This window comes from Flavobacterium sp. 5 (genome assembly GCF_002813295.1).
GTDB lineage: Bacteria > Bacteroidota > Bacteroidia > Flavobacteriales > Flavobacteriaceae > Flavobacterium.
Window position 1 is genome coordinate 2,191,518 of sequence record NZ_PHUE01000001.1, and the last position, 57,671, is coordinate 2,249,188.

The window sequence follows — 57,671 nt, forward strand, 5'->3', positions numbered from 1 at the left end:
CAATTAATTTTCGGCAAAATTCAGTTCCGTAAGAAGTAATTTGTCGTGTTCCAACAATGCTTATTATTTTACGATTCTTCAAATTGATATTTCCAGCCGAGAATAATAAAACCGGACCATCAATACAATGTTTGAGCCTTTCAGGATAGTTGCTGTCTTGAAAACTTAGAATTTGAATATTGTTTTTTTGAATAAAATCCAACTCTTGTTGGGTTTTTTCAAAAACAGACTTGTTTTTGAAATTTTTCAGCAAAACAGAACCCACTCCGTCAATTGCGGCAAGTTGTTGTGATTTCGCATTCAAAACATTTTCGGCAGTTCCAAAGTGAGCGAGCAGCTTTTTAGCCATAATATCTCCCACTCCTTCAATTCGAAGTAAAGCTAATAAGTAAAATATATTTTCTTGTGACATATCTTACAATTATACAATAAATATTTGAAAACGAAACCACTTGCAAATTCAAAACACTATCAATTTGCAAAAAAAAGTACTTAAAAAAGTATCTAAAAATAATTATTCATTAAAAAATAAAACTGTAATCTACTGATAGTGTATAACATGCAAATTGTTAATAAAAATTGTGAATAAAATTTTGATAACTATTCCCGTTGCATAACTTTGTTAACATGAAAATAGAACTTTACATCTCGCAACTTTTATACCGTTATCAATGTGTAACCGTTCCTGGTTTTGGAGCTTTCTTGGCTGAAATTCAATCGGCTCAACTGCTTGAAAACTCTCATTCTTTTTTTCCGCCAAAAAAGATGATTTCCTTTAATTCGCATATAAAAAACAATGATGGATTGTTGGCTAATCATATTGCTCAAGCCGAAAAAACTTCTTATGATTATGCTGTAAGCGCAATCGAATATGAAATATTGAGTTGGAAAAAAGCATTGCAGGAAAACCGTACTTTTTCAATAAAAAACATTGGTGTTCTTAGTTTGAATACAGAAAACAATATCCTTTTCACACCAAACGAGCAAACCAATTACAATGCAAAATCTTTTGGGTTAACTTCATTTGTTTCACCAGCAGTGAAAAGAGAAGTAGAATTTGCAAAACCTGAAGTAGTAGTAGAATATCAAAAAACAGTAGCTCTAGTTGATGAAGAAAAACCTATTTTCAATTTCATCCCTGAAACTGCTGAAGCTAGAAAAACAAATCCGTATCTAAAATATGCCGCTATTTTCATCATAGGATTGGCTGCTACTGGATCTATAGGATATCCTTTATACCAAAATCAAATTGCTTCTGAAACTATTTTGGTAGAAACTGCGGTACAGAAAAAAGTGGAAAATAAAATACAAGCAGCTACTTTCTTTATCCAAACTCCAATACCAGCTGTTACTCTTACATTAAAATCTGACAAGAAAGAAGCAGTAAAATTGCCGTATCACATTATGGCTGGAGCTTTTAGAAGTGAAGCAAATGCTCAAAAAAGATACAATCAATTAGTAGCTAAAGGTTTTGATGCAAGAGTTTTGGGTATCAACAAAAATGGTCTTTATCCTGTATTGTATGGAAGCTATACTACTTTTGCGGAAGCAGAAAAAGAAAAAAATAAAATTACCGAAACAGATAATCCTGAAGCTTGGATTTTGATTCAATCTTTGTAGAAATCTAATTTTTAGCATCTAAATCACGAATGGAACCGAATCAAAAGGGTTTTATTCGTGATTTTTCTTTTTACAGCATTTTAACATGATTTTAAAGTGGTTTAGAATCGATTTTCGTTAAAAGTAATAGTTAGCAGGATTTGTATTAAAACGCTTTTAAAACGGCTGAAAACATATCTCTGCGATAGAAAATATATCAAACAACAATCTCAAAACTAAAAAAGTTTAATTATTGATTTTAGGAATAGCTACTTTATATATTTTTTGGTTATTCGTTTTTGTTTTCGACTAAATCTTTGCTATTATTCACAATTATCATCAAAATAGGGGTAATAAATAATCTCCTTTTGGAAACATTACAAGCACTACAATTCTCTTATTAAAATTTAAACCATTGAAATAAAAATGGTTATAAAAAAAATATTAAATTTGGTAAGAGAAAACTACACATTCTGAGATTACCTTATAAATCTTGCACTTATTTTCATTTATTCTTTTTAAAATAAAAAAATATGAAAAAAATTACTTCCTCCATCTTTATACTGATTTTATTGTCCTACCAGCTAAAAGCTCAAACTGATGCCCCAAGAAAATCAATGGAAATCAATGGCTTTGTTATGATGGATAGTGGTTATGATTTTGGGAAAATGGATCCGGAGTGGTTCGACACGATGAGACCTACAAAAATTCTGGATAGTGAGGGTAATGAATTTCAAAACCAAGGTAATGTCTTCTTCGGAGTTAGACAAAGCACTTTAAGTTTAAAGAATTATTTCGATACATCGCTAGGTACTGTAAAAACGGTATTCGAATTTGACTTGTTTGGCTCAGGTAAAGATGTTGGGACTGCTGCTTTTCACTTGCGGCATGCCTATATCCAATTTGGAAAATTTATAATTGGACAAACTAATAGTGTATTTGCAGACATGGAAGTATATCCAAATTTAATAGAATTTATGGGGCCTAATGGTGCTGTTTTTACACGAAATATACAAATTCGTTATACCCCCATCTCAACAAATACACAAACATTAGCAATAGCACTAGAACGTCCAGGTGCCACTGGAGATAAAGGAGAATATGGAGAAGGATTTGTTTATGCATCAGTCCTTGACGATGTTGCATTCAGATTTGCAGTACCTGACCTTAGTGCCGAATATCGGTATACTGGTTCTTGGGGTTATTTAGAATTGGCAGGTATTGTACGAAGCATACGATGGGAAGATAACAATACCGATATTTATGACATTCACGGTAGCGCTACAGGATGGGGACTTACGTTAAGCACCAAACTACAAATGAGCAAGAATATCATTTTTAGAGGAGCATTCACAACAGGTGCCGGAATACAAAATTATATGAACGATGCTGATGCTGATGTTGGAACAAAAAGGCAATATAACAATTCTTTAACGCCTATTACAGGGGAAGCCATACCACTTGTTGCGTTAGCTTCTTATTTTGATATAAATTGGAATCGTAAATTAAGCAGTGCTGTAGGTTATTCAATTATGGATAATACAACAACCAATGCGCAATTATCGACTGCTTATAAAACGGGACAATATGCGAGTATCAATTTATTATATTCACCTGTAGAAAATTTAGTCTTAGGCCCAGAATTACAATGGGGAAAACGACAAAACAATGACTTTGCAGGAGATCCAGTTTTCAATTTACCTGCCGCCAAAGGAAATAGTGGAGAAGATATTAAAATACAATTTTCTGCACGATACAGTTTTAATAATACCTTTTACAAAAAAAATTAAATGCATGCCTTATTTAGTAATAACAGCCTAAAAATGATTACTTTTTCATAAATCATAAATCTGTAAAAACTTCATTTGGCCCTTTTTTGTAGTTGCGAAACTCTCTAAAGTCAGTATTTACAATAGAAGACACTATAACTGATCAATCAGTCAAAAGTTAATCTACAATCATTTTCCAAAGTAGCTCAAAAGTTTCTTCTATCCACAGAGCAGATTGATCTTTATTAATATTGTTTGAAATAAGATAATGATACAAACCATTTATTTGAGCATTGAAAAGAGAAAAAACTAAAGCGACAGGGATAGGCTTTAAAATTACCAAATCAATACCATTTTTTATTAAAACATAAAGAGGATGTTCTTCTTCACTCGTGACCTTTGTGATAGCAACTCTGGAATATGGAGAATTATTAAATAACTGCAAAAATTGAAATTCAAGTTTGTTCTCTAAATTCCATTGTAAAGATGCAACAAACAGGGAACGAAAAGACTCCTTTGAAACTGAACTCGATTCTAAACTTTGAATAATAAAATCATCCAATTTCTTTACAACATCATTGTAAATACTAACAATGAGTATCTCCTTGGTTGCAAAGTAATTAAACAACGTCCCGTTTGCTACACCCGCTTGTTGTGCAATTTTACTGGTTGCTGTTCCATGAAACCCGTTTTCAACAAACATGTTAAGTGCTGTTGCTATAATAACTTCATTTTTATTCATAATAAATTAAACTGATTAATCAGTCGTAAATATAAGTAAAATAACTGAGTACATTATCGAATTATAAAAAATAGGCTTTCTCATTTAACTTAATAAATTAGAAAAAGATAAAAGAAGATTGCCTATTTTTTTACTACAGATTAAAACTCCCTTATTGTCGAAGTATCAGCTAAAGCAAGTGTTGCAATTTCGTCTTTTCGTTTGAATGAAACTCCTTTATGTTTTTGCATGTACAATATCAAATCTGAAGTAGCTTTTACCATTTGCGGAGTTCCTCCAATACGGTCATGAAAACTGATAGACATTTGTCTTCTTTTAGAAGCACTTTCTAAATAAAGCTGATCAAACTCCGCCTTAACCTGATTAAAGAATTGATCAACAGAAAAATTCTTCCCTTCTATCAATACAATGTCATTACAGCGCAAAGTATAAGGAACAACAACAAAATCTGAATGATTCACTTTGATAATAAAAGGTTCATCCCTACTCAAATCATCTATGTGGTATTTAAAACCGAGTTCTTGTACTATTTTCAAAGTATTTTCACCACGTCTCAGCCAATTTGCGTTATAACCTATGGCTTGAAATCCAGTTGTTTGCTTTATAGCCTCTACCCCATCTTTTATAAATTTCTTCTCCTCTTCATAGGGCATGGTATATTGAGAACTCCAGTTCATTCCATGAGCAGCGGCTTCATGACCACGCTGTACAATTTCCTTAGCCAAATTTGGGTTGTTTAAAACTGCCGATCCAACCATATGTGAAGTTACTTTTATACCCAATTTATCCCAGTTGTCTAACATTCGAGGAATTCCTTCTTTATAGCCATACTCAAACCATGTTGCACCAGGTAAATCAACAAACCCTTTCTGCATATTTTGAGGAAATGGACTTTCGGCATTAACAGGTTGACCACCTGCTTCAAATTGCATTGAGATAGAAACTACTAGCCTAGAACCATCTGACCATTTTGTACCTAAAGGCTCAACTTTCGCTACAGGAAAAGTATTCACTATTTCAAATGGATTAACCATTCCTGCTAAACCAACTATACTTCCCTGTTTTATAAAATCACGTCTTGAACTCATCTCAATATTATTTTATTAAACTATCTAAAGAAATGGTGTTTGAAACTATAAACTGCAGCAAAAGCGCAAAAAATGCAGCATGTATCAGTTGAGAAGGTATTGCCTCCCAGTTTTCAATCAAAGCAGTTCCAAAAACGAGAATAACCATCACAATTCCAGCAGCCACTAAGGTAGGTTTTGTAAATAATCCAAAGCTAAGTAATAGCCCAATGATCAATTCGGCTATCGGCAAACTGTAACTGAAAGGAATCACCAAAAATTTTGGCAAGAGTGATTTTTCAAAACTACCCACCATCCAAGAACTGAAAACTTGCAATTTGGGTATTCTAACCAGTCCGTGACCAAACATACTTGCACCTATAGCAAGTCTTAACAAGAAATAAACGGTTGTATTCATTTTTAAAATATTTAAAATTAGAATACAAAGATCTATTAGTACACATGCATTCATTTGTACAATCATTGGGAATAATTGTACATTTGTTAGTATGGAAATTAGAAATCTATACCAGCCTTTTGAACTGGAGTTGTTAAAGATTAACAACTACGAGAACCGGGAACACAAAAACACTTTTTTTGAAATGGTTTTTGTCTTAGAAGGCGAAGGCATTCAAATGATTAACAATCATAAATTACCATACGCCAGTAACAAACTGTTTTTGATCTTTCCGCAAGATATACATGGGTTTGAAGTTTCGTCAACTACTAGTTTTTTCTTTCTTCGCTTTAATGACAGTTACCTGAAAACACAGCCAAAAGAATGGATTCAGAAATTAGAATTGATTTTTAACAACCACAATCATTTGCCTGGATGTATTTTAAAAAATGTATCTGATAAAGCGCTGATCAGAGCTCTGGTAGAAGGGCTAATTCGTGAAAACAGTAATCAACAGTTTCAACAACAAGAAGTGATAAAACAATTGATTAATACAATCATTATTATAGCTTCCCGAAATATTTTACTAATACCACCAACGGTTTCTGATAAATCCAAAACTGACTATTCCGTTCAATTATTGAGTTATATACATCAAAACATTTATGATCCAAATCAACTAAAATCAGAACGCATTGCTAAACAATTCAATGTTTCACCGTCTTATATCAGTGAGTTTTTCAAGAATCACATTGGACAAAGTTTACAAGATTACATTACCAGCTATAAAATAAAGCTGATTGAAACTAAGCTCCGCTACACCGATATGCAAATCAATGAAATTGTGTATGAACTTGGCTTTAGCGATTCCAGTCATTTAAACCGTTTGTTTAAAAAATATAAAGGAATAAGTCCAAGTGAATTTAAAAAAAACATTGAAAAATAATATTTAACTCATTTTCATAAACATCTTTCATTGCTTATCATCACTACAATTATTTTTAGTCTTTAATCGGATTCTCATGTAATTTGACTGATTTATTTTCAAGTAAAGTTGACTTGCTATAAATTTATATCTGTCTAATTATTAGATAAATATAAACTTTTGAGCTGTTATTGAAATTTAAAACAAACAAACAACCATGAAAAACGATCAAATTACCACCAAAGAATCTGCATATCTAATCTATGCCTATGTAAGTATCTCTTCATTTGTATTGATGTCGATTAGCAAAGTAACAGATAGTCTTGAAAAAGCCCTAAATTTCAACCCAATTCTATGTTTACTAATTATTTTGAACATGATCGTATTTATCTCTCTGCATATTTACAGAAGAAATCATACTATCAGTCACAAATAAAATTAATTTCTAAAATTCAAAATCCTACCTTATTTTTAAAATATTTTGACAAAAAGAGGCTGAATCAACATTCAGCCTCTTTTTATATGTTCTATTTTATTTAGATTTTAAAACTTTAATTAGTTTTTGGTTGCGTTTATCAGCTCTTGCATTTTGCAAAGAAATGACTGCCCAAATTGCTGCGGGTATCCAACCAATTAAAGTTATTTGCAAGATTAAACAAAGGATAGAGGTGAGTATTTTGCCTCTTAAAAAGAAGGATACAAACGGAAATAAAATTGCAATTAATGTCATATAATATCTTGATTATTAAGTCTTTTTTATTATCACTATAAGGGTAGTCTAGCTAATAATAAGAATTTTGAAACCGACTGTTTTTTTAAAGTGAACATGATTGATAACCCCAACCTAATTTGACCACACAGTTAGCTATTATTCTATTTATTCAAACCTGTTGCCATTTTATAAGCCAATGCAGCTTCGGGAAGTGGTGTTAATGTATCTAATAAAATGTTATAAGTCCCCTTGTCTGCTAATTCATCGGCAACTTTTTTGATTAAAGCCAAAGTAGCTTTCATTACACCAGAACCAAGGCTTAAACGAGCAACACCCAAATCCTGCAGCTCACTTACAGATGGAGGAAGTATTCCAGCTCCAATTCCTGGGTTTGCAAGAATATTTATTGGCGCGTTAATTTCCTTAACCAATGTAGCAATTGTGTCTCTTTCCCATACTGGCTGCACAAATATGCAGTCGGCACCTGCTTCTTTGTACTTATTACCTCTTTTTATTGCTTCAGCTAATTTTTCTTCTGGAGATGCTGTCGAAGTACAAAATGAATCCGTTCTTGCATTAATTACTAAATGAAATCCCATTGAATCAGATAATGCTCGGATTGCCGATATCCTTTCACAAAATTCAAGCTCATCAATTAAATTTGGACTCAGATTAATGCTGTCTTCAATATTTATTCCAACGATGCCTGTTTCAATTATCATCTTAACCGAGTCAATAATTTCGTTTAAGTTATTTCCATATCCGGCTTCAATATCAACAGTTACCGGGGCTTGTACGTTATTTACAATTCCTGTTATTGATTGCATCATTTCTGATAATTGAATTATCTGACAATCAGGATATCCTAAAGAGGCAGCAATACCCATGCTTGTTGTAGCGATTGCTTTGTAGCCACTAGCCTCTACTATTTTGGAACTTGAAATGTCCCATGAATTTAGCAAAACTAGAATCTCTTTTTCCTGATGAAATTTAAGAAACTTTTCTGCTTTCTCTTTTTGGATATTTGAAACCATTTATGATGTTGTTGATTTATATAAATACTTATTATTGAAAAGTTAAGCTATTAACACTGACCTTTTTATTTTCTTAATAGCACCTTTTTTTCTGTTTCGAATTCATCTTTAGATAATGCACCGTCATCTAATAATTGTTTTAATTTTTGCAATTCGTCAGCAGTACTATTATTTGAATTAATTACTATTACCTCTTTTTCTTTTGAAACCGCCCATATTAGAGATAAAATCCAGCCAATAAAAGTCCAGCCTAAAAATAAATTCAGGAGAAGAATTGCATTGAAATTTTGTTTTTTTCTACCAATTATGGTTGGCAAAAAATAAATTGATATTACTATTAAGAGCAAAAAAAGTTCTGAAATTCCTAAGCGACCCATATTTTATCTATTTAAATTATTAATATTTAATGCTTTCCATTTCTTAAAGTTCTATTTAAAATTTTATACTTTATTTTCTATTCTCCTAACCTACCACCAATTTGATTATAAATTCTGATAAAGATAAGACTTTGTTTTAATCTAAGTATATAAACAAATCTATACAAATCATCAAATATCCTTTTGTTTCTTATTGACAATAACATCGATTTATATTTGGTGCTATTGTTGTATGAGCATTCTTAACTATTTGGTATAGAATAAGTTTGTGAAAAATAATTTTTATAAAACAGCTGTTAATGCCCCGTACTATTGGTACTAAGCACCTGTAATATTAGTATTAATCACCAATAGTATAAATGTTAAACACCTGTATTATTGGTACTAAGCACCAACATTCTTGGTGTTAAGCATCATTATTTTTTGTTTTAAGCGCCAATAGTAGAGGTGCTTAATACCTCTATTATTGGCACAAAGTACCTGTACTATTGGTGTTAATCACCAACAATAGGGGTGTTAAACCATACTATTGTTGGTGATTAGTACCTCTATTAAGCAGATTTACTTGTTATTTTCACTGTAGATAGGGTTCAATTTTAAAACTGCAATTTGTTTTTTGGGTTTGCTTGGTTGCTGGTAATAACTTTGATTGTGAATTAAAGGCCGTAGATTGAAACTGAAAAAAGCAGGCACACCGATGAGACCGATGTTACTGATGAAAACGGATTTTGAAATAAAATAGTTTCAACTGATACTGGTTGTGGTTTTCTGCGTGAGGGATAGAAGCTAGCTACCAAAGTAGCGCGGATAGCCCGACCCCGTTGAGGAAAGGGGCTTTATGAGCGGTAGCATAAGTAAGCCCCTTTTCTTAACGGGGTCACGCCCTAATGATTTTGAAAATGATAATTAGTTGAGATTCCAGCTGGCTTTGAACATCCTGAGTTCTTCCCAGCTGAAGGTGTCACCGTATTGCTCCTTTAGGCCAGAAACGGATTCTTCTTTATAGCCTTTGAAAGCCTCGGTGAGTGCAAGTACTTTTTCTTCGGGCAAGACTTGATCGATGGTTATGGTTCTGGACTGAATCAGCTTAGTGAGGTGAGTCATGATCGTTTCCTGGTTGTACTTGCGGATGATGGCGATTTCCTGAATGGTTTTCTTTTCTAACCAAAGTTCATACGTTAGATCGACCGTCGATTTTTTGGGTTCTTTGGTGCCGGTTTTCTTGGGTGCGTAACGTTCGGCATCTTTTTCGTCTTCAATTAGCGTGATGTTCAATTTCTTGAAATCTTCGAAAACACGCTCCATCTTAATGGTTTTGTATTGTTTGATTTCGGGCGAGGTTAGTTTTTCTTTCGAAATAGCTTCGCCGTTTACCAATGTTGCGACCATCAACTTGGCTTTCATCAGCTGTAATACGGCTTTGGTTTGTAAATCGTCTAGAATGACTAATTCGTCATAAAAGGCTTTGGCTTTTTTGAGTCGTTTTACTTCTTCAATTTTCCACAGGATTTCATACACCAACTGATCCATCGGTGCCATGAAATAATTGAAGGCGGCGTTGATTCGATCGGAAATGTGATTGAATTCCATTTGTTCGCTGTGGAACAGTTTGTCTAGTTGTACTAAAAATTTGGAAGACGGATCGAGCAATTCCCAAATGACTCCGGCTTGGTTTTTGGCCCAAATAGCGTGTTTGGATTTGGCTGAGTTTTCGGCATCTTCGTTGTAGCTAAACTGGTGGTTGCGCCACTCTTGTGCCAATATATTCCAATCGAAACTGTTTTTCAGGTAGTTAAGTATAAAATTCTTGGTTTCGCGTTTTAAGGCATTCGCCAAAGTTTCTTCGGAAGCTTTATTCTCGGCATAGTCCATCACATCTTGATCGTTTGAAATACCATTCATACGCAACGGAGAAAGTAAAATAAGCCCGTTTAAGGAACGTAAACGTGATAATGCTACGTATGCTTGTCCAGGCAGAAAAACTTGCGATACATCGAGCGCAGCTTTGTCAAAAGTCAGTCCTTGGCTTTTGTGAACCGTAATCGCCCAAGCTAATTTGATCGGGTAATGCACAAAAGTTCCCAAAATTTCCTCCTCTATTTCTTTAGTCAGCTCATTTACAGTATACCTGATGTTTTGCCATTCGTATTTGTCAACTTCGATGGTTTTGTCTTCGTCAGGAAAGTGAACCCAGATTTCTTTGGAGGTCATGTTTTTTACAACTCCCATTTTTCCGTTGAAATAATTTTTCTCCTGAGAGAGATCGTTTTTCACGAACATAACCTGTGCTCCTACCTTCAACTGCAGATTAGGATCGATAGGATATATTTTTTCTGGGAAATCACCAGTGATCACCGGTAGAAAAGTAGTTTGCTTTCCTTCCAGATCTTCAAGCGATTGTGTGTTCATCACATCGGCCTTGGCATTGTGTGTCGTTAGCGTGATGTAACCCTTATTTGCTTTCAGGTCAAAATTGGGTTGTACAAATTCGTTCAGCATTTGGATATCGGTTGGCGTAATCTCGTTGTTGCGCAGATTATTCAAAACCGAAATGAAACGATCGTCTGTTTGACGGTAGATTTTAGAAAGTTCAATATACAGTGGTGGGTACTGCTGCATGACATGGGCATGGAAAAAGAATTTTCCTTTGTAATACGTACGAAGTGTACGCCATTCTTCATCTCTAATGATTGGTGGTAGTTGTAACAAATCTCCTATAAACAATACTTGAACCCCTCCAAATGGTCTTTGATTTTTCCGTACCGATTGCATCATAAAATCCATAGCATCCAATAAATCGGCACGTAACATACTAACTTCGTCAATAATAAGCAATTGCATGTTTTGAATCACAGCACGCTTTTGTCCGCTCATTTTAAAATGTCTGCGCAGAGTAGCTTTAGTTTCGAATTTCGTAGTATCAGAAAACTGTGGAGCCGAATTATCTGGTATAAATCCTCCAAACGGCAATTGAAACATCGAATGAATGGTCACTCCACCAGCATTTAGTGCAGCAATTCCAGTTGGCGCCACTACTACCGTGTTTTTATGAGTTGTAGCAATGATTTCTTTTAAAAGCGTGGTTTTACCTGTCCCGGCTTTTCCCGTTAGAAAAACAGATTGCTGAGTTTGATTGATAAAACGGAGTGCATAACTTGCTGCTTCGGATATGGATTGCATTAGATGTGTAATTTAAAAACTTAACAAAGGAACTAAACGTTAATCCATTTGAAAGGATACTTTAAAACTCAATAGAACAAAATTCTAACCACAAAGTACACAAATTCTAAACAATTTATTACTGAGAATTTGTACAATCTGTGGTTAAATAAAAAATAAGAATCTAAAAATAACAGAAATCGCAAACTTTTAAATCCATAAAAAAACCTTCTATCTTTTTCAAGATGAAGGTTTTATAAATATATTGTAGCGAAATTATTTTTTAACTTCCTCAGCTTTAGGAGCTGATTTGTATTTATCGTTCAATAATTTTATCATGTCTTTTGTAATGTCATAAGAATCTTTAGCATACAATACAGAAGCAGCATCACCAGTACCGTAGATATAATCATACCCTTTTTCTTTACCGTAGTCTTTGATGAATTTTTTAACACCTTTTACAAGTGAATCCATTTCTTTTCCGCTCTCTTGTTGCAATTGCATTTGAAGACCTTGTTGCGCTTGCGCTAATTGTTGTTCTCTACGTTGTAATTCAGCACCATTCTTTTGAGCCCATTCTTGACCGTTTGCTTGAGCATTACGTTGAAAATTAGCAGCATCTTGCTTAAATCTACTGATTTCAGCTTCCAATTGTCTTCCTTTTTCAGCAGCTTGACCTTTGTATTTTGCTTCTAAATCTTTGGTTTCGTTATATTCTTTCATCAGCTCTGCTGTATCAACATAAGCCGTTTTAAATTCTTTTGCTTCTGGCGCTTTTTTATCACAAGAAACAAGTGATATTGACATTGCGATAAATAATAATAATGCTTTCTTCATTTTGGTGTATTTCAAGTTTTTTATGTAAGGATGACAAAAATATAAAAAAATAGATAGTATTGATAAAAAGATTCAAAAATGCTATCAATTTTATGTTATCAATTTTAATTATAAATAATTCATTTTTTAATAGTATTTAACTATTATTTGTTGATTGTGAAAAAATTACACTCTTATAAAGAGCTTAGTTGTTGTTAATGATGTAAATATGTGAAGAATACTCCATATTTTTCTTGGCTTTCCAATTGGATTGTAATCCTATGAAAAAAGCCTTAAAATAATTCATTTTCCCATTTTTGTATTTTTCTGAAAGCAAACTCACGTAAAATGAATCAAATTTCATTGGCAATACCTTTTCTAGCTTCATGTTTTCCTTTGCAAAAAGTAATTCGATTGCCTTTTTAGAGAAATGCCAAAAGTGAATCGGCACATCATAAGCAGCCCAAAAATGCCCGTAATGCTTGGCATCAAAGGATTTGAAATTAGGAACTGCAACAATTAAAGTACCTGTTGGCTTTAATAATCGTTTTAATTCTTTGATTTGTTCGTCCAAATTAGGCACATGTTCTAAAACATGCCACATCGAAATCACATCAAATGTATTACTTTCTAATTGAGATGTATTTTCTACAAAAGAAACACCTTTACTTTTAGCAATTCCTTTGGCTTTATCACTTGGCTCTACTCCTACTGTTTTCCAACCATCTTTTCCAGCGACTGCTAAAAACTCTCCAGTTCCTGCACCAATATCCAAAATTAAACCTTTGGACGGCTGGTAAGAATTAATTAAATCCAATTTATTTTTTAATGCAATATTTTTCACAAAATGATATGCTCTTTCAAACAATGATCTTTTAGAATCAGTATGCGAAATATAATCAGCACTTTCATAATATTTCCCTAAAGTATCCAAACTCGGTTGTGGATGTGTGACTAACATGTCTAATGTTTCATCTAGATACAGGTCGAAACTTTCTTGAGAAACGGAAAAATCTTTTACTTTTAAAAAATGCTTTTTGTGTGTAATATCCATTGTTGTTTTTAAATAAATAAATTCAGCTTCTGTTTAAGGCTGAAATAAAATTCTTTTTTATAAATTAATTGTTTTACAATTCTATTTTCTGCCTACTCTTTTTTCCATCTTATTTTTACAGCCGAAATTTTATCATTTTCGATTCGTACATCTTGATTTACTAAAAATCCGTTTTTCGTATAAAAATCTAGTGGCGAAATATATGTCTCTTTATTTTGTTTAATTTCATTTTGATGATCGATGACCCATCCGTTCAAAACTAAACTATTCTTTTTTAATTCCTGTAATAAAGTTGTACCGTAACCTTTTCTATGAATATTTGAATTTAAAATAATTGCAAACCAATTATCATTATCCCGCAAAAAAGTAAAACTCCAACCCAAAATTTCATTTAACTCATTTATCAGCAAATAATGTTTTTGATTTGAAAGTTTTTCTAAATAATCTTCAAATTCAGAAATTTTGCTGTAAACAATTTTATCAGGATATTCAAAATTCCAAAGTTTAAACAAACATTGTTTTTCTTCTAAAGTTAAAACTGTAGTCTGAATAATTTTCATTTAAAAAAGTTTTAACCATTAAGTTAACAAATACAAGCGTTGCGAGCGTAGTTTCACGTGGAACAATCCAGATTCAAAATCAATATCAAAAGTTAAATTCAAATTCTAACAACAAAATCAAAAATATCTCCAAACTTAAAAGAAACTTAAAACTCTAAATTTACTTAAAGTAAAACTTCAAATACTCAAAATCTGAATCCAGAACTCAACAATCTAAAATTTATTTATCTTCCCATATAAATTAAAAGCACAGAAACGTCACTTGGTGAAACTCCACTTATTCTGGAAGCCTGAGAAATTGTTACTGGACGAATTTTGCTTAACTTTTGTTTTGCTTCAATCGACATCGATTTGATTTTATTATAATCAAAATTTTCAGGAATCTTTACATCTTCCAAACGAGTTAGCTTATCAGCATTGTTTCTTTCCTTTTCGATATAACCAGAATATTTAACTTGAATCTCAGCTTGCTCTAAAATCTCTTGATCTAGATTATTGGATGCAACATATTCTTTAACCTTTTCAAATTTCATGATATCTTCCAAATCGATTTGCGGTCTGGAAAACACCTTAAACATTTTATCACCTTGAGTGATTAAAGCTGTTTCCTTTTCTTCAAGAATTGGATTTGTTTCTGCAACCGATACACTAGTCTCTTTGAAAAAAGCTACCATTTTTTCAGATTCATTCAATTTATGTTCCATTCTTCGCAAACGCGCTTCAGAAGCCAAACCAATTTCATATGATAATGGTGTTAATCTGAAATCAGCATTATCTTGACGCAATAATGTTCTGTATTCTGCACGAGAAGTAAACATACGATATGGTTCTTCCGTTCCTTTCGTAATTAAGTCATCAATTAGAACTCCGATATAAGCCTCATCTCTTTTCAAAATTAATGGAGCTTGTTCGTGCACTTTTAAATGTGCATTAATCCCAGCCATCAAACCTTGAGACGCTGCTTCTTCATATCCTGTCGTTCCGTTTATTTGTCCAGCAAAATACAAACCTTCAACCAATTTTGTTTCAAGTGTGTGTTTCAATTGTGTTGGCGGGAAATAATCATATTCGATTGCATAACCCGGACGAAAGAATTTCACATTCTCAAAACCTACAACCGAACGCAATGCTTTAAATTGAATATCCTCTGGCAACGAAGTTGAAAAACCATTTACATAAACCTCGCAAGTATTCCACCCTTCTGGCTCAACAAATAACTGATGACGTTCCTTATCAGCAAAACGATTGATTTTATCTTCAATCGAGGGACAATATCTCGGACCTAAACTTTTTATTCTTCCATTAAACATTGGAGAACGATCAAAACCTTCTCTCAAAATATTATGCACTTCATTCGAAGTGTATGTCATATGACATGATTTTTGAATCACCAAAGGTTTCGTTAAATCGGAGTATGAAAATTTATCTGGACGAGCATCTCCTTTTTCTTCATTCATTTTAGAATAATCTAAAGAACGGCCGTCCACTCTTGGAGGTGTTCCTGTTTTCATTCTTCCAGCTTCAAAACCCGCTTTAATTAAATCTTCGGTAATTCCATATGCAGCACTTTCACCAGCACGACCTCCTCCAAATTGTTTTTCACCAATATGAATCAAACCATTCAAAAAAGTACCATTCGTCAAAACAACAGATTTAGAACGAATCTCCACCCCTAACGAAGTTTTGATTCCTTTTATCTTTCCATTTTCAATTATCAAACCTTTCACCATTTCTTGGTAAAAATCCAAATTTTGAGTTCCCTCTAACATCATTCTCCATTCTTCAGCAAAACGCATACGGTCACTTTGAACTCGCGGAGACCACATCGCTGGGCCTTTTGATTTGTTCAGCATCTTGAATTGAATCGCCGTTCTGTCCGAAACAATTCCAGAGTAGCCACCAAGCGCATCAATCTCACGAACTATTTGTCCTTTCGCAATTCCACCCATGGCAGGATTGCAAGACATCTGTGCAATGTTTTGTAAACTCATTGTCACGAGCAAAGTTTTGGAACCCAAATTTGCCGCCGAGGCCGCAGCTTCAGAACCAGCGTGACCCGCTCCCACCACAATTACATCATACTCTTCTAAAAACATTTTCTTTTTATATTAATCCTTTTTCAAGGAATTATGAAATTCTTAAAAAATAGTTCCACGTGGAACAAATAAAATTAATTTCAAAAAATTAATTTCAAAACTTGAATCAAAAGCTGACATGTTCCACGTGAAACACTTTATATAACCATTAAAATTTATTCTAAACCAAATTTAAAAACTTTAAAAAAACTTATTGTTTCACGTGGAACGTATTGCTTTTTTATATAATTTTGATAGGTTTAAGTCTACTGTTCCACGTGAAACATAGCTATTTTTTCATCTTCTTTACTGCGCATTAAAGCTTCTTCAGCTTCTCCTTTGTCCTTGTATCCACAGTAGTGTAAAACTCCATGAACCAAAACACGTTTTAATTCATCATCAAAACTGGTGTTATAATCTTTTGAATTATCTAATACCCTCTCAACTGAGACAAAAATATCACCGCTGATTTCGTTACCCATAGTGTAATCGAAACTGATTATATCTGTTAGTGTATCGTGATTAAGGTATTCAAGGTTAATCTTGTGAAGGTATTCATCATCACAAAAGATATAACTTATTTCGCCTTCTGTTTTGTTTTCAGAAACTATTACATCACTTAACCAAGAAGCAATTGCCTCTTCGTTCTCTAAAGTGAATTCTGATTCGTAATTAAAATTGATCATTTGTTATTAAAATATACTTGAACCTTTTGATTAAAATTCGAGCGCAAAGGTAACGATTGTCTGTTTAATATCTCGATGCTATTTAAATAATCTAAAAGCTCCTTTGGTAAAGGACTTGCCGTGTTATTAAAATTCGTTTTATTAGTTTCAGATTGGCGTTTTGGATCTTCGCCTTGCAAACGAATAGCTGTATCTAATTTTAGTAATTCTTGTTTAATAGCATTGGTTCTTTGTAAGCTTTCGTTATTAAAACCTTTGTTTAATAATTGCTTTTCTAATTGTTTCATTTGCTCCAAAGCATTATTACCAGCATTACCAACTCCTTTTTTATTCAACTCTTCTTGCAGTGCTTCGCGTAATTGCTTTTGCTCTTTGTAAATGTCCATAGTCGCTTTGGCATCTCCTTCTCCATCACCAACGCTGTCACCATTTCCTTTTTGACCATTTCCTTTACCAGATTCAGATCCTTTGTTTTTACTGTCGCCAAGTTTGGTTCCTTGACCTGGTTTATCTCCAGGTTTATCTCCGGGCTTGTCACCAGGTTTCATTCCTTGCTTCATTTTCTCAGATAACTCTCCCTGCTTTTTAATAATGTCTGGCAATTGCATTCCTGAACCTTGACCTGGTTTAGGCTTTCCTCCACTATTTCCTGACATTTGCATCTGCATACTGTTAAGAGAATCACTTAATAAATCAGCCAATTTATTAGCAGATGAAATAGCATATTGCTGTTGAGAAACACCTCTTTGTAATTGAGATTCTGTAAAACTTTCTAGCGATTTATCAATATTGTATTGCACGTTGGCTACTTCTTTTGTTATTGGTTCTGCTATTTTTGGCTGACGCAAAGACAATGCAAAAAGACTATCATCGATATGTCTGAACTGTGATTTTAAATTCTGTTGACTTCTGATATATTTACTAAAAGAAGGCGAACCCAATCTGGAAGCTTTAAATTGGTTCATATTGTCTTCCTGCGAGAACGAATACGCTAATAGATTATCTAATATTTGGCGTAACATTTTCACATCCTCTTCTATCTGATCTTTGTTAGATTCTTCCATAGCCTGATCCATTGCTTTGGACATTGCTTTCATCTTTTTGGAGGCACTTTTTTGACTTGGCTTCGCTTTAGATTTATTGTTATTCTGTAAATCTGAAGATGCTTTTTTAAGATCATCCTTGATACTTTCCTCTTTATTTAAATCAGATGGGATGTCCATAGGAGATTTTAATTCTTCATTTTCTTTATCTAACTGCTTCAATTCTTCCTGAATCTTTTTAAATTCATCAGTCAGTTTGTTTTGCTCCTCAGTTGAATTTTCTTTTTCATTCTCAGATAATTTATCTTCTTTCTCAGATAATTTATCTAGTTTATCAGCTAACTGTTCTGCTTTCTTTTCGACATAATAACGCTTAGTCAATTCGACTAATTGTGCTAAATTTTTATTCTGACTCTTACTGTTTTGTTTGAACTTCTCTAACTTCTCAACAAAATCTTCATCTTTAATTTTATTGTTTAAGTCGTTAAGTTCGTCTAATAGTTTTTTATTTTTATCTAATTCCTTATCTGTATTTTCAAGTCTCTTTTGTAATAATTCCTTAGTGTCATTTTTCTGATCTGGATTAGACTTATCTAAATTGTCCTTCATCTTATTCGCAAAGTCTTTCATTCTTTCATTTTGCTTCTGTTGCTCTTGAATAAAATCATTGATTTTTTGACGGTCTTTAAAGTCTAAAGTATTCTTTTCTTTACCAGTTTTTTGCAATTTATCCATCTCTGAAAACTGCTTGTCTTGTTTTGACAACGTTTTTTGCAAACTATTAATGGCATTATTTTGTTCTTGAAGAGAGGCGTTTTGCTTTTCTTCATCAGATAAAATACGATCTGAAAACACAGATGAACGAGAACTTTTGAAATGATGAATAGCATCATTATCAAAAACCTCAAAATAGAATTCATAATTTACTCCTTTCACCACATCAAGGTTACTTGGGAAATTAAACACAAATTGATCAAAAGTATCTTGCTTAACAGCTATTGTTCCACGTTTGGCAGTAGCTAATTTTCCAGCTTCATAGTACACAATCTGCAACTTAGATAAACCATAATCATCAGCCAATTGACCAACAAAATAAGAGTTTCCAGCACTTAAATTAGCAGGAGCATTGGTTATATTGATAGAAGGAAACTGATCTTTTACAATATTAAGCTGATAATTCAGTTTTTCGAAGTTTTTTACTTCGTTATTTGATGTAAATATTTGATATTCTGTATTTTGACTAACTTTTTTGGTCAAAGTGAATAAATTATCAGCTTTAACAAACGGAGAAGACTCTAAACCGTCTTTCCATACTACATTTTGAGTAGCATTGGTATTCATAACCCAGGTAACCTGAGTTCCTTCTGGGATAATTCCGTTGCCACTTCCCTTTACAACTGTGTTTTTTAATTTCAAATACGAAGGATAAACAAACTTCATTTCGAAATTAGCAATCGTTGGAACAGCAATAACTTTCAATTCATAATCAGATGAAACTATGGAATTAGCTTCAAGATGAAATTCAGTATTGGTAATTGGCTTGGCAATTTTAAATTGAAACTCCCCTGGTTTAATTGATTCTAAAAAGTAACTTTCATTACCAATAACAATCATTACATTTTCAGGGATAACATTTCCTTCCAGTTTTACTTGTAAGGAGAAATCTTTTCCTTGCTCTGTAGTTAAACTTTTATTTAGAATCAAAAATTTAAAAGGAGCTGGCGGTGCAAAACTTGAATTAAAATGCACTACCCTATTCAAACTTTGTGAAATTATACTACTGTTGCCTGATAAAAAAAAGAACACCAAAAATAGAATTGGCAAAATAGCCAATGGCAAATATTTTTTATTGGTATTAAAATCAATGGCTTTTCCAAAGGGAATTGGACGCAAAGTATTTGCTTTCTGTTCAATCGATGCTAACAATAATTCAGAATTATAAACATTTGCATTCGAAGTTGAAAGCTGTAAATAGTTGAGTAAAGTGTCATTCACTTCGGAGAAATGAGTTCCAATTATAACTGAAGCCTGAGTATAATCTATACCCTTTTGGAATTTTAAAATTTTAGATATTGGAAATAAAATAAAACGTCCTAACAAGAAAACTTCAATGGCTATAAAAAACCAAAATAACAGCGTTCTTCCTTGTGGTTTCAACCAAAGGAAATACTCAATAAAGAGCGTAAAAAGGAAATAAATTAAGCCAAGACCAATAAAAAATATAATGCCCCGAATCAATTCATTAGTATAATACTTCTTTATAAAAGCTTCTAATTTTTGATGTATCGAATTTGTTTTTTCCAAAACTACTGTATTAATATAATAACCAATAAAAGTAATAATTTTAAAGCTTACTAAACTGTAAATAAAACATAATATTGGACTTATGAACAGTAAATATGAATCGAAGGCCGTTTGCGTGAGGGATTGAAGTGGAGCTCTTTTTTTATCCCATTTTTTTTGGGATAAAAAAAAGCGGGAACGGAAAGCCCGACCCGACCTTTTCGGGAGGGTCACGCCCAAAATAATAGACTGACAAACTCCTGTTGAATAAACACATTTACAGGTACAAAAGGACGATTTGAAATTGTATATTTGCAAAAAATTTACAATAATGTCTAAACCAGTTCGTGTGCGTTTTGCACCAAGTCCCACAGGACCTTTACATATTGGCGGAGTACGTACCGCTTTATTTAATTATTTGTTTGCTAAAAAAAATGGAGGAACTTTCTATTTGCGTATTGAAGATACAGACCAAAATAGATTTGTTCCAGGAGCCGAAGAATATATAATGGAAGCTTTGGAGTGGTTAGGAATTGATCCGGAAGAAACAGTGGATAAGAATGAAAAATTTGGACCTTACAGGCAAAGTGAAAGAAAACATTTGTACAAACAATATGCTGATCAATTGATTGAATCAGGTAATGCATATTATGCTTTTGATACTGCAGAAGCTTTGGATTCGCATAGAAAACAACACGAAGCTGAAGGTAAAACATTTATTTACAATCATCACAATCGTGAAAAATTAGATACTTCATTAGTAATTTCAAAAGAAGAAACTGATAGAAGAATAGCTAATAATGAGGATTATGTTATTCGTTTTAAAACTCCGGTTAATGAGACTTTGCATTTGCAGGACATTATTCGTGGAGAAGTAAAATTTGAAACCAGTCTTTTGGATGATAAAGTATTATTTAAAGGTGATGGAATGCCAACCTATCACTTAGCGAATATTGTTGATGACCATTTAATGGAAACATCACATGTAATTCGCGGTGAAGAATGGTTGCCATCTATGCCCTTACACGTAATGTTGTACAGAGCTTTTGGTTGGGATGCACCTGAATTTGCACATCTACCTTTGATTTTAAAACCAATTGGAAACGGTAAATTATCTAAAAGAGATGGAGATAAAATGGGATTCCCTGTATTTCCTTTAGAGTGGAAAACAGAAGAAGGGGTTTCATCAGGATACAGAGAAAAAGGATTTTTCCCTGAAACGGTTATCAACTTCTTAGCTTTATTAGGTTGGAACGATGGAACTGAACAAGAATTGTTTTCTTTGGATGAATTAGTTCAAAGGTTTGATTTAAATAGAGTTCATAAATCAGGAGCTAAATTTGATCCAGAAAAAAACAAATGGTTCAATCACCAGTATTTAATAAAAACTGAAGATTCAGTACTGGCAGAAGAGTTCATTAAAATTATCGAATTAAAAAATCTGAACCGTTATTTCTCATTAATTGAAATGACCAAAATTGTTTCCTTAATAAAAGAAAGAGCAGATTTTGTTTCTGATTTTTGGGAAATGAGCGACTTCTTTTTTATTGCTCCAACATCTTATGATGAAAAAGCATCTAAGAATTGGAAAGCTGAAACACCAGCTTTAATGCAGGAATTGATTTCGGTACTAGAAGAAATAAGTGATTTTACTTCTCTAAATATTGAAACAATAGTAAAAGATTGGATGACTAAAAATGAAATTGGAATGGGTAAAGTAATGCAACCTTTCCGATTGAGTTTGGTTGGAGCTCTTAAAGGTCCTCACCTATTTGACATTGTCGAAGTTATTGGCAGACAAGAAACAGTTTCAAGATTACAAAAAGCAATTACAACTTTATAAAACGAAAAAAGCTCCTCTAAACAAGGAGCTTTTTTTATATTCAATAGTAAAGGAAACTTAAAATCCTTTTTTATTATTTAAAAAATAACTAATAAGATAAGGAACTATTGTTTGTAAAATAGACCTAAATGGATTTGGAATACTTTCTTTATAAGGAGCTAAAAATCCATTGATTATGTTTTCAGGTGTAATGGAGTCTCTAGTTTTTTGAATACCTAAAACTACTTTTTGATAGCTAATTTGTTGCTCTAATTTTAAGATCTCTAAATCACGATCAATTTCTGCGTAGGAAGAATACTTTTTGTTTTCCATATTAATCATTAAAAAAGATTTCTGAGAATTTTTCTAAAATTGGTCCTTCAATAACTTTGTCTTTTACTAAAAATAAAAGGAAAGTTACAACTAAGTACATTCCAGCAACAGAAAGAAAACCTATAGCATAACTATCAAAATAATTACCAATAGCCAAAGCTGTAGCAACTGATCCAAATAATAAAACCATACTAAAGCACAATAAAATCAAAGCAAACTTTAAAATCATGGTTGTTGATTTCATTGCAACCTTGAAACCCCATAATTTATAATACGAAACAGATTTTTCAAAATAAGCTTGCACTTGGTTTTGAATATCTTCTGAATTTTCTTTTATTTTATCAAATGCCATAGATTAGTTTTTATGACTGAAATTTAACATTTTTTTCTTTAAGTTCGGCCAATTTGTTTTCCAAATAAGTAACTACATCTTCAGTTTTATCACTTAAATTATTTACGATGCTATCGTAATGACGATCAATATCATCTTTACCCAATACACCTTTGCCCATTAACTTTTCTGAAACTTCATGCAGTTTATCATTAAGATTGTTTTTTACATCATCAAAACCATCTTTAATTTTTTCTCTGGTTTTAGAACCTTTGTCCGGGGCAAATAAAATTCCAAGCCCTGCTCCTATCGTTACACCAACTAAAATAGCTACAATTGTACTTCCTGTATTATTTGACATGTTTATTAAAATTTAAAAGTTACTATTTAATAAATTTACAACTTTATCAACAAACATGTGTTAACAAGCAGTTAAACTACAAATTAACACTCGTAAAACTAAAATAAAGCTTTTCATTTAATCAAATTATAAAAATAGTATATTGATATAGAAAATAAATAAAAACCCATTAAAATAGAGATATGAAGGTTGTTTTTAATAAATAATTTATATCAAAATTATTTATTAAATAGAAAAAATTAATAATAAACTATTGCTATTTAGTTTTAAAAATTGATAGATAAAATATTTTTATAAAAAAGAGGGTAAATTATAAACAAAACTAAAATTGAAACAAAAAAGTGGATTTTTAAGTAAAAATTAAAATAGAAGCTTCTAATAAATAAAAAAACAAAAAAAGTAAACTGATATAAATAAAATTAAAAAATGTCTTAAAATCAATTTATGAAAGCTAATTTTAATAAATAATTATTATTAAAATTTTATAATCGATCAATTATTTATATAATAAAAAAAAGCGCTTAATGAAAAGCGCTTTTGATAGGTAAAATTTATATACTTATTTTGTTAGAAAATTTTCAATAAATTCCAATTCTCTTTCTGAAGTACTTTTGGAAGGATTGGCTTTTAGTTTTAAAACTTCCTCTTTAAAAGAATTTACAAAATCAAAATTGTATTCTAAATTGGTTAAATTTAAAATTGCTCTTGAACGAACATAAGTAGATTCGCTTCGAAGTGACATAAAATACAATTTAGTCAAATCTTCTTTATCAAAATCTGTAGCTTTTAAAACTGAATATTTCAAAATCAAATTTGCAAACAATAATGAACTCTTATTGTTATTGATGTTTTTTCTGAAAGAATTTTGCAATAAACTGTAATTAGAAATTCCTGCCAAAGTCTCCCCTATTGCTTCTCTAATTGCAATACGTTCTTCTCTAGTAGCAACTTTAAAGTATTTATTGATATCTTTTAAAGAATTATTAATACTATTTTCTTCTTTTTTTCCTTTTTCTTCCCAAGCATCTTTAAGACCAACAGTCTTATTAAACACTAATTTTGAGTTAGTTGTATCTTTATCAACAACAAAATAACCCAAACGTTGAAATTGAAAATGATCTCCATTAACAGCTGTAGCTAAACTTGGTTCTACAAAACCTTTTACGATTTGTAAAGATTCAGTATTCATAAAATCTAAGAAACCTTTTTCTTTATGACTGTCTGGAGCTTCATCAATAAACAAGCGATCATACAAACGAACTTCGGCTTCAACTGCATGTGGAATAGAAACCCAATGTAACGTTCCCGCTACTTTACGTTTACTAGCTTCACTCCCACTTCCGCTCAAAGAATCAGTATCATATGTGACTTGAATTTCGGTAATAACTCCGTTAGCATCTTTAGTAACACCTTCACCTTTAATGATATAACCATTTTTAAGACGCACTTCATTTCCGATACTTAAACGGAAAAATTTAGCTGGAGCGACTTCTAAAAAGTCTTCTCTTTCTATGTATAATTCTCTAGAAAATGGCACTTTTCTAAAACCTGCAGATTCATCTTCTTGGTTATTTTCAGCATCCAAAAGCTCTTCTTTTCCTTCTGGATAGTTTGTAATAACCACTTTTACAGGGTCCAAAACAGCCATTACTCTTGGAGCAGTTTTGTTTAAATCTTCTCTTAAACAGAAATCTAAAAGAGAAACATCAATGATATTTTCACGTTTAGCAACACCAATTACATCACAAAATTTACGAATTGCAGTTGCTGTATACCCACGTCTTCTTAATCCTGAAATGGTAGGCATTCTTGGATCATCCCAACCATTTACGATATTTTCCTGTACCAATTGCAAGAGCTTACGCTTACTCATAACTGTATAATTCAAATTCAAACGAGCGAATTCATATTGATGTGGACGTACTTGATTTTCATCATAAATTTGATCTAAAAACCAATCGTATAATTCACGGTGCATTACAAATTCAAGTGTACAAATAGAATGTGAAATGGATTCCACATAATCACTTTCACCATGCGCATAATCATACATTGGATAAATATTCCAATCATTTCCTGTACGATGATGATGACGGTGTAATATTCTGTACATCAAAGGATCACGCATCAACATATTAGTCGAAGCCATATCAATTTTAGCTCTTAAAACATGACTTCCTTCTGGAAAATCACCGTTTTTCATTCCTTCAAACAGCGTTAAATTTTCTTCAACAGAACGATTTCTATATGGTCCATCAACACCAGGTTGTGTTGGAGTACCTTTTTGAATAGCCATATCTTCAGAAGATTGACTATCAACATAGGCTTTACCGTTTTTAATCATCGCAACCGCCCATTCATATAATTGTTGAAAATAATCAGATGAATATAATTCTTCAGACCAATTGAATCCTAACCATTTAAGATCTTCTTTAATAGCATCAACGTATTCCTGCTCTTCTTTTGCTGGATTGGTATCATCAAAACGTAAGTTAACTGGTGCATTGTATTTTAAACCTAAACCGAAATTAAGACAGATAGATTTAGCATGCCCAATATGTAAATATCCATTAGGTTCTGGTGGAAAACGAAAGCGTAATTTATCTTGTGGAAAACCGTTAGTTAAACTGTCTTCTATAATTTGTTCAATAAAATGAAGTGATTTCTCTTCTGATGCCATTTTTAAAAATTTTAGCAAAGATAAAAAATTGATAATAGATTACAGCCTATAACAATATAGACTTTAAAGAAAAAACAAGTATCTATTTTTTATACATTTGTATAAATTATTATACGTTTATAAACGAAAAATATACTTTTTGTTTATTCAAAAATTAAAAAATGGGAACAATAAAATTAAAAAATATCCGCACTTTTTCTTATCACGGCTGTTTAATTGAAGAAGGAAAAATAGGTTCAGATTATAGTGTTGATTTGGAAATTAAAACCAATTTGAAACAATCATCAGAGTCTGATAACTTAAAAGATACTGTAGATTATGTTCATTTGAATAAAATAGTTGTCGAAGAAATGGCTATTCGTTCCAACTTATTAGAGCATGTAGCTAAAAGAATTATAAATAGAGCTCTATTAGAACTTGAAACAGTATCAAAAATAAAAGTTTCCGTATCAAAAATAAACCCTCCTATTGGTGGTGATGTTGAAGCTGTTACCATAGAAATGGAAGAAGAACGCTATATCAGTTTGTAGTCATTGACAGAAAAAAGGAAAAAAAGTTAACTTTAAGCTTTTAAACTTTAAAAAATTAAGTTACTTTTGCCATCCGTTCAAACAATGGCGTCGTGGCCGAGCGGCTAGGCTGGGCTCTGCAAAAGCTCCTACTCCGGTTCGAATCCGGACGATGCCTCTAAAACCTCTAAAGAAATTTAGAGGTTTTTTTATGTCTAATTTTTAGAAAAAATTAAGTAAAATTATAGTTCGAATCAAGACAGGAATCTAAAACCTTCAAAGAAATTTAGAGGTTTTTTTATGTTTAATTTTTAGAAAAAATTAAGTAAAGATATAGTTCGAATCCAGACAATGCCTCAAGAAGAGATATATTTCTGTATCTCTTTTTTTATGTTTCAAAACTAAAAAAAGCTGTTTCAAAATCAATTTTGAAACAGCTTTTTTAATACTATAATTTTAAGTAAAATTATTTCTCTATTTTCTCAAATGCTTTTTTTACCATTTGTTTTTCTTCTGGAAAGCAGCCTTGAAAGATTAATGCAAAACCAAAAATCATTAAAACAATGCTTATTCCTCTTTTAATTTTATAAATATTGGTTGGTGTCATTTTATGTTTTAATTGCTTTGCCAACGATATTTTTATACAATCTATACCCAGATATGTAAGAATTACTGAAATGAAAAATGTAATCACTCTTGAGGTTTCCATTTCTAATTTTGGACCCACAGAAATAATTACTGCCAGCCAAAAACCCAAAACGCCAATATTGATGATATTTAGAAAAAAACCTTTGAAAAAAAGTCCAACGTAATTCTTTTTTATAATCTCATTATCTATTGTTTTGGTATTTATTTTCTTCTCCTTTTTTGTTCCAATGAAAGAAATAAAACCATAAGCCATCATAATAAATCCTCCAAAAATAAATAAAGAGGAATTATCATTTAGACTTTGAATAAGTCTATAACTTCCTAGATAAGCAATAACTATAAAAAAAACATCTCCTAAAACTACACCTAAATCAAAAACTATAGCGGCTCTAAATCCTTTAATAATACTTGTTTCAAGTAAAATAAAAAATACCGGGCCAATCATAAAACTTAATAATACTCCCCATGGAATACCTGTCAAAATATCGTTTATCATTAAAAAATGACTTTAAAAATTGGTTACAAATTTAATCTTTCTGAACAATAGTTCCACCCATAAAAGTTTCTTGTCTTATTTCTTTTGGTTTTCCATAAATAGTTACTGTACCACCAGCTTTTACTTTTGCATCAACTAGAGAACTGGCTCTTACATCTGCGTTACCTCCAGCTGATAAACTTACAGTAGTTTGAGAGGTTTCTAAATCACCTGCTTCTACAATTCCTCCAGAATTAATCAAAACCGATTGAGTGACTGCTTTACCTATAACTTTAATAATTCCTCCAGAATACGCTTTAATTGTTGCTTTTTCGACATCTAATACAACTGTAATCTTTGCTCCTTCTTGTGTTGAAACATTAAGAGTAGTTTGTTTGAAAATATCTGCGCAAAATACACTACTGCCTTCATTAGCATCAATACTCTGAATTTTCTTGAAATATAATGTGACTTTTGCTTCATCTCCAGACATAATTTTAGTCAACGGCATTCTTATTTTCAAAAGACCATTCTTATTAACAACTTCTACCTTACTCTGACTTGTTCCAGTAATTACTGCTTTATTTTCAGTAGAAGCAACTAAAGTAACATTTAGTTTGTCAAATGTTTTTACTTCATCAAAATCCTTAAGTTCTATACTTGTTTGACTAAAAGTTAATTGTGATATAAATACGAAACCTATTAAAATTATTCGCTTCATCTTAAAAAATTTAATTGTTACTAAATCTATTTTTAAAACCTATTCGTTTCTTCTTATGAAATTGAAATCCAATTGTTTTTTAACTAAATCAGCGTTTTTTACTTTTACATAAATTTCATCACCCAATTGTAATAATTTATTAGAATTAGATCCAACTAAAGCATATTGTTTTTCATCAAAAGTGTAGTAATCCTCTTTTATATCACGGGTTCTTACCATACCTTCACATTTGTTTTCAATTATTTCTACATAAATTCCCCACTCAGTAACTCCTGAAATAACACCTAAAAATTCCTGATCCTGATGATTTTGCATGTATTTTACCTGCATATATTTTATAGAATCTCTTTCGGCATTTGTTGCTAAACCTTCCATAGTAGAGGAATGTAAACATTTAGTTTCATAAGTCTCTTCATCAACCGATTTACCACCGTCTAAATAAAACTGCAATAAACGATGTACCATAACGTCTGGATAACGACGAATTGGAGATGTAAAATGTGAATAATATTCAAATGCAAGTCCGTAATGTCCAATATTATCAGTAGAATATTTGGCTTTACTCATAGAACGAATGGCTAAAGTATCAATAAGATTTTGCTCTTTTTTACCATTAACTTCTTCCATCAAAGCATTCAAAGATTTAGAAATATCTCCTTTATTTCTGAAATCAATTTTATAACCAAACTTAGCAATAAGATTTTGCATCGCTATTAATTTGTCTTCATTGGGTTCATCGTGAATCCTGTAAATGAACGTTTTCTTTTGTTTACCTATGTATTCTGCTACTTTTCTATTAGCCAATAACATAAATTCTTCAATCAGATGATTGGCATCTTTTGAAACTTTAAAATACACTCCTTCTGGCTCTCCTTCTGCATCCAAGTTGAATTTTACTTCTACTTTATCAAAAGAAATAGCGCCTTCATTCATTCTTTTTCTTCTGAATATTTTAGCTAATTCATCCATTTTCAAAGTAGCTTCCACTATTTCATCAGAAACAACATAAGAACTTCCTGTGATAGAAGTTTCCATAGGAATGGTATTATCTTTAGTTTCGATGATATATTGTGCCTCTTCGTAAGCAAAACGCTGGTCAGAAAAAATAACAGTTCTACCAAACCATTGATTGACAACTTGGCTTTTTTCGGTAATTTCAAATATTGCTGAAAACGTATATTTTTCCTCTTGCGGACGCAATGAACAGGCAAAATTAGAAAGAACTTCAGGTAACATTGGTACTACTCTATCCACTAAATAAACAGAGGTTGCACGTTGATACGCTTCATCATCAAGGATAGTTCCTTCTTCTAAATAATACGAAACATCGGCAATATGAATACCAATTTCATAGTTTCCATTTTCTAACTTTTTGAAAGACAATGCATCATCAAAATCTTTAGCATCTTTCGGGTCAATTGTAAAAGTTAATATATCTCGCATATCACGACGTTTGGCTATTTCACTAGCTTCAATCGAAGTATCTATTTTTTGTGCATAGGTTTCTACTTCAATAGGAAACTCAGCTGGTAAACCGTATTCAGCTAAAATAGCATGAATTTCGGTATCATGATCTCCAGGTTTTCCAAGTACTTTCACCACTTTTCCAAAAGGACTATCGGCTCTTTTTGGCCAATCTTCGATATGGACTAAAACTACATCTCCTTGTTCGGCATCACCTATTTTATCTTTTGGAATAAAAATATCGGTGTACATTTTTGGATTGGCGGTAGAAACAAACGAAAAATTCTTCTGAATATCTATTACTCCAACGAAATCAGTTTTATGTCTTTCAATGATTTCAATAACTTCACCTTCAGCCCGTTTACCACTTCGTTTATTATAAACATACACTTTTACAGTATCTTTATCTAGAGCATGGTTCAAATTAATCGATGGAATAAAAACGTCCTCAGTAAACTCAGGACAAATAAAATAAGCCGTTTTTCGACCTGTCATATCAATTGTTCCTTCGTAATATTCTTTACTTGCAGCTTTTATTAAATATTTACCAGGTTCAGTTTCAATAATCTTCTTGGAAGAAGCTAAAATTTTTAAATCTTTTATAATCTGATTGCGACTTTGAGTGTCGTCTAATTCTAATTTACTTGCTATTTGCTTATAATTAAAGGCTTTATTGGCACTTTGCGATAATATTTTTATAATTTTATCTGAGAAATCCTTCTCTTTCTTTATCGGCTTTCTTAATCTTTTACTCATGTATCTTTTCTTAAAAGCCTAAAATTACGAAATTGTATTCACTATTCCTTGTTATACTATAGTTTTAAACTAATAATAACTTTACTACATTTATATAAAAAATTAAAATGAAAGGCTTTAAAACGATTGCTATCTTTAATTATTCACATGAGATTGTGGTAATTAAACATATTTTGGATCAGGAAGAAATTCATTATTTTTTCGAAAACGAATACATTGTTTCCATCGATCCATTGGCAAGCTTCGCTTATGGCGGAATTCAGCTAAAAGTACATCCAAACGATTTTCAACAAGTTCAGGAAATTCTGGACAATCTAAATACTAAACTTTCCATCGTTTAAAAACTTTCAAAAAATTAAATTCATTTTTTTGTTTTCATTTTTCAAAGTTGTCAACATATATTAAATACAACAAAAAGAAAATTTAAATTTAATTAAAATATTTATGGTTATTATAGCTTGTTAATAGTGCCTATAAAAAGTTTAAAAAATGTATTGAAATGTAGTTTTAGGTTTTTATATTGAGTTATCAACATAGTTATTTATATTTAAATTACTGAAAATTAAGACATTTTTATAATTAGTTAACAACTGTTAACAATCAAAAAAAGATTCAAATTGTAAATAAGTGTTTTTAATTTTCCTGTTAAGAAAATGAATTTAAGTATTGATAACTTTTCTAAAAATTCCCTAAACTTTATTTGGTTTTTAAATATCAGTTTTGGATTACTTATTTTTTGTTTACAAACTCAAAAAACTTCTAAAATTCTATCTAAAGTTATAAACATTTTGTGTTAACTTAATATTATCTGAATATCAATTAGTTAGCTTTTGGTATTAACAATACAAATAATTAACATTTTAATTACATTCTCTTTACTGATTACCAAGCTATTGCAAATATAGATATATGTTAATAACCTCTAAATTTTCTTATAATCAGTAACTTATATATAATTATGAAATATACCTTCTTTATTACTCCTTAATCTATTAGTAATATAAAGTGAAAAGAATTTTTTGTATGCTATCTAAAATAGTTTGGTTAAATTTGCAGTTGAAAAACTAATACAAAAAAAATGAAAATTTCTATAGGAAACGACCACGCAGGACCAGATTATAAAAAAGCAATTGTTCAATATTTAGAATCAAAAGGACACGTAGTTACTAATTACGGAACAGATTCAGAAGCTTCTGTTGATTATCCTGATTTTGGACACCCAGTTGCCACTGATGTTGAAAATAAAAAAGCTGATTTTGGAATCGTAATTTGCGGAAGTGGAAACGGTATTGCAATGACTGTTAATAAACACGCTGGAGTGAGAGCAGGTTTGTGTTGGACAAAAGAGATTGCTTATTTAACCCGTTTACATAATAATGCTAATATTGTTAGTATTCCGGCAAGATTTACTTCCATTGCACAAGCGGTAGAAATTGTAGATACTTTTTTAACTACTGAATTTGAAGGAGGAAGACATCAAATTAGAGTTGATAAAATAAGCTGTTAATATATTTTGGAGCATCATCACAACCACAGTCATCACCATCATTCTGTAGAGGGTAAAAACCTTTTATTTTCGATTGTTTTAAATATAGTAATTACGGTTTCACAAATTATTGGAGGAATTCTATCGGGAAGTTTAGCTTTACTTTCGGATGCATTGCATAATTTTTCAGATGTACTTTCCTTGGTTTTTAGTTATGTTGCTCATAAATTATCCAAAAAAAAAGCTTCTGTAAACCAAACTTTTGGTTATAAAAGAGCTGAATTAATAGCCGCTTTTATTAATGCAATGACATTAATAATAGTGGCTTTGTTTTTGGTTTATGAAGGTGTTGAACGTTTTTTTAATCCAAGTACAATAGAATATGGATTAGTTATCTGGCTTTCTATTTTAGGAATTGTTGCTAATGGTTTATCTGCTTTAATGTTGAAAGGCGATGCAGATAAAAATCTGAATATGAAATCGGCTTATTTGCATTTGTTTACTGATATGCTGGCTTCGGTTGCGGTTTTAATTGGTGGTCTGTTAATGAAATATTTTCAATGGTTTTGGGTTGATAGCGTATTGACTTTGGTTATAGCTATTTATTTGATAGTCGTTGGTTTTGATTTATTAAAAGAATCTACTCAAATGCTGATGCTCTTTACACCAAAGCATATTGATGTTAATGAGATTATTGAGGAAGTTCATAAAATCACTGGTGTGAACAAATTGCACCATATCCATGTTTGGTACCTTAATGAAGAAGAATTGCATCTTGAAGCACATTTAGATTGCTCAGAAGATATAAAAATGTCTGAATTCAATGCTCTTTTAGATAAAGTAGAACATGTTTTATTTGAAAAATTTCACATTAATCATATTAATATTCAGCCTGAATATAAAAAAGTAGAAGATTCTAAGGATTTTATAGTTCAGGACTAGCTTTATAAAAAATCGCGGTGCTTCGCACCAAAAATAATTTAAGCCCGTTGATGAAACTGGGCTTTTTTATTTTATACTGACTAAATTTACATTAATTGAGTCAACGTACTGACTGAATTTACATTAATTGAGTCAATGAACTGACTGAATTTACATTTTTTTGATTAACTTTGACATTGATTTTAAATAGAAAAGCAATGGAAAGTTATTTAAAAAGAGCCATTTTTGATAATTTTAGTAAAAAAGTTTTACCAAATAAAGTTTTGATTTTATTAGGCGCACGACGTGTGGGGAAAACTGAATTAATTAAAAATTACCTCAAAACAATACCTTCCGAAACTTATTTACAATTAAATGGAGAAGATATTCATGATGCAAATTTATTGCAAGAAAGATCTGTTTCTAATTACAAGAGGCTTTTAGCTAATATTGATTTATTGGTTATCGATGAAGCTCAAATGATTCCAGAAATTGGTTTGATTTTAAAACTTATTGTAGATAGTATTGATAGTATCAAAATTATTGCAACGGGTTCTTCTGTTTTTGATTTGAATAACATGCTTGGCGAACCATTAGTCGGTCGAAAAAACACCTTATATCTTTTTCCGTTGGCACAAATGGAGTTTTCAACCAAAGAAAATTACAAGCAAACCACCGAAAATTTAGAAGAGCGATTGCTTTTTGGTGGTTACCCTGAACTCATTCAATATCAAGATTGGACGGAGAAAAAAGAGTATCTGAACGAAATTATTAATTCTTATTTATTGAAAGATATTTTAGTGTTTGAAGGAATAAAGCAAGCCGATAAAATTTATAATTTATTACGTTTGATAGCTTATCAAGTAGGAAAAGAAGTGTCTTTACAAGAATTAGGAAATCAACTTCAAATGTCAAAAAACACGGTTGATAATTATTTAGACTTACTTTCTAAAGTGTTTATAATTTTTAAAGTAGAAGGATTCAGTCGAAATTTACGCAAAGAAATTGTCAAATCGAGCCGATGGTATTTTTATGATAATGGCATTAGAAACGGTATTATCAATAATTTTAATCGTTTGGATTTTAGAAATGATGTTGGCGATTTATGGGAAAATTATCTTGCGGTTGAACGTCTTAAAAAACAGAATTATCAAAAGATACAAACCAATAATTATTTTTGGCGCACCTACGATCAGCAGGAATTGGATTGGTTAGAAGAAAAAGGAGATGTACTCGCTGGGTTTGAGTTTAAATGGAACGAAAACAAGAAATCAAAAATTCCGACTGCTTTCGCAAAAGCATATCCAGAAGCAACTTTTGAGGTAATTAGCAAAGGTAATTATTTAGATTTTATAATGTAAAAACAAATTATCAAAATCTGTACAGCTACAATTAGCCAAAACTTCAATAAATAACTGGTTTTGGCTGTTTTATGTCTAAAAAGTAGCATTCCCAATCCCGAACCAAAGGTTCCGCCAATACTCACAAAAGCTAAAAGTGTTTTTTCGGAAATTCGCCTTTTATTGTTTTGAGCTAATTTTTTGTCGTAGCCCATTAATACAAAAGCTATTAAATTAACGACTAAAAAAGTATATAATAAAATCATAAATGGATTTCAATTGAAGTTTAAAGATAGTATTTTAGCATCTCTTTTTTCGAATAAAGAAGATTCCTTTTTAAATAGAAATTCAAAATGACCAACTTACAATTTATTTCAAAACACGTTGCTACGGCAACGATTAATATTCAAAACACCGTTCAATTATTACAGGAAGACTGTACTATTCCTTTTATTTCCCGCTATCGAAAAGACAAGACGGGAAATCTGGATGAAGTTTTTATTGAGCAAATTGCTAAATTTCAAAAAGAGTACGAAGTCATTATAAAACGTAAAGAAGCAATTTTAAAATCAATAGCAGAACAAAATGCTTTGACACCAGAATTGGATAAAAAAATACAGCAAAGTTTTGATTTACAAGAATTAGAAGATTTTTATTTACCCTATAAAAAGAAAAAAAGAACCAAAGCCGATGTTGCTCGTGAAAACGGATTGGAGCCTTTGGCTAAAATTATAATGGCACAAACTAAGGATGATGTTGATTTCCTGGCTACTCAATATTTGAATGAAAATGTGATTAATGAGGAATCAGCGTTGCAAGGAGCAAGAGATATTGTTGCCGAATGGATTAATGAAAACATTTATGTTCGTAAGCAATTGCGTAGATTGTTTGAACGAAAAGCAACAATAACTACCAAGGTTGTAAAATCAAAAAAAGAGGAGGAAGGCGCTCAAAAATTCAATCAATATTTTGAATGGGCAGAACCGTTAACGAAAGCTCCATCGCATAGATTATTGGCAATTATGCGGGCCGAAAATGAAGGTTTTATCAAATTCAAAGTTGATGTAGAACTAGATGATGCTTACGATGTTATAGATGAATTAATCATTAAAGGAGATAATAGTACAACACCACATATTCAATTGGCGATTGAAGACAGTTACAAACGTTTGTTGAATCCAGCGATTTCAAATGAGACTCTACAAGAAGCCAAAGCAAAAGCAGATGCTAATTCGATTCAGGTTTTTGCTAATAATTTAGGGCAATTATTACTGGCACCACCTTTGGGAGAAAAACGAATTTTGGCTATTGACCCAGGTTTTAGAAGTGGTTGCAAAGTAGTTTGTCTGGATGAAAAAGGAGATTTGCTGTATAACGAAACCATTTATCCACACGCACCACAAAAGGAAGAAGCGATGGCGTTGAAAAAAATTCGTTCGATGGTGAATGCGTATCAAATAGATGCTATTTCAATCGGAAACGGAACAGCTTCTCGCGAAACCGAATTCTTCATTAAGAAAATTGCTTTTGATAAACCTGTGCAGGTTTTTATCGTTTCTGAGGCGGGAGCTTCAGTATATTCGGCATCGAAAATTGCCAGAGAAGAATTTCCAGATTATGATGTAACGGTTCGTGGTTCAGTTTCTATCGGAAGACGTTTGTCTGATCCGTTGGCCGAGTTGGTAAAAATCGATCCGAAAGCGATTGGAGTTGGACAATATCAACATGATGTAGATCAAACCAAATTAAAAGAAGAATTGGATTCGACTGTGATACGTTGTGTAAATTCGGTGGGAATAAACATCAATACAGCTAGTAAACATTTATTGAGTTATGTGAGTGGAATAGGAGAGAAGCTTGCCGAAAACATTGTGAATTATCGCTCTGAAAATGGTCCTTTTGAAGATAGAAAACAACTCAAAAAAGTACCTCGTTTAGGAGACAAAGCTTATCAGCAGGGAGTAGCTTTTATTAGGATTTCAAATGCTAAAAATCCGTTGGATAATTCGGCAGTGCACCCTGAAGCATATCCTATTGTTGAAAAGATGGCTAAAGATTTGAAGCTTTCTGTAAATGATTTGATTGCCAATAAGGAAAAAACGGCTCTGATTAAACCCGAAAATTATATTACTCCGGATATTGGAGTATTGACACTAAAAGATATTATTAAGGAGCTGGAAAAACCTGGATTAGATCCTAGAAAAGCAGCCACTGTTTTTGAATTTGATCCAAATGTAAAAACAATAAAAGACGTTAGAACAGGTATGATTTTACCTGGAATTGTGAACAACATCACCAATTTCGGCTGTTTTGTTGATATTGGCGTGAAAGAAAGCGGTTTGGTTCATATTTCACAACTTAAAGCAGGTTTTGTAAGTGATGTTAACGAAGTGGTGAAATTACACCAGCAGGTGACCGTAAAAGTTGTCGAGGTTGATGAGGATAGGAAACGTATTCAGTTGACGATGGTGATTTAATTGCATAAATAAAAGGGTTCAAATTATTTGAACCCTTTTATTTTGTATATTTTTTAAAGTTCAATAACTCCACCTACATTAATGCTATAACCTACATTTTTGATATTTGTGCTATTAGCTTTATTGATATTGGTTAATCCATTAAATCCTTGATAGTCCAATAAAACACCAAATTTTTTATTAATTTCTATTTTATAACCTATTCCATAGGTAAGCCCTAATTGAAAAGATTCTACATGACTTTTAGGGATTTCTTTATTGTTTGCTTTAGCATCTAATAAAAAAGAAGGACTAAAACCGAAATTTAAATTCCATTTTCTCGTGCTTCCAAAGTGCCAGTTGGCATTGATAGGAATGCTTAAATAATTTAATTTATCTTCATATACAAAACCATCCCAATCGTAATACTTTCCTCCCATTTTGTCAAACACTAACCCTGAGCGTAAACTCCATCTATTATTAAAATAATAATCAGCTGTTCCTCCAAATTCCACACCTGAATTAGTATCAGTATTACTAGAATAAATACCGTTACTTGGATTGCTTTCGGAAAAGCTTGAAAATCCAATTTTTGGTGTAATTTCAATAGTTCCTTTTCCTTTAGATTGAGCATTCGCAAATCCAAATGAGATTAAAGCAACTAATGGTAGTAAAATTTTTTTCATATTAAATTGATTGGTTAAAAAGAGGACGCGAATATAGTAAGTAAAAACAGTATAAACTACATAAACAAGAAAAAGCTTAAGTTGTTAATGAGATTGTTTGTTTTGAATAAATTCTTCATAAATGCATAATTTATATTAAAAAGAGAATTAATTATTTTTAAGTAAAAAACTACAAATTAAACAAAACTAAGTATTTTTACTTATTAGTAAAGAATTACGAATATCTGAAAAAGAGCGTTTCTAAGTAGATGAAATAATCGAAAGAGCAGTTTTTTTGGAATCATTTATAAAAAATATGCAAAAAAGATGTTTTTTTATGAGCTATTTTGATGTTTTAGCGGTAGGTGTAAATGATTAATTATTGCATAAAACCTATATATTTACTTAAAATTTAGGCGTTTACTGAAGAATTTATTTTGGATTTTAATATTAAATTCAAATTTTTTAATGAATTGAGTGTGACGAAAAGCTTCCGATGTGTAAAAACTATAATTAGTTAGAAATGAAAGAGAATCAAGCCATTTGCAGTAGTTGCAGTAATGAAAATTGCTTTATCAAAAAGCATATTCATTTGGCCAATATGCAAAAATATATAGAAAAGAAACATAGTTTTACCTGCAAAAAAACACAACAATTTATCATTGAAGGCGCGCCAATTCAAGGTCTTTATTTTGTTTATAAAGGAAAGGTAAAAACGGTGAAAACTGGAATCAACGGTAGAGAACAAATTGTTCGATTGACTACAGATGGAGATACAGTTGGTTTTAGAGGTTTTGGGACAAGTAAGAGATATTTGATTGGAGCATATGCTCTTGAAGATACTGTTTTATGTAATTTTAGTAATGATGTGATGTTAGACATTCTTCAAAATGTTCCAGAATTCACTTTTGATATGATGCTTTTTTACGCAGAAGAATTGAATAAAAGTGAGAACAATATTCGAAAAATTGCTCAAATGAATGTGAGAGAACGTGTAATTGATACCTTAATATATATCCATAGAAAGTTTGGACAAACTAATGATTTGATTAATCTTGATTTGTCTCGTAAAGAAATAGCTGACTTTGCGGGTACTACCGAAGAACAAGTGACGCGAGTGATTTCTAGTTTAAAAAGAGAAGCCTTAATAAAAACGGTTGGGAAGAAAATCGGATTGGAACAAATCAATAAAATGAAATCGGAAATAATGGAACATAAGTATATCTAAGTAATTTATTATTGAGCTTAAATTAAAATAGACCCTTTTGGGTCTTTTTTTATGGAAAAGTGTTTCCTTTTTGACTTTTTTTCAAAAAGTTTTTTTTAACTGCTCACTTATTACGTAGTATTTATAAAAACTAAGTGTCTAATAAACCCAATAAAAATGGATGTTAAGAAGAAAAAATTGCGTAAACGCAGTTTTTAAGCTGCTATTTTTGGTTTTATTGTTGTGTAAAAAAGCTGTTTTATGCTGTGAAAAGTAAATACGTAAGTATAAATACGTATATATCTTTGCTTCATACTAATTAAAACAAAACCATTATGCAAAAGATTACAACTACAATCCAAAAAATAAAAGCATTAAAAAAAACTAAGAATTCAAAATCCATTATGTTAGGTTTAGCCATAACTTTATTTGGTTCATCTGTTGCTAACGCACAGTTTACAGCAACAGGTCAGTTTAGACCAAGAACAGAATATAGAGATGGTTATAGCACGTTACAAGTAAATAATGCAGATGCTGCTGCATTTACTTCTCAAAGAACTAGATTGAATGTTGGATTTACAGGATATAGATTCAAATTTTTTGTAGCAGTTCAAGATGTTCGTGTTTGGGGACAAGATGCTTCAACTATTAATAGAGTAACAACTGCTGAAAATAATGGTGTACAATTGCATGAAGCTTGGGGTGAAATTATGTTGAATGACACTATTAGCAACATTCAAAATTTGTCTCTAAAAATAGGACGTCAAGAGATTTCGTATGATGATCAAAAAGTTATTGGAGGCCTTGATTGGTTACAACAAGCGCGTTACCATGATGCGATTGTTCTGAAATATTTTAATAAAGGATGGACAGCCGATTTTGGAGCCGCATTCAATCAAAACAAAGAACTGTTAGCAGGAACGATTTATAATGGAGTTCCATCTGCAACAGCTGGTTATACTGCTGGAACAAATGCTTTAGGGACAAATTATAAATCTCTGGAATATGTGTATTTAGCTAGAAAATTTTTCTTTGGAGATATTTCGTTTTTATTCCTAAGCGATAATTTCAATAAATATACTAACGTTACCGCAGGAACACCTCCAGTTACTACAAAAGTAAACGAAGAAGGAATTTGGACTCGTAACACTACTGGTTTTTACTATAATGTGAATGCAACTCGAAAATTGAAATTCGAAGGAAGTATATATCATCAATTTGGTCATGACAAAAACGGTCGTAGTTTGAGCAGTAATTTGGCTTCTATTACATCTACTTTGCAAGTAGGACGAAAATTATTTGTAGGACCTGGAGTTGATTATTTATCAGGAAATGATGGAACCGAAGCTGTTACAGCTACTTCTACCAACAAGCAATTTGATCCACTTTACGGCACACCACACAAATTCTGGGGTAATATGGATTATTTCTATGCTTCAAGTGGCTTTGGATCACAAGGTTTGTTAAACTACTTTTTGAAAACAAAATACAACTTAAAAGACAACTTAACTCTTTTTGCTGATTTGCACGGATTTCAATCTGCAAACAGTTTATCTAATGGAGCAGGTGGTGAACAAACTAGTTATTTAGGAACGGAGTTGGACCTAAAAATATCTTATAGCCTAACCAAAATGGTCAATATAGAAGGTGGATATTCTTTCATGAAAGCAACCAATTCTATGGCATCTGCACAAGTTAAAAATGTTGCTAATGCGAGTCTTTCTCCTCAATGGGCATATGTGATGGTAAATATTAAACCAAATTTCTTAAACAAAAAGTAATTGATATCAATCTTTAAAAATTAAAAAATGATACAGACTAAAAAAAATATAAATACACTTCTTACTTCCTTGATGTTGGTAATGTGTGTGGTTTTGTTCTCTTCTTTCAAAACAAATCCAAATCCTCCAATTGCGGGTGAACCAATCAAATTAGGCTTTATTCCACTAACAGATTGCTCACCAATCGTGATGGCCAAAGAATTAGGTTTATTTAAAAAATACGGAGTTGAGGTTGTCGTAACCAAAGAAACTTCTTGGGCAAATGTTCGTGACAAAATCTTAACAGGAGAATTAGACGGAGCTCATTGTTTATACACTATGCCTTTTTCAGTGTACACAGGAGTAGGAGGAAAGGCAGGATCTGAAATGAAAATTGCGATGATGCTAAATGTAAACGGACAAGCGATTACTTTATCTAATGATTTTTGTGGAAAAGTAGGTTTCAAACAAATGAATAAAGTAACACCAGTTGTTGCTGCCAAATTGAAAGCCGAAAAAGAAGTGACTTTCGCAATGACTTTCCCAGGAGGAACACATGATTTATGGTTAAGAAACTGGATGTCATTAGCAGGACTAAATCAAAAAGCAGTAAAAATCATCACGATTCCACCTCCACAAATGGTTGCCAACATGAAAGTAGGTAACATGGACGGGTATTGCGTTGGCGAACCTTGGGGCGGAGTTGCCGTAAAACAAGGAATTGGTTTTACTCAAATTGCTTCTCAAGACATTTGGAAAGATCATCCAGAAAAAGCATTGGTTGTAAACAAAGAGTTTAGTGAAACACGCCGTGAAGATCTAAAAAAAGTAATGAAAGCGATTTTAGAAGCCTGCATCTGGTTAGATAATGCTGCAAATCGCAAAAAAGCGGCTGCAATTATTGGTAAAGCTCCTTATGTAAATGCTCCAGCCGATGTTATCGAAGGAAGATTAATGGGAGATTATAACTTAGGTTGTAACCAAGGAACCGAAGTATACGGAGACGATTATATGTTGTTTTACAAAGGTGGAACAGTAAATTATCCTCGCAAATCATACGCAATCTGGGCAATGGCACAATTTGTACGATTTGGATATTTGAAAGAAGAACCAAATTACAAAGCAATTGCAGACAAACTAATCATGCAGGATTTATACGAAGAAGTAGCCAAAAGTATGAAAGTTAAAATCCCCACAGATGATATGAAACCATTCTCTCTTACTATGGATAAAACAGTTTTCAATCCGGCAAATCCATCAGCGTATTTAAAAGTAGTGAAACGTTAAAAACCATTTACTTCGTCAGTTCGCAAAAGCTCGTGTGGGCGTGACCGTGTTGAGCAAAGGGGCTTACTTATAGCACCGCTTAAACAGCCCCTTTACGCAACACGGTCGGGCTATACGCGCTACTTCGGTAGCCAGCTTCTATCCCTCACGCAGAAAACCAGAAGTAATTTAAGTAACATCAGAATAAAAGAGCATTCAGATTTTATTGATTTTCGAATAAAAACAGTTAAAAAATCTGCCGAATCTGCAAAATCTGCGTGAAAAAAAAAGCATTCAAAAAAGCATTTAATAACATTAAATTTTAGAATTATGTCAAGTTCAAACACAGCAACAATCGGAACAGAATTAGCCTCAAAAAACTATTCTCTTTCAAACACTTTTGACAGAGTAATTAAGAAAAAAAGTCTAAAAAAAGCGTCACGCTATTTAGTAGAAAAAGCTAAATCAATCGCATTTGCTTGTATTGGACTGACTATTTTTTGTGGATTTTGGAGCTTATTAAGTTTTTATACCAAAGACGCTCTTCCAGGACCTTTGGCAACTTTAACAGTATTGAAGGAAATGCTGAGCGATCCATTTTATGATTATGGTCCAAACGATAAAGGTATCGGATTGCAATTATGGGTTTCTATAAAAACCGTTTTATCAGGATTTGCATTGGGTTCTTTAGTAGCAATTCCATTTGGAATTTTGATTGGAGCTAACGCTTTTTTTAAGAAAATATTTTACCCAATCGTACAGTTTTTAAAACCAGTTTCGCCTTTGGCTTGGTTTCCAATTGGTTTGGTAGTTTTTAAAGACACAGGAATCGCAACCATATTCATTGTATTCATAACGTCTTTATGGTCCACATTAATCAACACTTCTTTTGGAGTAAGTACAATTCCGCAAGATCACAAAAACGTGGCTAAGGCTTTTGGTTTTTCAAAATGGAGATATTTATCCAAAGTGGTTATTCCATACACATTGCCTCACATTATTACTGGTTTGCGATTGAGTATTAGTGTTGCCTGGTTAGTTATTGTAGCTGGCGAAATGTTATCTGGCGGTGCAGGAATTGGATTTTTTGTATGGGACAGTTGGAATGCTCTGAGTTTAGAAAAAGTAATTTCGGCCATTATCATCATCGGATTTGTGGGAATTATTTTTGATGGATTTTTTACAATGATTGAAAACAAAGTGTCTTATAAAGCATAATAATTTTTAAAAATTTACGACTATGAGCTATTTAGAAATAAAAGACTTGGAAATCTCTTTTCCAACTCCAAAAGGAAAATACACTGCAGTAAAAGATATTAATCTTTCGATTAAAAAAGGAGAAATCATATCAATCATCGGACATTCAGGTTGCGGAAAATCAACCATCATGAATGCGATAGGAGGAATGCTTACACCAACAGGCGGATCGGTAGTATTAGACAATAAAAATATCAAAGGTCCAGGACCAGATCGCGGAATCGTTTTTCAAAACTATTCGCTATTGCCTTGGTTAACGGTGGAGAACAATATTTTTCAAGCAGTGGATTCGGTTATGAATTGTTCCAAAGCTGAGAAACACGAAATTGTAATTAAGAACCTTAAAATGGTTAATTTATTTCAGCACAAAGATAAATTACCAGGCCAGCTTTCAGGTGGAATGAAACAAAGAGTAGCCATTGCAAGAGCTTTTGCTATTAATCCAGGTGTTTTATTGTTAGACGAACCTTTTGGAGCATTAGATGCTTTGACAAAAGGATCTATGCAACTTGAAGTTTTAAAATTATGGAATCTGGACAATAGAGAAAAAACTATTATAATGATTACACATGATATTGAAGAAGCACTCTTTTTGTCAGATCGAATTGTCGTTTTACACAACGGTCCGGCATCTACAATTCGTGAAATCGTAACGGTAAATTTACCAAGACCTCGAAATAAAATTGAAATTGTAAAAACTCCCGAGTATATTGAGTTAAGAGATCATTTACTACATCTGTTAACCGATCATTTCTCAATTGAAGATATGGGGGTAAAATATAAAAATTAGTTAATTTTGGTTAAGTGAAAAGGGTCTTTTCTATTAGTGAAAAGACCTTTTTAAAATATAAAATTCCAAACTCCATATAACTTAGTATGGAGTTTGGAATTTTTATATTAGAAAGAATATCTAAGAAAAATTATTCTTTAGTTTCTTCTTTTTTATCAGTTGTTTGATCTTCTTTGGCTGCGTTTTTAAATTCTTTAATACCGCTTCCTAAACCTTTCATTAATTCTGGAATTTTTTTACCTCCAAAAAGTAATAAAAGAACTCCAATAATCAAAAGTATTTCTGTAACTCCTAATCTTCCCATGATTGAATATTTAACGCCGTAGCAAATTTGTAATTATATAATGGACAAAGGTATATAGAATAAATTTATGAGCATTCATTTTGAACTATTTATTTGTTTGTGATAGCGTTAAATATTTTATAATTTTTGAGAGTTTTCAACACACTACTTCGAATAGGCTAGTTTTGACAACGCTTTTAATTATTATATTTGTCATAATAAATACATATCATGTCTAGTAATCGATTAAAGAGAAAGAAGTTTTGGAAAAGATTATTAATCAAAAACCGATTAATAATTTTGAACGAGAACACTTTTGAGGAAATTTTTTCTTTTAAATTGAATATAATGAGCGTCTTTGTGTCGCTTACATTGGGAGCTATTCTTTTAATTTCGGCTACAACAATATTGATAGCTTTTACTCCACTACGAGAATTTATTCCAGGTTATTCTTCTAGTCAGCTAAAAAAAAATGCTACAGTTCTGGCTTTAAAATCTGATTCTCTTTCGAAAGCATTAAAGAAAAACGAAATCTACATAAAATCAATTCAAAAAGTGTTGAATGGCGAATTAGAATATGCTAAATTTAATAAAGACTCTATACTTTCAAGTAGTGAGGAACCATCAGAACCAGTAGATTTGTCTCCATCACAAAATGAAATAGAATTGAGAAAACGTGTGAACGAAGAAGAAAAACTGGATTCTAAGTCTGAAAAATCAAGTTCTAAAAAGAAAACTAAATAAATGAGATTTCATCTGATTTATCAGGATAGAAAAAACATCAAATTTTAAATAAAGCCCAAAAGGAATGTCACTAAAATCGGTTGCTGCAAAAATATTTGCAAAGAGAATATATAAGAAGACACAAGCTTGGGTTACCACTCCTGTTGAAACCCAAAATGCAGTGTTTTTAAATTTAATACAAGCTGCAAAAGAAACACAATTTGGAAAAGATCATCATTTTGATCAAATAAAGACGTACGAGGATTTTTCAAAACAAGTTCCTGTTCGCGATTATGAAGGTTTAAAATCGTATGTTGATAAAGTAGTAAAAGGGGAAGAAAATATACTTTGGAAAGGAAAACCTTTGTATTTTGCTAAGACTTCGGGAACCACTTCGGGAGCCAAATATATACCGTTGACTAAGGAATCAATGCCCTATCATATTGATGCGGCTCGAAATGCAATATTACACTACATACATGAAACCCAAAATGCCGATTTTGTAAACGGAAAAATGATTTTCCTGCAGGGAAGTCCGATCCTAGAAGAAAAATACGGAATTAAATTAGGACGTTTGTCCGGAATTGTAGCACACTTTGTTCCAAAATACCTTCAAAAAAACCGTTTACCTTCTTGGGAAACCAATTGTATTGAAGATTGGGAAACTAAAGTAAATGCTGTTGTTGATGAAACTATAAATGAAGATATGACTGTGATTTCGGGAATTCCTTCTTGGGTACAAATGTATTTTGAAAAATTACAGCAAAAGGCAGAAAAGCCAGTTGGAGCCATTTTCAAAAACTTCAATTTATTTATTTACGGAGGAGTTAATTACGAGCCTTACCGTGCCAAATTTGAAAATTTAATTGGCAGAAAAGTAGATAGTATCGAATTATTTCCAGCATCTGAAGGATTTTTTGCTTACCAAGATTCTCAAAAGGAAAAGGGAATGTTACTGCTTTTGAATTCGGGTATTTTTTATGAGTTTATCAAAAGTGAAGATTTTTATAAAGAAAATCCAAAACGACATACTATTGGCGAAGTAGAATTGGGTGTTAATTATGTTTTAATTATTTCGACCAATGCTGGACTTTGGGGTTATAATATTGGAGACACCGTTCAGTTTACATCATTGAAGCCTTATCGTGTTATCGTTTCGGGGCGTATTAAGCATTATATTTCTGCTTTTGGAGAGCATGTAATTGGTAAAGAAGTCGAATGTGCTTTGCAGGAAGCTATGATAGGTACAACAGTTCAGGTCAATGAATTTACTGTTGCACCACAAATCACTCCGATTGAAGGTTTGCCTTATCATGAGTGGTTTATCGAATTTGAAAATGAGCCAGAAGATTTTAATGCTTTTGCGGAAGCGTTAGACAATTCAATGCGAAAACAAAATATTTACTATGATGATTTGATTGTGGGGAATGTTTTAAAAAAATTAGTCGTGACCAAAGTGAGTAAAAACGGTTTTCAAGAGTATATGAAATCTATCGGAAAATTGGGCGGTCAAAATAAAATTCCAAGACTTTCTAACGATAGAAGTATTGTATCGGTTTTAAATCAAAAATAATAGTGTAATGAAAATTTCAGTAGCACAAACAAAACCAATTAAAGGGAATATTTCTGCGAATGTAGATGCTCATAAAAAATTAATTGAACTTGCTGTTTCACACAAAGCAGATGCTGTTTTTTTTCCTGAACTTTCAATAACGGGTTATGAGCCAGATTTGGCAAATACTTTAGCAACAAATCAGGAAGATTCTAAATTTGAAGATTTTCAAAAGATTAGTGACAGCAATAAAATCACCATTGGAATTGGTGTACCAACAAAAACAGATTTAGGTATTCAAATTAGTATGGTAATTTTTCAACCGAATATGGAAAGACAAACGTATTCAAAACAGCAATTGCACGTTGACGAATTTCCATATTTTATTAATGGCGAAAAACAAATTATTCTGTCAGTTGACAATGTAAATATTGCGCCGGCTATCTGTTATGAAAGTATGCATTTTGACCATCCTGATTATGCAAGTAAATTGGGCGCAGAAATTTATTTGACGAGTGTTGCAAAAACTCAAAATGGAGTTGATAACGCAATATTACATTATCCATCTATTGCAAAGAAATTCGGAATGCCTGTTTTAATGTCTAATTGCGTTGGATATTGCGATAACTTTGAAAGTGTTGGTCAAAGTGCAGTTTGGACAAAGCAAGGAAATTTAATTGGACAACTAGATGACAAACACGAAGGAATACTAATTTTTGACACTGAAACTGAAGAAGTAATTATACAGATGTTGTAAAAAGCTTCAGTTATAATAAGGTTTGAACAATTAGTGGTTTAGCAGAATTTCTTTTTATTTTCCTATCTTCGTTTAGCAGAGATTCAGTTCAAAATCATTAAAAAGCTTAAGATAACGAAGTAATTTGATGATTATCAGAAGTTAAAAATAATAAAAAATGAAAGACACTAAAAATATATCCAGATCCAGAGCACATGAATCATCGGCGGCAATTGAAAAAATGTACATTACGATGCGTCATCTTTTTAATAGAGGTTTCTACAAACCGATGGGAGTTTCTGGGGATACTTTAAGAGAAGCTTTATTGGTTTTAAGACCCGAAATTTATGGAAATATTGCCGAAGAAAAAGTAGAATTAAACGGTCTTTTATATGTAATAGAAAGACTTCCGATAGGAATCGAGGAGTGTCGTTTTATTAATTTAACATCGGATGAAGGTTATTCCAAATCACATTTCCAAGCGATTGTTCCGCCTAAAAGACGACGTAATTGTTATAGAATTGATGAGGAACAAATGAATGTAGAAATCACTCGAGGACGATCAGATATTTATGATATTTTGACGCATTTGACATTCATCTTTATAGAATCACATAAAATCAAAAATAGAGTTTTACAGGACGAAATAGGGGAAGTTTCCCGTGATTGGATTAAACTTGAAATGGCAGTTTCTCAAACCAAAAAACTGACTTTGGTAGAAAAGGAAAAAGCGATTTCACATGCAGCAAATATTTTAGGAAGAACATTCGAGGAAGTTTTGAATATTTATGATGATTTTGGAACAGAAGTAGCACCCGATCGATTTTTACATGTAATTTATTGGCTGGGAAAATTAGCCATTGAAGAAGATGTAGATAATAGTAAAAGAACCATTACTTTCAGCCCTGTTTTAAGAGAACGTTTGGGACACCACATTCATGGAGAAATTTGGGCAAACAATATCAAGGAAGTCCTGAAAGCAAATGAATTATTAGACAGACCTATTCATGTGATTAGTGCTAATATGCACTCGGTAATGAATTCTATTTTTGCTACACCACACTTAAAAACAAAGTTCAAAGACAAATCTGATTTCTTTATTTATGAAGAATTGAGCAAGTCTGGAGCCAATGAAGTTCGTAGTCAAGTGGAGTCACTTGCGCTGAAACAAGGAATGATTTTTTTAGCCGATACTTCGGGAACGAACATAGATGTTCAAATTTTTGATACTGCCAAAATAGATTGGTCAAAAACAGCTTTCCCAAAGGCAAATCTGACTGAAAAAAAACCAGTACTTATTGTTATGGATTATGCTTTTGGAGAGCAAGCTTATGAAACAATCGATGAGTTATTAAGACCTTATAAAAAAGACACCTTGCTTCGAGTAGAATCGGTTTCAATTATGGGAAAAGCGGGTATTCTGGAAGGAGGAAAAGGAGATATCATGATTCCGAACGCGCATATCAATGAAGGAACGGCAGATAATTATTTCTTCGAAAATGAATTGACTCCCAAAATGTTTGAAGGTAATGACATCGCAGTTTATGCTGGACCAATGGTTACCGTTCTTGGAACATCGTTGCAAAACAAAGATTTATTAAAGTTCTTCCATGAATCAACCTGGGGAGTTATAGGACTTGAAATGGAGGGTTCTTATTATCAAAAAGCCATTCAGGCGGCATCCAAAATCAGAAAAAGTGTACCACATGACATCAAAGTCCGATATGCATATTATGCTTCTGATAATCCATTAGAAACTGGTAGCACCTTGGCTTCTGGCGGATTAGGAACAACAGGTGTTAAACCAACTTATTTGATTACGATCAAGATTTTGGAACAAATTTTCAATATAAAATAAAAAGGCGACATGAGTGTACCAAACGAAAATAATTCAGAGATTGATTTACTAACAGTTTTCAGTAAAATTGGAGACTTCTTTGAATGGATTAATACTTTGTTATTTAAAGCTATTCGTTTTTTTGTAAAAAATGTAATTGTTGTTGTTATATTGATAATTGTTGGAGCTGGAGCTGGGTATTTTTCACTAAACGTAAATCCTCGGTTTGAACAAAAAGTTATGGTAGCTCCAAATTTTAAATCCACGGATTATTTGTATACAAAAATTGATTTTTTAGCATACAAAATTGCTTTAAGAGATACCTTGTTTTTAAAATCTATTGGCATCCACAAAACATCTGCGATTGTCTCAATCGCAATAGAACCTATTGTAGATATCTATAGTTTGATGAACAAGGATGGTAAGAACATGGAATTGCTACAATTGATGGCACAAAATGGAGATATAAAATCCATTGTTAAAGAAACAACAACGAGCAAAAATTATGCACTTCATACTATTATTATAAAAACGGCTGAGGTTGTTTCTGTCGAAAATTGCATTGAGCCTATTCTGAAATATTTAAATACAAGTCCATATTATGAGGCATATAAAAAAATTAATTTTCAGAATATTCAAAATAAAATAAAAAGTAAGGAAGCTACTATTTTTCAAATTGATGGAATTTTGAATCAGTTTTCGGGACCTAATGGCAATCATGTAAATAATGAAAAACTCATTTATTACAATGAAAATTTAGATTTGGATGGGATTATTAAAACCAAAGATTCTTTATCAGATCTAATTGCAACATTAAAAATTGAACAATACAATACAGATAAGACCATTAAAGAAAAAGGAATAGTTTTAAACCTAAAAGATAGTAAAACGATAAAAGGAAAATTAATTTTTATTTTGCCATTACTTTTTGTGGGTCTTTTTGTTTTCTTTAGTTTTTTCAATTCTTTTTATAAAAAACAATCTTTGAAAGTGAAAGAAAATTTGAAATAAGGAATAATTTCAAGCTTGAAGTTTGAGAAAAATTATGGTATAGAGAAACAAATATGTTAGAAAAAATTCGAAAAAAACTATTGCAAATAAAACAAAATTCCTTAGTTCAACAAAGTTTAATTACTTTAATTTTTAGGGTCTTAGGTTTGTTAACGCTGTTTGGTTTTACTTTATTTTTTACGAAAACTTATTCACCGAAAATTGTAGGACAATATGATTTTGTTCGTTCTTTTCTTTTGGTCATTGGAAGTTTCTGTTTGTTGGGTTGTGATCAGTCCATTTTGTATTTTAAAGGAAGGCTTAGTGATTCCAATTCTTTACTAGGCATCAAAAAAATATACACTAAAATGATTGGGTTGTTATTGATGATGTCCCTTTTATTTCTTGCATTATTTTCTTGTATCAATAAGCAATTTATAAATAATTATTTTTCTGATTCCAGTGTGTATGATATGTTTTTAAAATCAATACTAGTGTTATTTTTTTATGGAGTTACGACTTTAAATACAGAAGTTTTCAGAGCATTAGACCATTTTTATATTGCAGAACTGTTTAGAAACACGATTAAATATATTCCTTTGATTGTTGGAGCAATTTTATTGCCTTATTACGATGCAAAAGACTATTTCGCAGATGTTTTTTTGAGTGGTTTTATTCTACTTTCTATTATAACAACAATATTACTTTTTTTTTATTTTGGCAAAGCCAAAGACGAGAAAACTATAATTTTTACATATAAAGAACTCTTTACCAAATCGTATCCAATTGCCATTAGTGGTGTGGCTTTGTTTTTATTGATGAGTTTTGATATCTTTTTTTTAAAAAAATATAGAGACAATGAAACGGTAGCATTTTATTCGGTAGCCATTAAATTAATGACAATTCTTTCGATGGTAATTGTCACTGTGAATATTACAATTTCCACTAAAATTGCTGAATATTTTTTTAGTCAGAACAGAACAGCTTTAATCCAAACAGTGAAACATACTTCTCGTTTAATTTTCTTTTTTACTTTTCCAGCGGTGCTTATCATTTGTTTTTTTCCAGCGGTTTTTTTAGGTTTTTTCGGAAAGGATTATATAGCAGCCAAGGATGCTTTGCTCATTTTAATTATGGGTCAAGGAATTTGTTCTGCATTTGGAGCTGCACCAATTTATTTGAATATGACAGGAAGACAACACATTTTTCAGATTATATTGATTATAGCGGTGTTTATTAATTTTGTTTTAAATAGAATATTAATACCCGAATACGGAATGACTGGTGCTGCTACGGCATTTGTGGTTAGTTCTTTTTTTTGGAATTGTACTTCGGCAATTGTGATTTATAAGAAAGACAAATTGAACGTTTTTTTGAATTAATGATATAAGTAGAGGAGATGCAAATTCATAATAAAGACGTTTTTTTTAGTATTATTGTTCCAGTTTACAATGTTCAGGATTATCTTAAACAATGTTTGGAGAGTATTTTATGCCAAGAATATCATGATTATGAGATTATCTTAATAAATGATGGATCTACAGATTCCTCTTTAGAAATTTGCTGTTTTTATTTAGAAACATCAGATAAGATTGTATTGATAAACAAAGAAAATGGTGGTTTATCCGATGCTCGAAATCATGGTTTACAAAAAGCGTCAGGGGATTATATTATTTTTACAGATAGTGATGATTACTGGGTTGGAAGCCGAATATTGAAAGATTTAAATGAAATGATTAAGGTGTCAGATCCTGATATTATTATTCACGAGGAGAGTCGTTTTTTCTCAGATAAAGATGTTAAGTGTAAGTTCAATCAGCGATTTTTAAAACAAAAATCAGGAGAATTTAAGTATGAGATTTTACAATTAATTTATTATGATTTGTTCGTTGCTTCTGCTTGTGATAAGATTATCAAGAAATCAATTTTATTGAATAATGACTTATATTTTCCTTTGGGGAAAAAATCTGAAGATATTGAGTGGTGCGGAAAATTGATAAATTACATAGATACATTTAGTATTTATCCTAAGTCATTTTATATTTACAGACAAGGAAGAAACGGTTCAATTACAGCTTCAGTAAATGAAAATCATATTATGGATGTTTATAATATGGTAAAAGAAGGACTGAATGTAAAACGATTAGAGTCAAATATTTTAAATGATGCAATTCAGAATTATTGGGCTTGTAATTATATTGTAATTTTAAAAGATTTCAATGTTTTATCATCCAAAAACAGAAATCTCATTTGGGAAGATTTAGTTTCTTGGAAGTATTTATTAAAAAAAGGACAGAACCTAAAAATTGATAAAGTAATGTTTTTTTATAATTTTTTGCCTTTTTGCCTTTTACCTTTTTTTTTAAATTTTTATAGAATAAAAACCATTTTGTATAAAAAGTATAGAACATTAAAGTAATGAACTATAAACTCAATTATTTGATTAAATCATGACAATACTAATTAAAAGAAATACGTCTGCATTTTTATTGCTGGTAATTGTATTTTTACTTGTTGCGATTTTTTCATTTTATATTTTACCTAAAAAGTTTTTTTATGATGCTACTATTATTGCTCTTGATAAGGGTAATGAAATTGGTTTTATAGGTAGTTATCCACTTACTATTTTGTTTTACAAGATTACGGGTTTAAGATATTTACCTTATTCAATAATTGCTTTGATTCAATTCCCTATCCTAATGTTTGTTCTTTATAAAATTGGAATTCCTTATGATTTTGAGAAATTAAATATAAAAAACGGAATTGTTTATTTAGGAATGTTTATGACGGCTATTTTTATGTCGATGCCTTCAAAAGAATTTATTACGTATTTGTTTATTTCAACAATTGTTTTTTTATTTCTAAAGACTAAGAATTATTCTCGGAGAGCCATTTTTATGGCATTTTTTTTGTTGACTATTTTTGGAATTTTTTACAGACCATACTTTTGTTTGATTCCAATTATTGCGTTGGTAATGTATGGAGGAATTTTAATTAATTATAAGAATAAGATTTTTGCGGCTATTTTTTATGGATTACTTGCAGCAATATTTTTATCATTAATTTATGGAATTGTCACAGGAGAATTTTTTTCAGAAACTTCTAGAGAAGCAATAAACAGTGTAAGGTTAGGCTCTGTAGATGCTAATTCCAGTATTATTTCGCCTATAAAAACGGATACTTGGTATGGGGAGACTTTTGGAATATTATATGGTTTTTTCTCTGTAAACGTACCATTCAATGGATTTAAGTATATTTTTTCTCCACAGATTTTGATCTTTGTTGTGTGGCAGCTTTTTTTATTTTACATCCTTTTAATACGGTTTTCTAGATGTATTAAATCAAGAGAAAATCATAAAATAGAACTTTGGATATTACTTATTTTGTTCGCTTTTTTTATTGTTCAAGGTATTTTTGAACCTGATCTTGGTTCAGCTGTTCGACATAAAACTGGTGTTTTTCCTCTTATTTATTATGCATTATACTATGACCATTTCAGAAAAAAACTTTAGTAAAATATACAATTCCTTTTTAGTAGCATTGGCCATTACCATGATTTTTAGAAAACCATGTACGATGTTGATTATACTGTTTGCGGTATTTAATTTATTTTTTATAAAAAAGCTAAATTATAGCAAACAATCTTTAATTTTAATAGTATTAATTTCTTCTCCATTACTTTTAGAAATTGTAATGTTCTGGAACAATGATTCTTTTTTAAAAGGGCTAAAATCGTTAGAAAAATACACTTCTCTTCTTGTTTTTTCTGTATTTATTTTAGGGAATTATCGAAAAATTAATTTCTATAAAATTCTGCGATTTTATTGTATAACGACTACGATTATCTTGTTTTCTTTCTTTTTTAAATTTGTTGTTTATTATCCGGAGTTAATGAATAAATATCTTAATGGAAATGATTTATGGGAAATGGGTTATAAATTTTCTAATAGTATAGGCATTCATGCACCAGAGTTGAATATGCATTTGGCTTTTGTTTCGATTTGTAATCTTTATTTTGTTTTTGAAGGATTTAGACAAAATGGTCAAAAGATATCTAACTGGAGTAATACTATTATTTTTCTTTGTTCTTTTTTCTTTGTTCTTTTTGTAAATACGAGAATGGCATTATTCAACGTATTGTTTGGTTTTGTTTTAGTTTTTTTTGGTGAAGTATTTAGAAAATACAATTATAAAAAAGTAGCAGGAATTTTTGCTATTTTAATTGTAACATTAGGAACGGTGCTTTTCTTTTTTGTTCAAAATAATCCTTATATGAAAGAGAAATATTCCTCTGTTACTTTTGCTTATATGGATAAAGTAGGAAAGCTAGATGAAATTGCGAATCCAGAAACAAAAGTATTTAACTCTTTGGTAACGCGTGTTTCTATTTGGAAATCGGCATGGGAATTGTCTTTAAAACATCTTCCTTTTGGAGTTGGTGCTTCAGATGGGAAGTCTGAGTTAATAAACTATTTTAAACAAACAAATCAACATTTTTTGGCGAAATATGAATTTCCTACTCACAATCAGTTTCTTGACTATTTGCTAAAATTTGGAATATTGGGGCCAATTGTTGTCTTGTTTTATATAGGATCTATGGGGTATTTAGGAATTGATTTGAAAAATGCAATTGTGTTTTCTTTCTTTTTCCTTTTTTTTACATCTAATCTCACCGATGATTTTTTATTACGTTTTAATGGAATTGCTTTCAGCGGATTGTGGATGGCTATTTTTGGGAGTTATTGGCTTCAACAAAAAATTATTGCTGATAAAGAATCGATAGTGCTTTAAAATTTTTGTTTACATCAAATAAACGATAACACGTTTTGGATGCATTATTACCAAAAATTGTACGGGTTGATTCTTCTTTTAATTGTTCGAAATAGGTATCAAGGTCTTCGATTTTTTCAAAAAGAAAACCTGTTACATTAGGAACAACAATATCTTTATTTCCAATTAAATTGGTTGCCAAAACAGGTTTTTTCAAGGCCATTGCTTCCAAAACAGCAATTGGAAGCCCTTCCCAAAGCGAGGTTTGAATGTAGATATCAATTGCATTGAGTTCTTTGAGAGCTTCTTTTCTATCCATAAACCATCCTGTAATCCTAATATTGGGGGCAGTTAACAAAGAATTTATTTCTCCATCTCCTATCCAAACGAAATTAAAATTAGGAAACCGTAGTGCTATTTGATTAAATAAATTTGGATTTTTTTGAAATGAAATACGGCCAACAATACCAATTGTTAGTTTTTTGTTTTGATGCGGTAATTGATATTGTTGGATTTTTTCAATATTTATGCCGTTTCTTATTAAATGTGATTTCCCTATTTTTTGAGCTATTTCATACTCTGTATCGCCACACGCAATGGTAATACCACCGAAGAATTGTTGAAAACGTTTTTCTATTACCCAATATATTTTTTTAGATAAGGTTGAAATGTCGGTTCTTAAAAAAGAATACCCATGGGGTGTATAGAATATTTTTTTTCTGTCAAATAATAAAAAACAAGCAACCCTACCCAAAACTCCAGCTTTTGAAGAATGAAGATGAACAACATCAGGATTTAGTTGTTTAAGTTCTTTTCTTAGCTGAAGAACCGATTTAATATCTTGAATAGGTGAAAATTCACGAACCATATTAATTTTCACCAGTGAAACTCCTTTTGAGAATTCTGATTCGATTTTTTCGGGATCGATTTCTTTGCGATTTCCACTATAAATAATAGTTGTAGTAATGTCTTTTCTTACTTCATCTTCTCCAAAATAATAGGACAAGTCTTTGAAATAAGTATAAACACCTCCTCCTAATGCTTCTATTATATGGACAACTTTCAAAATAGCTAATTTTTAGTAAAGCAAAAATAGGGTAAAGTCATCTATATCCCTACTTTTTGTATGAATGTTCATTGTTTAATATGATGTTTATTTTTGTCTGTTTAAAAATAGATTTTATGTTCATGAAAAGAGTGTTTGGTTATTAATCATTTCTGCAGAAAATTAAAAGGTAAAATATTTTAGTACATTTGTAGCTACTACAAAAGTTAAAGATAGTAGTATATATAAGCTATGAAAAGAATACTTATCACAGGAGCAGCAGGTTTTTTAGGGTCTCATTTATGTGACCGTTTTATCAAAGAAGGATATCATGTAATTGGTATGGATAACCTCATTACTGGTGATTTAAAAAATATAGAGCATTTGTTCAAACTAGAGCATTTTGAATTTTATCATCATGATATTACCAAGTTTGTACATGTTCCTGGAAACTTAGATTACATTCTACATTTTGCTTCACCTGCAAGTCCGATAGATTATCTCAAAATTCCTATACAAACCTTAAAAGTGGGTTCCCTTGGTACACATAATCTTTTGGGTTTAGCAAGAGTAAAAAAGGCCAGGATTCTTATCGCTTCTACATCTGAGGTATATGGAGATCCTTTGGTTCATCCACAAACAGAAGAATATTACGGAAACGTAAATACTATTGGACCAAGAGGAGTATATGATGAAGCTAAGCGTTTTCAGGAATCAATTACAATGGCATATCATACTTTTCATAATGTTGAAACTAGAATTGTTCGTATTTTCAATACTTATGGACCAAGAATGCGTCTTAATGATGGCCGTGTCATTCCGGCTTTTATTGGGCAAGCTATTCGTGGAGAAGATTTAACGATTTTTGGAGATGGAATGCAAACTCGTTCTTTCTGCTATGTAGATGATCAGGTAGAGGGAATTTTTAGATTATTACATTCGGATTATGTGTATCCTGTGAATATTGGTAATCCTGATGAAATCACGATCAAGGATTTTGCAGAGGAAATTATTAAACTAACAGGAACTTCTCAAAAAGTAGTGTATCATGCGTTACCTATAAATGATCCTTTACAACGTCAGCCAGATACTACTAAGGCAAAAGAACTACTAGGTTGGGAAGCCAAAGTTAACCGTGCTGAAGGAATGAAAATCACGTATGATTATTTTAAATCATTATCTAAAGAAGAATTGTCTAAGGAAGAGCACAAGGATTTTTCAAAGTACATCAATTAGTGAAAACTAAAACAGGAAGATATTCGGGGTATATAAGACCTTTTTCTCGCCTATTAGATTTGATTATTATCAATTTCTTTACGGTGTTTTTTTCGGGCATTCCTGTTTTTCATGATTTTTATGCTTTTTTTATCAGCTGTGCTTGGTTTATCATTGCTGCTAACTTGGGTTTTTATGAAGTCTATCGCTATACCAAAGTAATTGCAATTTTGAATTGTACATTAAAGCAAGTAATTGCTTTTACTGTTTGTTGTCTTGCTCTCGCATATTTTTATCCAGAAAGATATAGTTTAACAGTTATACTACTATTTACATCAGTATCAGTAGTGTTGATATTAGGCTTTAAATTGTTTATTTATTTCTTTCTAAGGAGATATAGAATTCTCTTTGGAGGAAATTTTAGAAGGGTTGTGCTTATTGGAAAACACAAAAATGTGAAACCTTTGGAGCAATTTTTTGAAGAAAATCCAGATTATGGATACAAATTGATTAAAGAGTTTGATTTGTATCATCAAAAGATTGATTATTTTAAGGATATTTTTTCTTTTATTTTGGACAATGATATAGACGAAATTTATTGTGCTATGGAAGATTTGTCCAATAAACAAGTTGAAGAGTTTATTTTCTTTGCCGATAATAATTTTAAAACACTCAAATTTATTCCAGATCAAAAGCAATTACTTTCTTTAAATATTGTATTCGAATATTATGACTATATCCCCGTAATTTCGCAACGAACAATTTCTCTTGATGATTCTCTTAACAAGATAATAAAACGCAGTTTTGACATCATTTTTTCTTTCTTAATAATAATGGGTATATTGTCATGGTTGATACCGATACTGGCAGTTATTATTAGACTAGATTCCAACGGCTCATTATTTTTTGTTCAAAAAAGAAACGGCTTGAATAATAAAGAATTCAATTGTTTTAAATTTCGATCAATGGAAATA

General features: G+C 31.5%; 52 protein-coding genes and 1 tRNA gene (2 of these 53 cut by a window edge). 28 read left to right on the forward strand and 25 right to left on the reverse strand.

Features of this window, described 5'->3' with window-relative positions; all coding sequences use genetic code 11:
- On the reverse strand, positions 1–412 hold the beginning of the coding sequence (gene dprA, locus CLU82_RS08855; RefSeq protein WP_100842754.1) for a DNA-processing protein DprA. Its footprint begins 689 nt before the window's first position; 412 of the gene's 1,101 nt are visible here — the first part of the coding sequence; the start codon lies at positions 410–412; its stop codon lies off the left edge, out of view.
- A gap of 215 nt (positions 413–627) precedes the next feature.
- On the opposite strand from dprA, the gene CLU82_RS08860 reads away from it, so the two are divergent.
- A complete protein-coding gene (locus CLU82_RS08860; RefSeq protein WP_100842755.1) occupies positions 628–1,620 on the forward strand; it encodes an SPOR domain-containing protein in 993 nt (330 codons plus the stop codon).
- Positions 1,621–2,132: 512 nt separating this feature from the next.
- Entirely contained in the window at positions 2,133–3,389 is a 1,257-nt protein-coding gene (locus CLU82_RS08865; RefSeq protein ID WP_100842756.1) for a DcaP family trimeric outer membrane transporter, read from the forward strand.
- Positions 3,390–3,546: 157 nt separating this feature from the next.
- On the opposite strand, the gene CLU82_RS08870 is transcribed toward CLU82_RS08865, so the two are convergent.
- The 3 genes from CLU82_RS08870 to CLU82_RS08880 form a co-directional block, all read right to left on the reverse strand.
- Positions 3,547–4,110 carry a TetR/AcrR family transcriptional regulator gene (locus CLU82_RS08870; RefSeq protein WP_100842757.1) on the reverse strand — a complete coding sequence of 188 codons (564 nt, stop codon included), beginning with the start codon at positions 4,108–4,110 and terminating at the stop codon, positions 3,547–3,549.
- A 140-nt stretch (positions 4,111–4,250) separates the two neighbouring features.
- On the reverse strand, positions 4,251–5,198 hold the full coding sequence (locus tag CLU82_RS08875; protein WP_100842758.1) for a polysaccharide deacetylase family protein: 948 nt from the start codon (positions 5,196–5,198) through the stop codon (positions 4,251–4,253).
- 7 nt (positions 5,199–5,205) lie between these two features.
- On the reverse strand, positions 5,206–5,595 hold the full coding sequence (locus CLU82_RS08880; RefSeq protein ID WP_100842759.1) for a DoxX family protein: 390 nt from the start codon (positions 5,593–5,595) through the stop codon (positions 5,206–5,208).
- A 91-nt stretch (positions 5,596–5,686) separates the two neighbouring features.
- Between CLU82_RS08880 and CLU82_RS08885 the strand changes: the two genes are divergently transcribed.
- On the forward strand, positions 5,687–6,520 hold the full coding sequence (locus tag CLU82_RS08885) for an AraC family transcriptional regulator (RefSeq protein ID WP_100842760.1): 834 nt from the start codon (positions 5,687–5,689) through the stop codon (positions 6,518–6,520).
- Positions 6,521–6,716: 196 nt separating this feature from the next.
- Positions 6,717–6,935 carry a hypothetical protein gene (locus CLU82_RS20710; RefSeq protein WP_157813341.1) on the forward strand — a complete coding sequence of 73 codons (219 nt, stop codon included), beginning with the start codon at positions 6,717–6,719 and terminating at the stop codon, positions 6,933–6,935.
- Between the two features lie 96 nt (positions 6,936–7,031).
- Here CLU82_RS20710 and CLU82_RS08890 read toward each other — a convergent pair whose 3' ends face one another.
- From CLU82_RS08890 to CLU82_RS08935, 10 genes are all read right to left on the reverse strand, one after another.
- Entirely contained in the window at positions 7,032–7,229 is a 198-nt protein-coding gene (locus CLU82_RS08890) for a YqaE/Pmp3 family membrane protein (protein WP_100842761.1), read from the reverse strand.
- Between the two features lie 143 nt (positions 7,230–7,372).
- Positions 7,373–8,245, reverse strand: a complete 873-nt coding sequence (locus CLU82_RS08895; RefSeq protein ID WP_100842762.1) for an isocitrate lyase/phosphoenolpyruvate mutase family protein — start codon at positions 8,243–8,245, stop codon at positions 7,373–7,375.
- Between the two features lie 65 nt (positions 8,246–8,310).
- Positions 8,311–8,622, reverse strand: a complete 312-nt coding sequence (locus CLU82_RS08900; protein WP_100842763.1) for a superinfection immunity protein — start codon at positions 8,620–8,622, stop codon at positions 8,311–8,313.
- A gap of 906 nt (positions 8,623–9,528) precedes the next feature.
- Positions 9,529–11,802 carry a helix-turn-helix domain-containing protein gene (locus CLU82_RS08905; RefSeq protein WP_100842764.1) on the reverse strand — a complete coding sequence of 758 codons (2,274 nt, stop codon included), beginning with the start codon at positions 11,800–11,802 and terminating at the stop codon, positions 9,529–9,531.
- Positions 11,803–12,057: 255 nt separating this feature from the next.
- On the reverse strand, positions 12,058–12,618 hold the full coding sequence (locus CLU82_RS08910; RefSeq protein WP_100842765.1) for an OmpH family outer membrane protein: 561 nt from the start codon (positions 12,616–12,618) through the stop codon (positions 12,058–12,060).
- A 184-nt stretch (positions 12,619–12,802) separates the two neighbouring features.
- On the reverse strand, positions 12,803–13,651 hold the full coding sequence (locus CLU82_RS08915) for a bifunctional 2-polyprenyl-6-hydroxyphenol methylase/3-demethylubiquinol 3-O-methyltransferase UbiG (RefSeq protein WP_100842766.1): 849 nt from the start codon (positions 13,649–13,651) through the stop codon (positions 12,803–12,805).
- A 92-nt stretch (positions 13,652–13,743) separates the two neighbouring features.
- On the reverse strand, positions 13,744–14,211 hold the full coding sequence (locus CLU82_RS08920; protein ID WP_100842767.1) for a hypothetical protein: 468 nt from the start codon (positions 14,209–14,211) through the stop codon (positions 13,744–13,746).
- Positions 14,212–14,435: 224 nt separating this feature from the next.
- Positions 14,436–16,307, reverse strand: coding sequence for a tRNA uridine-5-carboxymethylaminomethyl(34) synthesis enzyme MnmG (gene mnmG, locus CLU82_RS08925; RefSeq protein WP_100842768.1), 1,872 nt, complete (start codon positions 16,305–16,307; stop codon positions 14,436–14,438).
- Positions 16,308–16,552: 245 nt separating this feature from the next.
- On the reverse strand, positions 16,553–16,972 hold the full coding sequence (ybeY, locus tag CLU82_RS08930; protein WP_100842769.1) for an rRNA maturation RNase YbeY: 420 nt from the start codon (positions 16,970–16,972) through the stop codon (positions 16,553–16,555).
- Entirely contained in the window at positions 16,969–20,319 is a 3,351-nt protein-coding gene (locus CLU82_RS08935; RefSeq protein WP_100842770.1) for a hypothetical protein, read from the reverse strand. Before CLU82_RS08935 ends, ybeY begins: the two co-directional genes overlap by 4 nt.
- Before the next feature lie 310 nt (positions 20,320–20,629).
- Between CLU82_RS08935 and gltX the strand changes: the two genes are divergently transcribed.
- Complete coding sequence (gltX, locus tag CLU82_RS08940) at positions 20,630–22,141, forward strand: glutamate--tRNA ligase (RefSeq protein ID WP_100842771.1); 1,512 nt, start codon at positions 20,630–20,632, stop codon at positions 22,139–22,141.
- A gap of 57 nt (positions 22,142–22,198) precedes the next feature.
- Here gltX and CLU82_RS08945 read toward each other — a convergent pair whose 3' ends face one another.
- The 4 genes from CLU82_RS08945 to CLU82_RS08960 form a co-directional block, all read right to left on the reverse strand.
- The gene (locus CLU82_RS08945; RefSeq protein WP_100844985.1) at positions 22,199–22,453 is read right to left on the reverse strand and encodes a DUF6327 family protein; all 255 of its coding nucleotides are present in this window, start codon (positions 22,451–22,453) and stop codon (positions 22,199–22,201) included.
- Between the two features lies 1 nt (position 22,454).
- Positions 22,455–22,805, reverse strand: a complete 351-nt coding sequence (locus CLU82_RS08950; protein ID WP_100842772.1) for a competence protein — start codon at positions 22,803–22,805, stop codon at positions 22,455–22,457.
- A gap of 10 nt (positions 22,806–22,815) precedes the next feature.
- Positions 22,816–23,145 carry a YtxH domain-containing protein gene (locus CLU82_RS08955; protein WP_100842773.1) on the reverse strand — a complete coding sequence of 110 codons (330 nt, stop codon included), beginning with the start codon at positions 23,143–23,145 and terminating at the stop codon, positions 22,816–22,818.
- Positions 23,146–23,704: 559 nt separating this feature from the next.
- On the reverse strand, positions 23,705–25,825 hold the full coding sequence (locus CLU82_RS08960; RefSeq protein WP_100842774.1) for a glutamine--tRNA ligase/YqeY domain fusion protein: 2,121 nt from the start codon (positions 25,823–25,825) through the stop codon (positions 23,705–23,707).
- A 161-nt stretch (positions 25,826–25,986) separates the two neighbouring features.
- On the opposite strand from CLU82_RS08960, the gene folB reads away from it, so the two are divergent.
- Together folB and CLU82_RS20715 are read left to right on the forward strand one after the other, a co-directional pair.
- Complete coding sequence (gene folB, locus CLU82_RS08965) at positions 25,987–26,355, forward strand: dihydroneopterin aldolase (protein ID WP_100842775.1); 369 nt, start codon at positions 25,987–25,989, stop codon at positions 26,353–26,355.
- An 86-nt stretch (positions 26,356–26,441) separates the two neighbouring features.
- Positions 26,442–26,512, forward strand: a tRNA-Cys gene (locus CLU82_RS20715).
- A 288-nt stretch (positions 26,513–26,800) separates the two neighbouring features.
- Here the strand turns inward: CLU82_RS20715 and CLU82_RS08970 are convergent.
- Genes CLU82_RS08970 through rnr form a run of 3 tightly spaced genes read right to left on the reverse strand, consistent with a single transcriptional unit; the run spans position 26,801 to position 30,398 of the window.
- The gene (locus CLU82_RS08970; RefSeq protein WP_100842776.1) at positions 26,801–27,478 is read right to left on the reverse strand and encodes a LysE family translocator; all 678 of its coding nucleotides are present in this window, start codon (positions 27,476–27,478) and stop codon (positions 26,801–26,803) included.
- 31 nt (positions 27,479–27,509) lie between these two features.
- Complete coding sequence (locus CLU82_RS08975) at positions 27,510–28,178, reverse strand: head GIN domain-containing protein (protein ID WP_100842777.1); 669 nt, start codon at positions 28,176–28,178, stop codon at positions 27,510–27,512.
- A gap of 39 nt (positions 28,179–28,217) precedes the next feature.
- On the reverse strand, positions 28,218–30,398 hold the full coding sequence (gene rnr / locus CLU82_RS08980; protein ID WP_100842778.1) for a ribonuclease R: 2,181 nt from the start codon (positions 30,396–30,398) through the stop codon (positions 28,218–28,220).
- Between the two features lie 107 nt (positions 30,399–30,505).
- On the opposite strand from rnr, the gene CLU82_RS08985 reads away from it, so the two are divergent.
- The 4 genes from CLU82_RS08985 (at position 30,506) to CLU82_RS09000 (ending at position 34,166) form a co-directional block, all read left to right on the forward strand.
- Positions 30,506–30,739 carry a DUF2007 domain-containing protein gene (locus CLU82_RS08985; protein ID WP_100842779.1) on the forward strand — a complete coding sequence of 78 codons (234 nt, stop codon included), beginning with the start codon at positions 30,506–30,508 and terminating at the stop codon, positions 30,737–30,739.
- A 737-nt stretch (positions 30,740–31,476) separates the two neighbouring features.
- Entirely contained in the window at positions 31,477–31,905 is a 429-nt protein-coding gene (gene rpiB / locus CLU82_RS08990) for a ribose 5-phosphate isomerase B (RefSeq protein WP_100842780.1), read from the forward strand.
- A 6-nt stretch (positions 31,906–31,911) separates the two neighbouring features.
- Positions 31,912–32,826 carry a cation diffusion facilitator family transporter gene (locus CLU82_RS08995; protein ID WP_100842781.1) on the forward strand — a complete coding sequence of 305 codons (915 nt, stop codon included), beginning with the start codon at positions 31,912–31,914 and terminating at the stop codon, positions 32,824–32,826.
- Between the two features lie 197 nt (positions 32,827–33,023).
- Positions 33,024–34,166, forward strand: a complete 1,143-nt coding sequence (locus CLU82_RS09000) for an ATP-binding protein (RefSeq protein WP_100844986.1) — start codon at positions 33,024–33,026, stop codon at positions 34,164–34,166.
- Here the strand turns inward: CLU82_RS09000 and CLU82_RS09005 are convergent.
- Entirely contained in the window at positions 34,145–34,411 is a 267-nt protein-coding gene (locus tag CLU82_RS09005) for a DUF1294 domain-containing protein (RefSeq protein ID WP_100842782.1), read from the reverse strand. The genes CLU82_RS09000 and CLU82_RS09005 overlap by 22 nt on opposite strands.
- Positions 34,412–34,498: 87 nt before the next feature.
- Between CLU82_RS09005 and CLU82_RS09010 the strand changes: the two genes are divergently transcribed.
- On the forward strand, positions 34,499–36,622 hold the full coding sequence (locus tag CLU82_RS09010) for a Tex family protein (protein WP_100842783.1): 2,124 nt from the start codon (positions 34,499–34,501) through the stop codon (positions 36,620–36,622).
- A gap of 53 nt (positions 36,623–36,675) precedes the next feature.
- On the opposite strand, the gene CLU82_RS09015 is transcribed toward CLU82_RS09010, so the two are convergent.
- On the reverse strand, positions 36,676–37,287 hold the full coding sequence (locus CLU82_RS09015; RefSeq protein ID WP_100842784.1) for a porin family protein: 612 nt from the start codon (positions 37,285–37,287) through the stop codon (positions 36,676–36,678).
- A 502-nt stretch (positions 37,288–37,789) separates the two neighbouring features.
- On the opposite strand from CLU82_RS09015, the gene CLU82_RS09020 reads away from it, so the two are divergent.
- The 5 genes from CLU82_RS09020 to CLU82_RS09040 all read left to right on the forward strand — a co-directional run bounded on the left by CLU82_RS09020 (position 37,790) and on the right by CLU82_RS09040 (position 43,546).
- Positions 37,790–38,494, forward strand: a complete 705-nt coding sequence (locus CLU82_RS09020) for a Crp/Fnr family transcriptional regulator (RefSeq protein WP_100842785.1) — start codon at positions 37,790–37,792, stop codon at positions 38,492–38,494.
- Between the two features lie 314 nt (positions 38,495–38,808).
- Entirely contained in the window at positions 38,809–40,254 is a 1,446-nt protein-coding gene (locus CLU82_RS09025; RefSeq protein WP_198520209.1) for an alginate export family protein, read from the forward strand.
- Positions 40,255–40,281: 27 nt separating this feature from the next.
- Positions 40,282–41,520, forward strand: coding sequence for a CmpA/NrtA family ABC transporter substrate-binding protein (locus tag CLU82_RS09030; RefSeq protein ID WP_100842786.1), 1,239 nt, complete (start codon positions 40,282–40,284; stop codon positions 41,518–41,520).
- Positions 41,521–41,829: 309 nt separating this feature from the next.
- Positions 41,830–42,717, forward strand: coding sequence for a nitrate ABC transporter permease (gene ntrB, locus CLU82_RS09035; protein WP_100842787.1), 888 nt, complete (start codon positions 41,830–41,832; stop codon positions 42,715–42,717).
- Positions 42,718–42,739: 22 nt separating this feature from the next.
- Positions 42,740–43,546, forward strand: a complete 807-nt coding sequence (locus CLU82_RS09040) for an ABC transporter ATP-binding protein (protein WP_100842788.1) — start codon at positions 42,740–42,742, stop codon at positions 43,544–43,546.
- Between the two features lie 130 nt (positions 43,547–43,676).
- Here the strand turns inward: CLU82_RS09040 and tatA are convergent, their stop codons facing one another.
- Positions 43,677–43,850: a twin-arginine translocase TatA/TatE family subunit gene (tatA, locus tag CLU82_RS09045; RefSeq protein ID WP_100842789.1), complete on the reverse strand. Its 174-nt coding sequence runs from the start codon at positions 43,848–43,850 to the stop codon at positions 43,677–43,679.
- Positions 43,851–44,177: 327 nt separating this feature from the next.
- Between tatA and CLU82_RS09050 the strand changes: the two genes are divergently transcribed.
- The 9 genes from CLU82_RS09050 to CLU82_RS09090 all read left to right on the forward strand — a co-directional run bounded on the left by CLU82_RS09050 (position 44,178) and on the right by CLU82_RS09090 (position 54,458).
- Entirely contained in the window at positions 44,178–44,573 is a 396-nt protein-coding gene (locus CLU82_RS09050) for a peptidase (RefSeq protein ID WP_369829010.1), read from the forward strand.
- Positions 44,574–44,637: 64 nt separating this feature from the next.
- On the forward strand, positions 44,638–46,125 hold the full coding sequence (locus tag CLU82_RS09055; RefSeq protein WP_100842791.1) for a GH3 auxin-responsive promoter family protein: 1,488 nt from the start codon (positions 44,638–44,640) through the stop codon (positions 46,123–46,125).
- A gap of 7 nt (positions 46,126–46,132) precedes the next feature.
- A complete protein-coding gene (locus CLU82_RS09060) occupies positions 46,133–46,861 on the forward strand; it encodes a carbon-nitrogen hydrolase family protein (RefSeq protein ID WP_100842792.1) in 729 nt (242 codons plus the stop codon).
- A gap of 157 nt (positions 46,862–47,018) precedes the next feature.
- Positions 47,019–48,698: a hypothetical protein gene (locus tag CLU82_RS09065; RefSeq protein WP_100842793.1), complete on the forward strand. Its 1,680-nt coding sequence runs from the start codon at positions 47,019–47,021 to the stop codon at positions 48,696–48,698.
- Between the two features lie 9 nt (positions 48,699–48,707).
- Positions 48,708–49,688 (forward strand): hypothetical protein, encoded by a 981-nt coding sequence (locus CLU82_RS09070; protein WP_100842794.1) that lies wholly within the window; start codon positions 48,708–48,710, stop codon positions 49,686–49,688.
- Between the two features lie 53 nt (positions 49,689–49,741).
- Complete coding sequence (locus tag CLU82_RS09075) at positions 49,742–51,049, forward strand: polysaccharide biosynthesis C-terminal domain-containing protein (protein ID WP_100842795.1); 1,308 nt, start codon at positions 49,742–49,744, stop codon at positions 51,047–51,049.
- Between the two features lie 17 nt (positions 51,050–51,066).
- A complete protein-coding gene (locus tag CLU82_RS09080; RefSeq protein WP_100842796.1) occupies positions 51,067–52,086 on the forward strand; it encodes a glycosyltransferase family A protein in 1,020 nt (339 codons plus the stop codon).
- Between the two features lie 31 nt (positions 52,087–52,117).
- Positions 52,118–53,179 carry a hypothetical protein gene (locus tag CLU82_RS09085; protein ID WP_100842797.1) on the forward strand — a complete coding sequence of 354 codons (1,062 nt, stop codon included), beginning with the start codon at positions 52,118–52,120 and terminating at the stop codon, positions 53,177–53,179.
- Between the two features lie 379 nt (positions 53,180–53,558).
- Positions 53,559–54,458 (forward strand): O-antigen ligase family protein, encoded by a 900-nt coding sequence (locus tag CLU82_RS09090; protein ID WP_232735232.1) that lies wholly within the window; start codon positions 53,559–53,561, stop codon positions 54,456–54,458.
- Here the strand turns inward: CLU82_RS09090 and CLU82_RS09095 are convergent.
- Positions 54,427–55,503: a glycosyltransferase gene (locus CLU82_RS09095; RefSeq protein WP_100842799.1), complete on the reverse strand. Its 1,077-nt coding sequence runs from the start codon at positions 55,501–55,503 to the stop codon at positions 54,427–54,429. The genes CLU82_RS09090 and CLU82_RS09095 overlap by 32 nt on opposite strands.
- A gap of 231 nt (positions 55,504–55,734) precedes the next feature.
- Here CLU82_RS09095 and CLU82_RS09100 point away from each other — a divergent pair, with 231 nt between their 5' ends.
- Both CLU82_RS09100 and CLU82_RS09105 read left to right on the forward strand, forming a co-directional pair.
- Positions 55,735–56,718, forward strand: a complete 984-nt coding sequence (locus CLU82_RS09100) for a UDP-glucuronic acid decarboxylase family protein (protein ID WP_100842800.1) — start codon at positions 55,735–55,737, stop codon at positions 56,716–56,718.
- Positions 56,718–57,671: the 5' portion of an exopolysaccharide biosynthesis polyprenyl glycosylphosphotransferase gene (locus CLU82_RS09105; protein WP_100842801.1), read on the forward strand. It continues 399 nt past the right edge of the window; only the first 954 of its 1,353 coding nucleotides appear in the window; the start codon lies at positions 56,718–56,720; its stop codon lies beyond the right edge, outside the window. Before CLU82_RS09100 ends, CLU82_RS09105 begins: the two co-directional genes overlap by 1 nt.

What these genes read in the sequence shown, in the direction of transcription:
- CLU82_RS08860 (WP_100842755.1), top strand. Translation starts at nt 628, where the DNA reads ATGAAAATAGAACTTTACATCTCGCAACTTTTATACCGTTATCAATGT.
- CLU82_RS08865 (WP_100842756.1), top strand. Translation starts at nt 2,133, where the DNA reads ATGAAAAAAATTACTTCCTCCATCTTTATACTGATTTTATTGTCCTAC.
- CLU82_RS08870 (WP_100842757.1), bottom strand. Translation starts at nt 4,110, where the DNA reads ATGAATAAAAATGAAGTTATTATAGCAACAGCACTTAACATGTTTGTT.
- CLU82_RS08875 (WP_100842758.1), bottom strand. Translation starts at nt 5,198, where the DNA reads ATGAGTTCAAGACGTGATTTTATAAAACAGGGAAGTATAGTTGGTTTA.
- CLU82_RS08880 (WP_100842759.1), bottom strand. Translation starts at nt 5,595, where the DNA reads ATGAATACAACCGTTTATTTCTTGTTAAGACTTGCTATAGGTGCAAGT.
- CLU82_RS08885 (WP_100842760.1), top strand. Translation starts at nt 5,687, where the DNA reads ATGGAAATTAGAAATCTATACCAGCCTTTTGAACTGGAGTTGTTAAAG.
- CLU82_RS20710 (WP_157813341.1), top strand. Translation starts at nt 6,717, where the DNA reads ATGAAAAACGATCAAATTACCACCAAAGAATCTGCATATCTAATCTAT.
- CLU82_RS08890 (WP_100842761.1), bottom strand. Translation starts at nt 7,229, where the DNA reads ATGACATTAATTGCAATTTTATTTCCGTTTGTATCCTTCTTTTTAAGA.
- CLU82_RS08895 (WP_100842762.1), bottom strand. Translation starts at nt 8,245, where the DNA reads ATGGTTTCAAATATCCAAAAAGAGAAAGCAGAAAAGTTTCTTAAATTT.
- CLU82_RS08900 (WP_100842763.1), bottom strand. Translation starts at nt 8,622, where the DNA reads ATGGGTCGCTTAGGAATTTCAGAACTTTTTTTGCTCTTAATAGTAATA.
- CLU82_RS08905 (WP_100842764.1), bottom strand. Translation starts at nt 11,802, where the DNA reads ATGCAATCCATATCCGAAGCAGCAAGTTATGCACTCCGTTTTATCAAT.
- CLU82_RS08910 (WP_100842765.1), bottom strand. Translation starts at nt 12,618, where the DNA reads ATGAAGAAAGCATTATTATTATTTATCGCAATGTCAATATCACTTGTT.
- CLU82_RS08915 (WP_100842766.1), bottom strand. Translation starts at nt 13,651, where the DNA reads ATGGATATTACACACAAAAAGCATTTTTTAAAAGTAAAAGATTTTTCC.
- CLU82_RS08920 (WP_100842767.1), bottom strand. Translation starts at nt 14,211, where the DNA reads ATGAAAATTATTCAGACTACAGTTTTAACTTTAGAAGAAAAACAATGT.
- mnmG (WP_100842768.1), bottom strand. Translation starts at nt 16,307, where the DNA reads ATGTTTTTAGAAGAGTATGATGTAATTGTGGTGGGAGCGGGTCACGCT.
- ybeY (WP_100842769.1), bottom strand. Translation starts at nt 16,972, where the DNA reads ATGATCAATTTTAATTACGAATCAGAATTCACTTTAGAGAACGAAGAG.
- gltX (WP_100842771.1), top strand. Translation starts at nt 20,630, where the DNA reads ATGTCTAAACCAGTTCGTGTGCGTTTTGCACCAAGTCCCACAGGACCT.
- CLU82_RS08945 (WP_100844985.1), bottom strand. Translation starts at nt 22,453, where the DNA reads ATGGAAAACAAAAAGTATTCTTCCTACGCAGAAATTGATCGTGATTTA.
- CLU82_RS08950 (WP_100842772.1), bottom strand. Translation starts at nt 22,805, where the DNA reads ATGGCATTTGATAAAATAAAAGAAAATTCAGAAGATATTCAAAACCAA.
- CLU82_RS08955 (WP_100842773.1), bottom strand. Translation starts at nt 23,145, where the DNA reads ATGTCAAATAATACAGGAAGTACAATTGTAGCTATTTTAGTTGGTGTA.
- CLU82_RS08960 (WP_100842774.1), bottom strand. Translation starts at nt 25,825, where the DNA reads ATGGCATCAGAAGAGAAATCACTTCATTTTATTGAACAAATTATAGAA.
- folB (WP_100842775.1), top strand. Translation starts at nt 25,987, where the DNA reads ATGGGAACAATAAAATTAAAAAATATCCGCACTTTTTCTTATCACGGC.
- CLU82_RS08970 (WP_100842776.1), bottom strand. Translation starts at nt 27,478, where the DNA reads ATGATAAACGATATTTTGACAGGTATTCCATGGGGAGTATTATTAAGT.
- CLU82_RS08975 (WP_100842777.1), bottom strand. Translation starts at nt 28,178, where the DNA reads ATGAAGCGAATAATTTTAATAGGTTTCGTATTTATATCACAATTAACT.
- rnr (WP_100842778.1), bottom strand. Translation starts at nt 30,398, where the DNA reads ATGAGTAAAAGATTAAGAAAGCCGATAAAGAAAGAGAAGGATTTCTCA.
- CLU82_RS08985 (WP_100842779.1), top strand. Translation starts at nt 30,506, where the DNA reads ATGAAAGGCTTTAAAACGATTGCTATCTTTAATTATTCACATGAGATT.
- rpiB (WP_100842780.1), top strand. Translation starts at nt 31,477, where the DNA reads ATGAAAATTTCTATAGGAAACGACCACGCAGGACCAGATTATAAAAAA.
- CLU82_RS09000 (WP_100844986.1), top strand. Translation starts at nt 33,024, where the DNA reads ATGGAAAGTTATTTAAAAAGAGCCATTTTTGATAATTTTAGTAAAAAA.
- CLU82_RS09005 (WP_100842782.1), bottom strand. Translation starts at nt 34,411, where the DNA reads ATGATTTTATTATATACTTTTTTAGTCGTTAATTTAATAGCTTTTGTA.
- CLU82_RS09010 (WP_100842783.1), top strand. Translation starts at nt 34,499, where the DNA reads ATGACCAACTTACAATTTATTTCAAAACACGTTGCTACGGCAACGATT.
- CLU82_RS09015 (WP_100842784.1), bottom strand. Translation starts at nt 37,287, where the DNA reads ATGAAAAAAATTTTACTACCATTAGTTGCTTTAATCTCATTTGGATTT.
- CLU82_RS09020 (WP_100842785.1), top strand. Translation starts at nt 37,790, where the DNA reads ATGAAAGAGAATCAAGCCATTTGCAGTAGTTGCAGTAATGAAAATTGC.
- CLU82_RS09025 (WP_198520209.1), top strand. Translation starts at nt 38,809, where the DNA reads ATGCAAAAGATTACAACTACAATCCAAAAAATAAAAGCATTAAAAAAA.
- CLU82_RS09030 (WP_100842786.1), top strand. Translation starts at nt 40,282, where the DNA reads ATGATACAGACTAAAAAAAATATAAATACACTTCTTACTTCCTTGATG.
- ntrB (WP_100842787.1), top strand. Translation starts at nt 41,830, where the DNA reads ATGTCAAGTTCAAACACAGCAACAATCGGAACAGAATTAGCCTCAAAA.
- CLU82_RS09040 (WP_100842788.1), top strand. Translation starts at nt 42,740, where the DNA reads ATGAGCTATTTAGAAATAAAAGACTTGGAAATCTCTTTTCCAACTCCA.
- tatA (WP_100842789.1), bottom strand. Translation starts at nt 43,850, where the DNA reads ATGGGAAGATTAGGAGTTACAGAAATACTTTTGATTATTGGAGTTCTT.
- CLU82_RS09050 (WP_369829010.1), top strand. Translation starts at nt 44,178, where the DNA reads ATGAGCGTCTTTGTGTCGCTTACATTGGGAGCTATTCTTTTAATTTCG.
- CLU82_RS09055 (WP_100842791.1), top strand. Translation starts at nt 44,638, where the DNA reads ATGTCACTAAAATCGGTTGCTGCAAAAATATTTGCAAAGAGAATATAT.
- CLU82_RS09060 (WP_100842792.1), top strand. Translation starts at nt 46,133, where the DNA reads ATGAAAATTTCAGTAGCACAAACAAAACCAATTAAAGGGAATATTTCT.
- CLU82_RS09065 (WP_100842793.1), top strand. Translation starts at nt 47,019, where the DNA reads ATGAAAGACACTAAAAATATATCCAGATCCAGAGCACATGAATCATCG.
- CLU82_RS09070 (WP_100842794.1), top strand. Translation starts at nt 48,708, where the DNA reads ATGAGTGTACCAAACGAAAATAATTCAGAGATTGATTTACTAACAGTT.
- CLU82_RS09075 (WP_100842795.1), top strand. Translation starts at nt 49,742, where the DNA reads ATGTTAGAAAAAATTCGAAAAAAACTATTGCAAATAAAACAAAATTCC.
- CLU82_RS09080 (WP_100842796.1), top strand. Translation starts at nt 51,067, where the DNA reads ATGCAAATTCATAATAAAGACGTTTTTTTTAGTATTATTGTTCCAGTT.
- CLU82_RS09085 (WP_100842797.1), top strand. Translation starts at nt 52,118, where the DNA reads ATGACAATACTAATTAAAAGAAATACGTCTGCATTTTTATTGCTGGTA.
- CLU82_RS09090 (WP_232735232.1), top strand. Translation starts at nt 53,559, where the DNA reads ATGAATAAATATCTTAATGGAAATGATTTATGGGAAATGGGTTATAAA.
- CLU82_RS09100 (WP_100842800.1), top strand. Translation starts at nt 55,735, where the DNA reads ATGAAAAGAATACTTATCACAGGAGCAGCAGGTTTTTTAGGGTCTCAT.